This window comes from Sedimentimonas flavescens (assembly GCF_025154035.1).
Classification (GTDB): domain Bacteria; phylum Pseudomonadota; class Alphaproteobacteria; order Rhodobacterales; family Rhodobacteraceae; genus Rhodobacter; species Rhodobacter flavescens.
In genome coordinates, this window is sequence record NZ_JAOALJ010000007.1 from 163,365 (window position 1) to 213,215 (window position 49,851).

General features: G+C 61.1%; 47 protein-coding genes, 2 tRNA genes and 1 pseudogene. 21 read left to right on the top strand and 29 right to left on the bottom strand.

Going from position 1 to position 49,851, the window contains the following annotated elements:
• Nucleotides 1-44 precede the first annotated feature (44 nt).
• From nspC to N3C64_RS14015, 3 genes are all read left to right on the top strand, one after another.
• Nucleotides 45-1,145 carry a carboxynorspermidine decarboxylase gene (gene nspC / locus N3C64_RS14005; RefSeq protein ID WP_260014920.1) on the top strand — a complete coding sequence of 367 codons (1,101 nt, stop codon included), beginning with the start codon at nucleotides 45-47 and terminating at the stop codon, nucleotides 1,143-1,145.
• A 71-nt stretch (nucleotides 1,146-1,216) separates the two neighbouring features.
• A complete protein-coding gene (locus N3C64_RS14010; RefSeq protein WP_260014921.1) occupies nucleotides 1,217-2,467 on the top strand; it encodes a saccharopine dehydrogenase family protein in 1,251 nt (416 codons plus the stop codon).
• 137 nt (nucleotides 2,468-2,604) lie between these two features.
• Nucleotides 2,605-3,231, top strand: a complete 627-nt coding sequence (locus N3C64_RS14015) for an outer membrane protein (RefSeq protein ID WP_260014922.1) — start codon at nucleotides 2,605-2,607, stop codon at nucleotides 3,229-3,231.
• 177 nt (nucleotides 3,232-3,408) lie between these two features.
• Here the strand turns inward: N3C64_RS14015 and N3C64_RS14020 are convergent, their stop codons facing one another.
• Both N3C64_RS14020 and N3C64_RS14025 read right to left on the bottom strand, forming a co-directional pair.
• Complete coding sequence (locus N3C64_RS14020; RefSeq protein WP_446033355.1) at nucleotides 3,409-3,852, bottom strand: PaaI family thioesterase; 444 nt, start codon at nucleotides 3,850-3,852, stop codon at nucleotides 3,409-3,411.
• Between the two features lie 60 nt (nucleotides 3,853-3,912).
• Nucleotides 3,913-3,989: transfer RNA gene (locus N3C64_RS14025), tRNA-Arg, on the bottom strand.
• Nucleotides 3,990-4,244: 255 nt separating this feature from the next.
• On the opposite strand from N3C64_RS14025, the gene N3C64_RS14030 reads away from it, so the two are divergent.
• Complete coding sequence (locus N3C64_RS14030; RefSeq protein WP_218631182.1) at nucleotides 4,245-5,276, top strand: LacI family DNA-binding transcriptional regulator; 1,032 nt, start codon at nucleotides 4,245-4,247, stop codon at nucleotides 5,274-5,276.
• Here N3C64_RS14030 and N3C64_RS14035 read toward each other — a convergent pair.
• On the bottom strand, nucleotides 5,273-6,100 hold the full coding sequence (locus N3C64_RS14035; RefSeq protein WP_260014923.1) for an ABC transporter permease: 828 nt from the start codon (nucleotides 6,098-6,100) through the stop codon (nucleotides 5,273-5,275). The genes N3C64_RS14030 and N3C64_RS14035 overlap by 4 nt on opposite strands.
• Before the next feature lie 130 nt (nucleotides 6,101-6,230).
• On the opposite strand from N3C64_RS14035, the gene cysQ reads away from it, so the two are divergent.
• From cysQ to N3C64_RS14080, 9 genes are all read left to right on the top strand, one after another.
• Nucleotides 6,231-7,028 carry a 3'(2'),5'-bisphosphate nucleotidase CysQ gene (gene cysQ / locus N3C64_RS14040; protein ID WP_260014924.1) on the top strand — a complete coding sequence of 266 codons (798 nt, stop codon included), beginning with the start codon at nucleotides 6,231-6,233 and terminating at the stop codon, nucleotides 7,026-7,028.
• Nucleotides 7,028-7,828 carry a 3-deoxy-manno-octulosonate cytidylyltransferase gene (locus N3C64_RS14045; RefSeq protein ID WP_260014925.1) on the top strand — a complete coding sequence of 267 codons (801 nt, stop codon included), beginning with the start codon at nucleotides 7,028-7,030 and terminating at the stop codon, nucleotides 7,826-7,828. Before cysQ ends, N3C64_RS14045 begins: the two co-directional genes overlap by 1 nt.
• The gene (locus N3C64_RS14050) at nucleotides 7,825-9,045 is read left to right on the top strand and encodes a glycosyltransferase family 2 protein (protein WP_260014926.1); all 1,221 of its coding nucleotides are present in this window, start codon (nucleotides 7,825-7,827) and stop codon (nucleotides 9,043-9,045) included. Before N3C64_RS14045 ends, N3C64_RS14050 begins: the two co-directional genes overlap by 4 nt.
• 153 nt (nucleotides 9,046-9,198) lie before the next feature.
• On the top strand, nucleotides 9,199-10,092 hold the full coding sequence (galU, locus tag N3C64_RS14055; RefSeq protein WP_260014927.1) for a UTP--glucose-1-phosphate uridylyltransferase GalU: 894 nt from the start codon (nucleotides 9,199-9,201) through the stop codon (nucleotides 10,090-10,092).
• 3 nt (nucleotides 10,093-10,095) lie between these two features.
• Nucleotides 10,096-11,082, top strand: a complete 987-nt coding sequence (gene galE / locus N3C64_RS14060; RefSeq protein ID WP_260014928.1) for a UDP-glucose 4-epimerase GalE — start codon at nucleotides 10,096-10,098, stop codon at nucleotides 11,080-11,082.
• A complete protein-coding gene (locus tag N3C64_RS14065; protein WP_260014929.1) occupies nucleotides 11,072-12,307 on the top strand; it encodes a glycosyltransferase family 4 protein in 1,236 nt (411 codons plus the stop codon). Before galE ends, N3C64_RS14065 begins: the two co-directional genes overlap by 11 nt.
• 42 nt (nucleotides 12,308-12,349) lie before the next feature.
• On the top strand, nucleotides 12,350-13,360 hold the full coding sequence (locus tag N3C64_RS14070) for a glycosyltransferase family 2 protein (RefSeq protein ID WP_260014930.1): 1,011 nt from the start codon (nucleotides 12,350-12,352) through the stop codon (nucleotides 13,358-13,360).
• A 9-nt stretch (nucleotides 13,361-13,369) separates the two neighbouring features.
• Complete coding sequence (locus N3C64_RS14075; RefSeq protein ID WP_260014931.1) at nucleotides 13,370-15,070, top strand: DUF5927 domain-containing protein; 1,701 nt, start codon at nucleotides 13,370-13,372, stop codon at nucleotides 15,068-15,070.
• A 3-nt stretch (nucleotides 15,071-15,073) separates the two neighbouring features.
• The gene (locus N3C64_RS14080) at nucleotides 15,074-16,441 is read left to right on the top strand and encodes a nodulation protein NodH (RefSeq protein WP_260014932.1); all 1,368 of its coding nucleotides are present in this window, start codon (nucleotides 15,074-15,076) and stop codon (nucleotides 16,439-16,441) included.
• Here the strand turns inward: N3C64_RS14080 and N3C64_RS14085 are convergent, their stop codons facing one another.
• From N3C64_RS14085 to N3C64_RS14115, 7 genes are all read right to left on the bottom strand, one after another.
• Nucleotides 16,442-16,906: a PTS sugar transporter subunit IIA gene (locus N3C64_RS14085; protein ID WP_218631171.1), complete on the bottom strand. Its 465-nt coding sequence runs from the start codon at nucleotides 16,904-16,906 to the stop codon at nucleotides 16,442-16,444.
• Between the two features lie 34 nt (nucleotides 16,907-16,940).
• Nucleotides 16,941-17,516 (bottom strand): ribosome hibernation-promoting factor, HPF/YfiA family, encoded by a 576-nt coding sequence (hpf, locus tag N3C64_RS14090; protein WP_218631170.1) that lies wholly within the window; start codon nucleotides 17,514-17,516, stop codon nucleotides 16,941-16,943.
• 217 nt (nucleotides 17,517-17,733) lie between these two features.
• A complete protein-coding gene (gene lptB, locus N3C64_RS14095) occupies nucleotides 17,734-18,492 on the bottom strand; it encodes an LPS export ABC transporter ATP-binding protein (RefSeq protein ID WP_218631169.1) in 759 nt (252 codons plus the stop codon).
• The gene (lptA, locus tag N3C64_RS14100) at nucleotides 18,492-18,974 is read right to left on the bottom strand and encodes a lipopolysaccharide transport periplasmic protein LptA (protein WP_218631168.1); all 483 of its coding nucleotides are present in this window, start codon (nucleotides 18,972-18,974) and stop codon (nucleotides 18,492-18,494) included. The genes lptB and lptA overlap by 1 nt, the downstream gene beginning before the upstream one ends.
• A 7-nt stretch (nucleotides 18,975-18,981) precedes the next feature.
• Nucleotides 18,982-19,581: a hypothetical protein gene (locus N3C64_RS14105; protein WP_260014933.1), complete on the bottom strand. Its 600-nt coding sequence runs from the start codon at nucleotides 19,579-19,581 to the stop codon at nucleotides 18,982-18,984.
• A complete protein-coding gene (locus N3C64_RS14110; protein ID WP_260014934.1) occupies nucleotides 19,581-20,537 on the bottom strand; it encodes a KpsF/GutQ family sugar-phosphate isomerase in 957 nt (318 codons plus the stop codon). Before N3C64_RS14110 ends, N3C64_RS14105 begins: the two co-directional genes overlap by 1 nt.
• Nucleotides 20,518-21,132: a ribonuclease D gene (locus tag N3C64_RS14115; RefSeq protein WP_218631165.1), complete on the bottom strand. Its 615-nt coding sequence runs from the start codon at nucleotides 21,130-21,132 to the stop codon at nucleotides 20,518-20,520. Before N3C64_RS14115 ends, N3C64_RS14110 begins: the two co-directional genes overlap by 20 nt.
• 477 nt (nucleotides 21,133-21,609) lie before the next feature.
• On the opposite strand from N3C64_RS14115, the pseudogene N3C64_RS14120 reads away from it, so the two are divergent.
• A pseudogene (locus tag N3C64_RS14120) lies at nucleotides 21,610-22,289 on the top strand (IS6 family transposase).
• A gap of 56 nt (nucleotides 22,290-22,345) precedes the next feature.
• Here N3C64_RS14120 and N3C64_RS14125 read toward each other — a convergent pair.
• The 12 genes from N3C64_RS14125 to N3C64_RS14180 form a co-directional block, all read right to left on the bottom strand.
• Nucleotides 22,346-23,365: a LacI family DNA-binding transcriptional regulator gene (locus N3C64_RS14125; RefSeq protein ID WP_260014956.1), complete on the bottom strand. Its 1,020-nt coding sequence runs from the start codon at nucleotides 23,363-23,365 to the stop codon at nucleotides 22,346-22,348.
• 69 nt (nucleotides 23,366-23,434) lie between these two features.
• Nucleotides 23,435-23,761, bottom strand: coding sequence for a Dabb family protein (locus N3C64_RS14130; RefSeq protein WP_218631162.1), 327 nt, complete (start codon nucleotides 23,759-23,761; stop codon nucleotides 23,435-23,437).
• Nucleotides 23,762-23,764: 3 nt separating this feature from the next.
• Nucleotides 23,765-25,354, bottom strand: a complete 1,590-nt coding sequence (locus tag N3C64_RS14135; protein ID WP_260014935.1) for a GMC family oxidoreductase — start codon at nucleotides 25,352-25,354, stop codon at nucleotides 23,765-23,767.
• Nucleotides 25,355-25,399: 45 nt separating this feature from the next.
• A complete protein-coding gene (locus N3C64_RS14140) occupies nucleotides 25,400-26,890 on the bottom strand; it encodes a GMC oxidoreductase (RefSeq protein ID WP_260014936.1) in 1,491 nt (496 codons plus the stop codon).
• Complete coding sequence (locus N3C64_RS14145; RefSeq protein ID WP_260014937.1) at nucleotides 26,887-27,999, bottom strand: ABC transporter ATP-binding protein; 1,113 nt, start codon at nucleotides 27,997-27,999, stop codon at nucleotides 26,887-26,889. Before N3C64_RS14145 ends, N3C64_RS14140 begins: the two co-directional genes overlap by 4 nt.
• A gap of 4 nt (nucleotides 28,000-28,003) precedes the next feature.
• Nucleotides 28,004-28,882: a carbohydrate ABC transporter permease gene (locus tag N3C64_RS14150; RefSeq protein ID WP_218631158.1), complete on the bottom strand. Its 879-nt coding sequence runs from the start codon at nucleotides 28,880-28,882 to the stop codon at nucleotides 28,004-28,006.
• Nucleotides 28,882-29,778: a carbohydrate ABC transporter permease gene (locus N3C64_RS14155; RefSeq protein ID WP_260014938.1), complete on the bottom strand. Its 897-nt coding sequence runs from the start codon at nucleotides 29,776-29,778 to the stop codon at nucleotides 28,882-28,884. Before N3C64_RS14155 ends, N3C64_RS14150 begins: the two co-directional genes overlap by 1 nt.
• Before the next feature lie 126 nt (nucleotides 29,779-29,904).
• Nucleotides 29,905-31,158 carry an ABC transporter substrate-binding protein gene (locus tag N3C64_RS14160; RefSeq protein ID WP_218631195.1) on the bottom strand — a complete coding sequence of 418 codons (1,254 nt, stop codon included), beginning with the start codon at nucleotides 31,156-31,158 and terminating at the stop codon, nucleotides 29,905-29,907.
• Between the two features lie 53 nt (nucleotides 31,159-31,211).
• Complete coding sequence (locus N3C64_RS14165) at nucleotides 31,212-32,738, bottom strand: aldehyde dehydrogenase family protein (RefSeq protein WP_218631156.1); 1,527 nt, start codon at nucleotides 32,736-32,738, stop codon at nucleotides 31,212-31,214.
• A 3-nt stretch (nucleotides 32,739-32,741) separates the two neighbouring features.
• The gene (locus N3C64_RS14170) at nucleotides 32,742-33,509 is read right to left on the bottom strand and encodes an enoyl-CoA hydratase/isomerase family protein (protein ID WP_260014939.1); all 768 of its coding nucleotides are present in this window, start codon (nucleotides 33,507-33,509) and stop codon (nucleotides 32,742-32,744) included.
• Complete coding sequence (locus N3C64_RS14175; protein ID WP_260014940.1) at nucleotides 33,506-35,077, bottom strand: acyl CoA:acetate/3-ketoacid CoA transferase; 1,572 nt, start codon at nucleotides 35,075-35,077, stop codon at nucleotides 33,506-33,508. The genes N3C64_RS14170 and N3C64_RS14175 overlap by 4 nt, the downstream gene beginning before the upstream one ends.
• Entirely contained in the window at nucleotides 35,074-36,105 is a 1,032-nt protein-coding gene (locus N3C64_RS14180) for a Gfo/Idh/MocA family protein (protein ID WP_260014941.1), read from the bottom strand. The genes N3C64_RS14175 and N3C64_RS14180 overlap by 4 nt, the downstream gene beginning before the upstream one ends.
• A gap of 87 nt (nucleotides 36,106-36,192) precedes the next feature.
• Between N3C64_RS14180 and N3C64_RS15280 the strand changes: the two genes are divergently transcribed.
• Complete coding sequence (locus N3C64_RS15280) at nucleotides 36,193-36,330, top strand: DDE-type integrase/transposase/recombinase (RefSeq protein ID WP_375546121.1); 138 nt, start codon at nucleotides 36,193-36,195, stop codon at nucleotides 36,328-36,330.
• 241 nt (nucleotides 36,331-36,571) lie between these two features.
• Here N3C64_RS15280 and N3C64_RS14185 read toward each other — a convergent pair whose 3' ends face one another.
• The 3 genes from N3C64_RS14185 to N3C64_RS14195 form a co-directional block, all read right to left on the bottom strand.
• On the bottom strand, nucleotides 36,572-36,781 hold the full coding sequence (locus N3C64_RS14185; RefSeq protein WP_260014942.1) for a hypothetical protein: 210 nt from the start codon (nucleotides 36,779-36,781) through the stop codon (nucleotides 36,572-36,574).
• On the bottom strand, nucleotides 36,771-37,064 hold the full coding sequence (locus N3C64_RS14190) for a hypothetical protein (protein ID WP_260014943.1): 294 nt from the start codon (nucleotides 37,062-37,064) through the stop codon (nucleotides 36,771-36,773). The genes N3C64_RS14185 and N3C64_RS14190 overlap by 11 nt, the downstream gene beginning before the upstream one ends.
• Nucleotides 37,065-37,196: 132 nt before the next feature.
• A complete protein-coding gene (locus tag N3C64_RS14195) occupies nucleotides 37,197-39,284 on the bottom strand; it encodes a hypothetical protein (protein ID WP_260014944.1) in 2,088 nt (695 codons plus the stop codon).
• 614 nt (nucleotides 39,285-39,898) lie between these two features.
• Between N3C64_RS14195 and N3C64_RS14200 the strand changes: the two genes are divergently transcribed.
• Complete coding sequence (locus N3C64_RS14200; RefSeq protein ID WP_260014945.1) at nucleotides 39,899-41,071, top strand: tyrosine-type recombinase/integrase; 1,173 nt, start codon at nucleotides 39,899-39,901, stop codon at nucleotides 41,069-41,071.
• 148 nt (nucleotides 41,072-41,219) lie between these two features.
• On the opposite strand, the gene N3C64_RS14205 is transcribed toward N3C64_RS14200, so the two are convergent.
• The gene (locus tag N3C64_RS14205) at nucleotides 41,220-42,569 is read right to left on the bottom strand and encodes an AlbA family DNA-binding domain-containing protein (protein WP_260014946.1); all 1,350 of its coding nucleotides are present in this window, start codon (nucleotides 42,567-42,569) and stop codon (nucleotides 41,220-41,222) included.
• A 283-nt stretch (nucleotides 42,570-42,852) separates the two neighbouring features.
• Between N3C64_RS14205 and N3C64_RS14210 the strand changes: the two genes are divergently transcribed.
• Complete coding sequence (locus N3C64_RS14210) at nucleotides 42,853-43,647, top strand: hypothetical protein (protein ID WP_260014947.1); 795 nt, start codon at nucleotides 42,853-42,855, stop codon at nucleotides 43,645-43,647.
• A gap of 14 nt (nucleotides 43,648-43,661) precedes the next feature.
• Here the strand turns inward: N3C64_RS14210 and N3C64_RS14215 are convergent, their stop codons facing one another.
• Complete coding sequence (locus N3C64_RS14215; protein WP_260014948.1) at nucleotides 43,662-44,138, bottom strand: hypothetical protein; 477 nt, start codon at nucleotides 44,136-44,138, stop codon at nucleotides 43,662-43,664.
• A 324-nt stretch (nucleotides 44,139-44,462) separates the two neighbouring features.
• Between N3C64_RS14215 and N3C64_RS14220 the strand changes: the two genes are divergently transcribed.
• The 4 genes from N3C64_RS14220 to N3C64_RS14235 all read left to right on the top strand — a co-directional run bounded on the left by N3C64_RS14220 (nucleotide 44,463) and on the right by N3C64_RS14235 (nucleotide 48,266).
• Nucleotides 44,463-44,711: a helix-turn-helix transcriptional regulator gene (locus N3C64_RS14220; protein ID WP_260014949.1), complete on the top strand. Its 249-nt coding sequence runs from the start codon at nucleotides 44,463-44,465 to the stop codon at nucleotides 44,709-44,711.
• On the top strand, nucleotides 44,659-44,976 hold the full coding sequence (locus N3C64_RS14225; RefSeq protein ID WP_260014950.1) for a hypothetical protein: 318 nt from the start codon (nucleotides 44,659-44,661) through the stop codon (nucleotides 44,974-44,976). The genes N3C64_RS14220 and N3C64_RS14225 overlap by 53 nt, the downstream gene beginning before the upstream one ends.
• Nucleotides 44,973-47,057 carry an AICE element replication initiation protein gene (locus N3C64_RS14230; protein ID WP_260014951.1) on the top strand — a complete coding sequence of 695 codons (2,085 nt, stop codon included), beginning with the start codon at nucleotides 44,973-44,975 and terminating at the stop codon, nucleotides 47,055-47,057. Before N3C64_RS14225 ends, N3C64_RS14230 begins: the two co-directional genes overlap by 4 nt.
• Before the next feature lie 471 nt (nucleotides 47,058-47,528).
• Entirely contained in the window at nucleotides 47,529-48,266 is a 738-nt protein-coding gene (locus N3C64_RS14235) for a competence protein CoiA (protein ID WP_260014952.1), read from the top strand.
• 157 nt (nucleotides 48,267-48,423) lie between these two features.
• On the opposite strand, the gene N3C64_RS14240 is transcribed toward N3C64_RS14235, so the two are convergent.
• Together N3C64_RS14240 and N3C64_RS14245 are read right to left on the bottom strand one after the other, a co-directional pair.
• Entirely contained in the window at nucleotides 48,424-49,440 is a 1,017-nt protein-coding gene (locus N3C64_RS14240; RefSeq protein ID WP_260014953.1) for a DUF4062 domain-containing protein, read from the bottom strand.
• A gap of 288 nt (nucleotides 49,441-49,728) precedes the next feature.
• Nucleotides 49,729-49,805: transfer RNA gene (locus N3C64_RS14245), tRNA-Met, on the bottom strand.
• Nucleotides 49,806-49,851: the final 46 nt, after the last annotated feature.

Genomic DNA, 49,851 nt, shown 5'->3' on the forward strand with positions numbered 1-49,851 from the left:
GGGCCCTATATCGCGGCTTCACTTTGCCGCCCCGGGGGGAGTTCATGATTCCGACGCCCTACTACCTGATCGACGAAGCCCGCCTTCTCGAAAACATGCACAAGATCGCGCGGCTGCGCGAGCTGTCGGGCGCCAAGGCGCTTCTGGCGCTGAAATGCTTCGCGACCTGGGGGGCGTTCGAGGCGATGAAGCCGCATATGGACGGCACGACCTCATCCTCGCTCTTCGAGCTGCGTCTGGGGCGCGAGAAGTTCGGCGGCGAGACCCATGCCTATTCCGTCGCCTGGTCCGATGGGGAGATCGACGAGGCGATTTCCTACGCCGACAAGATCATCTTCAACTCGCTCTCGCAGCTGGATCGCTTCGCCGACAAGGCCAGCCATATCGAGATCGGCCTGCGCCTCAACCCGCGCTTCTCGACCTCCGGCTTCGATCTTGCCGACCCGGCACGCCCCTTCTCGCGGCTTGGCGAATGGGACATCGCGCGCCTTGAGGCCGCGCTGCCGCGCATCTCGGGCGTGATGATCCATTACAACTGCGAGAACCGCGATTTCGACCTGTTCGACCAGCAGCTGACCCGGATTGAGTCCGAGTTCGGCGATTTCCTGAAGAAGCTGAAATGGGTCAGCCTGGGTGGCGGCATCCATTTCACCGGCGAGGGCTACCCGCTGGAGAAACTCGCCGCGCGGCTGCGTGCGTTCTCGGAGCGGCTCGGCGTGCAGGTTTATCTGGAGCCCGGCGAGGCCTCGATCACGCAATCGACCACGCTTGAGGTCAGCGTTCTCGACATCGTCGACAACGGTAAGAAGGTCGCCATCGTCGATAGCTCGATCGAGGCGCATATGCTTGATCTGCTGATCTACCGCGAAACCGCGAAGCTGCCGCAAGAGGGCGACTACCCCTATCAGGTGGCGGGCAAGACCTGCCTTGCGGGCGATATCTTTGGCGAGGCGCGCTTTGCCGCGCCCTTGCAGGTCGGCGACCGGATTTCGGTTCAGGACGCGGCCGGCTATACCATGGTCAAGAAGAACTGGTTCAACGGCGTCAACATGCCCGCGATTGCGATCCGCCGCGCGGATGGCAACGGCACCGTCGAGTTGATCCGCGAATTCACCTACGAGGATTACGCTTCCTCATTGTCCTGAGGCCCCGGCCTCATTCACGGGCCTGAAAAGCCCCCTTCCCCTGTCCTGTCAGACTTAAGGAGACAGCCGAAGTGAAACGTAACGTGCTCATCATCGGTGCCGGTGGCGTGGCGCAAGTCGTCGCCCATAAATGCGCGCAGAACAATGACGTTCTGGGCGCCCTGCACATCGCCTCGCGCACGAAGGCGAAATGCGACGCGGTCATCGCAAGCGTTCATGCGAAGAACGCGATGAAAGTGCCGGGCACGTTCGAGGCACATGCGGTTGACGCGATGGACACGGCCGCCGTGGCAGCCCTGATCCGCAAGACCGGCGCGGAAATCGTGATCAACGTGGGCTCGGCCTTCGTGAACATGACCGTGCTTGACGCCTGCATCGAGACGGGCGCGGCCTATATCGACACCGCCATCCACGAGGACCCCGCCAAGATCTGCGAGGCTCCGCCGTGGTATGGCAATTACGAATGGAAAAAGCGCGACCTCTGCGCCCAGAAGGGCGTGACCGCCATCCTCGGCGCGGGCTTTGACCCGGGCGTCGTGAACGCCTTCGCGCGCTTTGCCATCGACGAATACATGGACGAGGTGAAGTCCATCGACATCGTCGACATCAACGCGGGTTCGCACGGCAAGTATTTCGCCACCAACTTCGACCCCGAGATCAACTTCCGCGAATTCACCGGCACCGTCTATTACTGGGAAGACCAGCAGTGGAAGGAAACCTCGATGTTCGCATCGGGCCGCGACTGGGATCTGCCGGTCGTCGGCACCTGCCGCGCCTATCAGTCGGGCCACGACGAGGTGCATTCGCTCGCTGCCAACTACCCGAACGCCGATGTGCGCTTCTGGATGGGCTTTGGCGAGCATTACATCAACGTCTTCACGGTGCTGAAGAACCTCGGCCTGCTGTCCGAGCAACCCGTCAAGACCGCCGAGGGCCAGGAGGTCGTGCCGCTCAAGGTGGTCAAGGCCGTGCTGCCCGACCCGGCAAGCCTCGCGCCCGATTACACCGGCAAGACCTGCATCGGCGATCTGGTGAAGGGCACCAAGGACGGCAAGGACGTCGAGGTCTTCGTCTATAACGTCGCCGATCACAAGGAAGCCTATCTCGAGGTCGGCTCGCAGGGGATCTCCTACACCGCGGGCGTGCCCCCGGTCGCCGCCGCGATGCTGGTCGCGACCGGCGAGTGGGATGCCAAAACCATGAAGAACGTCGAAGAGCTGGACCCCAAGCCCTTCTTCACCATCCTCGACCGCATCGGCCTGCCGACCCGCGTTCTGGAAGGCGGCCTTGGCGGCAAGGACAAGGCCTGGAACGCGGCCTGACAGCGTAGTTTGCGTTGCGTAAGAATCACAGCTCGAGTTGGTCAGCCCTGCTGTGGCTGACCAACTCTTGCTTTGGTTGGCTGCTGTGCGCAGGATTTGTCTCTAGGCAAACATCCGATTTCTTTAAGGAAGAAAAAATGAACAAGCTTTCGTGCACGATTGCTGCGGCCGCTCTTGCGTCATCTGCGGCCATGGCTCAGGACGCCGGAAACTGGGCAGGCTCTTACGCAGGCGCGACGCTCGACCTCAACAATTCTGACGTCCGCATGACCGAACCCTTCCTGGGTCGCTCTGACACGGACGAGAACTTCACCACCCTGACGGCGTTCGGTGGTCACAACTGGCAACGCGAAAACTTTGTCTACGGTATCGAAGCACGCGTCTCGTCGCATAGCGACCGCGCACTGATCACCGGCGTTCCGGGCCCCGGCAACTTCGAGAGCGGCCTTGGTACGCACGGCGCGCTGCTGTTCCGCGCTGGCCTGGATCAGGGGAACTACCTGCCCTTCGTCACCGTTGGTGTCGCTGCAGCACGCCTGAACACCTACTGGCCGGACGGCAACACCCACCAGAATGGCAATATCTACGGCCCCACCATCGGCCTGGGTGCAGACGCGAGGATCAACAAGAAGATGTTGCTGCGGGGCTCGATCGACGCGACTTTCTATAATGGCACGTCGTTCAACTATTGCGGATCGGGCTGTACGCTGACCCACGATGTCCGCAACATCAACGCCTCTGTTGGTCTGGGGTACAAGTTCTGATCTGGCAGGGTCCGATCGCGACACAGGAATGCGGGCCATTTTGGCCCGCGTTTTTCTTAGTGCTTCTTGCTATTCCATTCCTGGACTGGCCCAAAAACCCGACAGCAAACATGGCAAAGGTTGTCGCGCCCTGAATCCGTTTGGGAAGCGCTCTCCATTCACTGTCCCGGGCAGAGCTTATCTCTCCTCTTTGCCGTGCATGACCATTATGGTCTGCTGCATCACGGCGCAAAGTTTTTCGCGCCCCTCGTCGATGCCGAAAACCTCTGCCTTGGTCAGGATCAGTGTGCGGCCCGGCCGAAGCACGGTGCCGCGCGCAATCAGCTTCGATCCGACCGCAGGCGCCACAAGGTTGATCTTGTATTCCACCGTCAGGACCGAGGCCCCCTGCGGCACGGTTGTCATGGCGGCATAGCCCGCCGCCGAATCGGCGATCATGCCAACGACACCGCCATGCACGAAGCCATGCTGCTGTTCGACCCCTTGCCAATGCGGCAAGTGGATCTCGGTGCGCCCCGGCGCGATCACCGGCAGCTCGGCGCGGATCAAGGCCATGGCGTTCTGACGCGCGAAGCTCGCGCGGACGGCGTCCATGATCTGGGGATCGAGGCGATCGGTCATGCCGAACGCTAAGGGCGGCTGCCCCGCGCTGTCAATCATCGCGGCGGAGGGAGGAAAAGATGGTGACCCCGACAGGATTTGAACCTGTAACCTGCCCCTTAGGAGGGGGCTGCTCTATCCAGTTGAGCCACGGGGCCATCGCCCCCTTATCGCGGGCAATCGGTTCTCGTGCAAGGGAGCGAAGATGCAAAAAGGGGGAGCGTATTGGCCCACCGCTCCCCCTTTTCAACCCAGCTCAGCGATCGGAGTCTACACGCTTGCTGGTATAGCCGGCTTCGGATTGTTCGGATTCTAGCCCTCTGCCGTTATCGCTAACATATCCAGCGCGAGACGCTTGCGCAAGAGAAATATTTGGCGCTAACAAGGTACATCCCCAACGAAAGGCCAATTGCGTGTCCAGACCTCCTGTCGAACCCCGCCGCCCGCTGACTCTGCGCGATGTCTCTGAGGCTTCCGGCGTCTCGGAAATGACGGTGAGCAGGGTTCTGCGAAACCGAGGAGATGTGTCCGACTCGACGCGCGAGAAGGTGCTCGAGGCCGCCAAGGAGCTTGGCTATGTGCCCAACAAGATCGCCGGGGCGCTGGCCTCGCAGCGGGTCAATCTTGTGGGGGTGATCGTGCCTTCGCTCTCGAATCTGGTGTTCCCCGAGGTGCTCTCGGGCATTTCCCAGGAGCTGGAGGATACCGGGCTGCAACCGGTCTTCGGCGTCACGAACTACTCCCCCGAGAAAGAAGAGAGCGTGCTTTACGAGATGCTCTCGTGGCGGCCTTCCGGGCTGATCATCGCGGGGATCGAACATACCCCCGCCGCGCGGGCCATGCTTGAAAACGCCGGCGCGCCGGTTGTCGAGATCATGGATGTGGACGGGCGCGGCGTCGATTCGGTCGTCGGTATCTCGCATCGCCGCGCGGGCCTGCACATGGCCGAGGCGATCCTGGCGGCAGGTTACCGGCGCATCGGTTTCCTTGGCACCAAGATGCCCGAGGACCACCGTGCGCGTAAACGCCTTGAAGGTTTCGAGGAGGGGCTGGCGAAGGCGGGTGTCACGCTCGCCGATACCGAGTTCTATTCGGGCGGGTCGGCGCTGCTGAAAGGTCGCGAGATGACCGAGGCGATGCTGAAGCGCACCCCGGACATCGACTTCCTCTATTACTCGAACGACATGATCGGCGCGGGCGGCCTGCTGTGGTGCCTTGAGAACGGCTATGACGTGCCGGGCAAACTGGGGCTGGCGGGCTTCAACGGGGTCGATCTGCTCGACGGTCTTCCGGTGCGTCTGGCCACGATGGACGCCTGCCGTCGCGAGATCGGCCGCACCGCCGCGCAGATCATCGCCGGGCGTCCGCATCAGGGGCTGATCGGCGGCGAGGTGGTCGAGCTGGAGCCGGTCATCCAATATGGCGACACGATCCGCCGCGCTTAAAGAACGCCGCCCTTACCCCAACTGACCGAGGCATGCTGGCGGGTGTAGAACTCGCCCAGCAGGCCCAGCATCAACAGCGCCAGCCCGACGTAGAGCGCATAGTGCCAGTCGGTGAAATGCGGGTTGTAGTTGATGAAGGTGAAGCCGCGGGACTGGTCGATTAGGTGGAACAGCGGGTTCCAGCTGAACAGGGCCAGCATCTTGGGGGGCAGGGAGTTGGCCAGAAACATCTTGCCCGAGGCGATGACATTGGCGCGGGTGTAGACCAGCCGGATGATCCCGACCAACCCGGGCGCCCAGGGCGTCGCCGCCAGAAACACCAGACCTATCCCGATCCCCACGAACCATGCCAGCAGCAACATCCCGAGGGCACCGACCCAGTCGTTAATCTCGATGGGGGTGAAGGCCGCGTGGTAGAGGTACAGCACGATCACCATCGTCAGGATCTGGTTATAAAGCACCGCGAGCGCCGAGGAGAGGATCGCCACCGCCGTGGTCATCGGCGCGTGTTTCATCATCGCCGATGTCGGCCCGCCTGACCCGGACACCGCCGACATGGTCTTGTTGTAGGTCATAAAAAGGAACACGCCGCTCATCAGATAGAGAATGAAATCGCCGCGCACGGCGGCGCGGCGCATCCCCAAGATGTTCATGAACAGATAGAAGATGGCGACCATCATGATGGCCTGAACCATGTTCGACAGAAGCCCGACGATGGCATTCCCGCTCGATCCGCGAATGCGTCGCGCGGTCAGGTGAAACACCAGCTCCAGCAGGCTGAAGGTCGAGCCGAGCGTTGAATTGCTGCGCTTTGCCGTGAACATTCCCTGCGATCCTGGCCTTGCCGTGCCCCGATCATGGCCGGGAAAACTTGCCGTTCCGTTGATGGCGCATCATAAGGTGGGTGTCGCCCTGTAGCAATCGGGCCTCGGGCGATCTGGAATGGAGTGCAAGATGGATTATGAACGACTCGTCAGCGTGATGCGCCGCCTGGCGTTGGAAGCCGGCGACAAGATCATGGAAATCTACAACTCGCCGGAGTTCGAGGTGAAGTCGAAATCCGACGCCTCGCCCGTGACCGAGGCCGACGAGGCCGCCGATGCGCTGATCTCGGAGGGTCTGGCTGAGGCTTTCCCGCAGGTGGCGCAAGTGACCGAGGAACAGGCGGCCAGCCACGGCCAGCAGGTCAGTACTTTCCTGATCGTCGATCCGCTCGATGGCACCAAGGAATTCGTCCAGCGCCGCGGCGATTTCACTGTCAACATCGCCTATGTGCTCGAAGGCGTTCCGGTGCGCGGCGTGGTCTATGCGCCCGCCAAGGGGCGGCTGTTTTACACGCTGGCCGACGGGCGCTCGGTCGAAGAGGTCGGGCCCGAGTTCGACAAGGAAACCCCCGGAGTGCAGACGCCGATCACCGTCTCGATGCCCGACAATCGCGGGTTGATGGTGGTCGCATCAAAATCGCACCGCGATCAGGCGACCGACGATTACATCGCGCAATATGGCGTGAAAGACATGACCTCGGCGGGCTCGTCGCTGAAATTCTGTCTGGTGGCCACGGGCGAGGCCGATCTTTACCCACGTCTTGGCCGCACGATGGAATGGGACACGGCGGCGGGCGACGCGGTGCTGCGCGGCGCGGGCGGCGAGATGGTGCGCTTCGACGACCACACGCCCTTTACCTATGGCAAGCCCGGTTTCGAGAACCCCTTCTTCATCGCCTATGCCCCGGGCGTGCTTCTGGTGAAATAATGTCCGTTCTGATCGTCATCCCCGCCCGCTATGCCTCGACGCGCTATCCGGCCAAGCCCCTTGTGGCACTGACCGGGGCAAGCGGCGTGTCCAAGACCCTGATCCAGCGCAGCTGGGAGGCCGCGATGGCCGTGAAGGGCGTCGATCGCGTCGTCGTCGCCACCGATGACGAGCGCATCAAGGCCGAGGCCGAACGCCACGGCGCCGAGGTCGTGATGACCTCGACCGAGTGCCGCAACGGGACCGAGCGCTGCGCGGAGGCCTACAGCAACCTGGGTGGCGGCTATGACATCGTGGTGAACCTGCAAGGCGATGCGCCGCTGACGCCCGCCTGGTTCATCGAAGATCTGATCGCGGGCCTTGAGGCGAACCCCTGGGCCGAACTGGCCACCCCCGTGCTGCGCTGCGAGGGCGCAATGCTGGCCAGCCTGCGCGAAGACCGCCATCACGGCCGCGTCGGCGGCACCACCGCCGTCTTCGGGGCGGGCAATCGCGGGATCTACTTCTCGAAAGAGGTCATCCCCTACACCTCGGATAGCTACGCCCCCGACGCGCCGACCCCGGTTTTCCACCATGTCGGCGTCTATGCCTACCGCCCCCAGACGCTTCTGGCCTACCCCGACTGGCCCATCGGCCCGCTCGAGACGCTTGAGGGGTTGGAGCAGCTGCGCTTCCTTGAAAACGGCCGCGCGGTGCTATGCACCGAGGTCGAGGCCCGCGGACGCGAGTTCTGGGAATTGAACAACCCCTCTGACGTCGCCCGGATCGAGGCGATGATGGCGGGCATGGGCCTCGAATGAGCCCGGCGCCGGTGCGCACGAGCGTTATCGTCGTCTCGCGCCACCGGCCCGAACATCTGTCGCTGTGCCTTCGCGGCCTTGCACAACTCGACCACCCGGATTTCGAAGTGATCGTGGTTGCCGACCCCGAAGGGTTGGCCGTAACCGAGGCGCTACCCGTCAAGAGCATCCTCTTTGACGAGGCCAATATCTCGGCCGCCCGCAATGCCGGGATCGTCGTGGCTGCGGCGCCTGTGATTGCGTTTATCGACGACGATGCCGTGCCCGAGCCGACTTGGCTGTGCCGTCTGACTACGCCTTTCGCAGATCCGCGCGTGGTGGCCGCAGGCGGGTTCGTGCGCGGGCGCAACGGGATCTCCTATCAGTGGAAAGCCTCGCAGACTGACCAGCTTGGCGTGAGCCATGGGCTGAACGTGGCCGGGGGGCAAGCGACGCTCCTGCCGCCCCCGCCCGAGGGCGCGATCCGCACCGAGGGCACCAATTGCGCCTTTCGCCGCGATGCGGTGGCGGCGCGTGGCGGCTTTGATCCGGCGTTCCGCTTCTATCTTGATGAGACCGATCTGAACCTGCGGCTGGCCGCGAGTGGCGGGCTGACCGCCATCGTGCCGGGCGCGCAGGTGCATCACGGCTTCGCCCCCTCGGCCCGGCGCAGGGCGGATCGGACGCCGACCGACCTGCATGAAGTTGGCGCCTCCTCGGCAGTCTTCTGGCGCAAGCACGCCCCGTCCGCCACCATTCCGAAGGCAAGGACCGCGCTGATCGAGGCCCAACGCGCGCGGCTGGCGGACTATCGCGCCGGCGGTCGGCTCTCGCGAGCCGAACTCGGGCCGCTCATCCAAAGCCTGACCGAGGGGCTGGAGGCAGGCGAAACGCGCCCGATTGACCCGCTGCCCGCGATCGGCCCGGCCTCCGACGCCTTCCTGCCGTTCCCGGCGGGATCGCTCCCCCGCCGCATCATCGCGGGCCGCATCTGGCAGGCCCGCGCCAAACGCGCAGAGGCCGCGCGTGCGGTCGCCCAAGGCGCGGTGGTTTCGCTCTTTCTCTTCGCCCCGTCGATCCGCCGCCACAGGGTCCGGTTTCACCCCGAGGGCTATTGGGAGCAAAGCGGCGGGCTGTGGGGGAAATCGGATCGGGACCAGCCCGCCTTCACCCCGTGGCGCTTCGCCGCGCGGCTGCGCCACGAGATCGCGCGGATCGCCCCGTTTCGGGGCCTCTAGCACCCCGCTCGCGCAAATCTTTCACTCCAAGCAAGTTTCCGCGAGGCATGTTTCGGCCGCAGGGGGCACTTCTTGTTTTCTGCACCTGAAAACGCCTAATATCGCGCCAACCGCAAGGGCGGCATGGCGCCGCCTGCAAATATCGGGTGAGTAATGAAACGTAAGGTTACCAAAGCGATTTTTCCGGTAGCAGGTCTCGGAACGCGCTTTCTTCCCGCCACCAAGTCGATCCCGAAAGAGATCCTGACGCTCGTCGATCGCCCGCTGATCCAGTATGCCATCGACGAAGCGCGCGCGGCTGGCATCACCGAATTCATCTTCGTCACCTCGCGTGGCAAGTCGGCGCTTGAGGATTACTTCGACGACGCGCCCGAGCTGGAAAACCAGCTGCGCAAGTCGGGCAAGACACAGCTGCTTGATATCCTTGAATCGACCAACATGGATTCGGGCGCCATCGCCTATGTGCGCCAGAACCGCGCGCTCGGTCTGGGCCATGCCGTTTGGTGCGCCCGCCGGCTCGTGGGCGACGAGCCTTTCGCGGTGATCCTGACCGACGACGTCATCGCCGCCGACAAGCCCTGTCTGCAGCAGATGATGGAAGCCTATGAGGAAACCGGCGGCAATATCGTCGCCGCGATGGAGGTCCCGCATGAGCGCACCTCGTCCTACGGCGTTCTCGACATCGCCGAGGAGAACGGCGCCGTCGTGAAGGTCAAGGGCATGGTCGAAAAGCCGAAGCCGGAAGTCGCGCCTTCGAACCTCGCGGTGATCGGCCGCTACATCCTGACGCCCGAGATCATGAACAACCTCAACGCCAAGAAGCAGGGCGCGGGCGGTGAGATCCAGCTGACCGACGCCATCGCCGAGGAAATCAGCAAGGGCAACCCGGTCTATGGCTACCGCTTCCGCGGCCAGCGCTACGACTGCGGCTCGAAGGCGGGCTTCCTGCAGGCGACGGTGGCCTTCGGCCTCGCGCGTGAGGATCTGCGCGATGAATTCTCGGACTACCTGACCGACCTCATCGCGATGCGTACGGCCGCCGAGTAACCCATGGCCAAGCATGTTCTGGTGACGGGTGGGGGCGGTTATATCGGCTCCCACGCCTGCAAGGCCCTGCGGGCCGCAGGCTATGTGCCCGTCACCTACGACAGCTTTGTCACCGGATGGCGCGACGCGGTGAAGTTCGGCCCGCTCGAAGAAGGCGATCTGGCCGACCGGGCGCGCCTTGATGCGGTTTTCGCGAAATGGCGGCCGGTGGCGGTGATGCATTTCGCCGCCCTCAGCCTTGTCGGCGAGTCGATGCAGGACCCCGGCAAATACTGGCGCGCCAATGTGCTTTCGTCGCTGACCCTGATCGAGGCAGCCTGCGCGGCGGGTTGCCTCGATTTCGTCTTTTCCTCGACCTGCGCGACCTATGGCGATCAGGACGGTGTCGTGCTGGACGAGACCACGCCGCAACGCCCGATCAATGCCTATGGCGGCTCAAAACGCGCGATCGAGGACATGCTGCGCGATTTCGGGCTAAGCCACGGTCTGCGCGCGGTCATCTTCCGCTATTTCAACGTCGCGGGTTCGGACCCTGAGGGCGAGGTGGGCGAGTTCCACCGCCCCGAGACGCATCTGATCCCGCTGATGCTGGACGCCATCGACGGCAAACGCCCGGCGCTGACGGTCTTCGGCTCGGATTACCCCACGCCCGACGGCACCTGCATCCGCGATTATGTCCATGTCTGCGATCTGGTGGATGCGCATGTGCTGGGGCTGCAATGGCTTGAGGTCGGGAAGGGCTCGGAAGTGTTCTGTCTGGGCACCGGTCAGGGCTTTTCGGTGCGCGAGGTGATCGCGCAGTCCCGCGCCGTCACGAACCGCGAGGTGTCGATCATCGAGGGCGATCGGCGGCCCGGCGATGCGGCGGTGCTGGTCTCGGGTTCGACCAAGGCGATGCGCGAACTGGGCTGGACGCCAAAGCGCGCCGATCTGTCCACCATGATCGCCGATGCCTGGCGCTGGCATCAAAGCGGCCACTATGAGCGATAGGCCCGCCTGCCGACTTCTGGATATTACGCGGCTCGTGTCGCGGGTGGGGCGTGGCCCGATGACCGGGATCGACCGGGTCGAAGCGGCCTATCTCGACCGGCTGCGGCATGAGGATGTGCCGCTCTTCCTGCTTTGCCGCACCGCCTACGGGTTCTTGCTGCTGCGCGGCTCGGAGGCGGAGTATGTTTTCGCCGCACTGGGCGCGCCCGAGACACTGCCCTCACCCGGCCTGATCGACCGGCTGCGCGGCCGCACCGGCCCGCGCCTGCGGCTTGAGGCCGGATTGCGGACACGCGCGCTGGCGCGGGTGCCCGGCGGCGGGCTGGTCTGGATGCTTGCGCGCCGCCTGCCGCGCCCGATCAGCTATATCAATGTCGGGCAAAGCTCGCTCAAACAAAAGAACCTGCAACGGCTGCGCCGGGTGCCGGGCCTGCGCATCACGGTCATGCTGCATGACACGATCCCGCTCGATCTTCCCGACTATGCCGGGATCGGCGAGCCCGAGCGGTTCCGCGCCGCCTTCGACGCGGTCCTGCGCAATGCCGATCTGATCCTGTGCAACTCGGCCGCGACCATGGCCGACATCGGGCGCCACGCCGGAGCGCAGCACCCGCCCTGCCTTGTCGCCCATCTGGGCGTCGATCTGCCGCGCCCCGATGCACATGCGATCCCGCCCGATCTGGATCTGATGCCGGACTATTTCGTGACCCTCGGCACGATCGAGCCGCGCAAGAACCACGCCCTGCTGCTTGACGCTTGGGAAGAGATCATCGCCCGCATGGGCCCCGAGGCGGCCCCGCGCCTGTTGATCATCGGCCACCGCGGCTGGAAGAATGAGGCAGTTTTCCACCGTCTCGACAGCGCGCCTTACATGGGCAAGGTGGTGCATGAGCTGTCCGACCTGAGCGACGCGGCGGTATCCGCATTGCTGGCGGGGGCGCATGCGCTGCTCATGCCCTCTTTCGCGGAAGGGTTCGGCCTGCCTCCGCTTGAGGCGATGGCGCTTGGCACGCGCGTGATCGCGGCACCTTTGCCGGTTTACGGGGAATTCCTGGGCAACAGTGTCATTTACGCAGACCCGACCGACAGCTATGACTGGGTTAACAAGATACTGGAACTGACAGGCGGCGGGCGCGGACAGGAACGGGCGGAAACCTCGGACAAGGATCATCCGGCCCTGCCAAGCTGGGAGGCGCATTTCAACCTCGTGTTAAGCGCGGTGTGAAAGGCTTCGCCGAACAGCGCCTGAAGTGGACGGAGCGGCGGAATGAGCATTCGGGAGACCCTGCGCCTGCGTTACAAACGCAAGCGTCTGCTGTTCCGGGCCTTCCGCAAGCGCCATGAACTGAACTGCCTTGCCGACCGGACCGGCGCGATCGCGAGCTCGGATGTTCTGGTCTTCACCACGCTGCGCAACGAGAAGATCCGCCTGCCCTATTTCCTGCGCTACTATCGCGAACTCGGCGTGCGGCATTTCCTGATGGTGGATAACGGCTCGGACGATGGCTCGACCGAGTATCTGCTGGCCCAGCCCGATGTGTCGCTCTGGCGCACCGAGGCCAGCTACAAAAGCTCGCGCTACGGGATCGACTGGATCAACTGGCTCTTGCGCAGATATGGCTCCGGGCACTGGACGCTGACGGTCGATCCTGACGAGTTCTTCGTCTATCCCTTCTGCGATACGCGGCCCATCGACGCGCTGACCGACTGGCTTGATACCTATGACATCCGCGCCTTCCCGGCGATGATGCTGGACATGTATCCCAAGGGGCCGATCGACGCCGTGCCCTACCGCGCGGGCGATAACCCGTTCGAGACGGCCTGCTGGTTCGACGGCGGCAATTACACGATCTCGAAGAACCCCGAGTATCACAACCTCTGGATCCAGGGCGGGCCGCGCGCACGGATGTTCTTTGCCGACCGCCCGACCGAGGCGCCCTCGCTCAACAAGGTGCCGCTGGTGCGCTGGCAGCGCGGCTTTGCCTTCATCTCCTCGACCCACATGATGCTGCCGCGCGGGCTGAACGCCGTCTATGACGAATGGGGCGGCGAGAAGGTCTCGGGCTGCCTGCTGCATGCCAAGTTCATCTCGCCGCTGAGCGAGAAGATTACCGAGGAGATGGAGCGGGGCGAGCATTTCGGCGGCTCACGCGAATATCGCGCCTATTCCGAAACGCTGGCGAAAGAACCGGACCTCTGGTGCAAATGGTCCGAGAAATATATCAACTGGCGACAGCTTGAGATCCTTGGCCTGATGTCGAAGGGGAACTGGGCTTAGGATATGGGCATGACCGTCGGCTTCATCATTCTGTGCCATACGGCGCTTCACCGGACCGCGCAGATCGCGCGGCACTGGGCCGAGCATGGCACGCCGGTGGTGATCCATGTCGATCACCGGGTCAGCGATGCCGATTTCGGGGAACTGACGGCCGCTGTCGCCGATCTCGATACTGTCTCGTTCTGCAAGCGGTTCAAATGCGACTGGGGCACCTGGTCGCTGGTGGCCGCCTCGCAGGCCGGGGCCGAGCAGATGCTGGCCCGACACCCCGAGGTGCGGCATGTCTATCTGGCCTCGGGCGCCTGCCTGCCGCTGCGCCCCGTGCAGGAGTTGATCGACTATCTCGATGCGCGGCCCAACACCGACTTCATCGAAAGCGTGACCACCACCGATGTCGGCTGGACCATGGGCGGCGTGGATATGGAGCGATTCACCCTGCGCTTCCCCTTCTCGTGGAAATCGCAGCGCAAGGCCTTTGACCGCTACGTCGCGCTGCAACGCCGCCTCGGCTTCAAGCGCACCATCCCCGAGGGGCTGGACCCGCATCTGGGCAGCCAGTGGTGGTGCCTGACCCGCCGCACGCTGAGCGCGATCCTGCAAGACCCCAAACGCAAGCTCTACGAGCGTTATTTCAAGAAGGTCTGGATCCCGGACGAGGCCTACTTCCAGACGCTCGTGCGGCGCTACTCGGGCGCGCTCGAAAGCCGCTCGCTGACGCTGTCGAAGTTCGATTTTCAGGGCAAGCCGCATATCTTCTACGATGACCACCTTGAGTTGCTGCGCCGCTCGGATTGCTTCGTGGCGCGCAAGGTCTGGCCCAAGGCCGACCAGCTCTATACGACCTTCCTCGCCCCCAACCGCATGGCCGCGAGCCAGGCCGAGCCGAACCCCTCGAAGGTCGATCGCCTCTTTGCGCAGGCGGTGGAACGGCGCACCAAGGGGCGTGCGGGGCTGTACATGCAGTCGCGCTATCCGCTGCGCGGCCGCGAGAATGGCAAGACATCGGCGCCCTACTCGATCTTTCAGGGCTTCACCGAGTTGTTCGAGGATTTCGGCGACTGGCTGGCGCGGCAGGTTGGCGCGCGGGTGCATGGCCATCTCTTCGGACCCGAACGGGCCGAATTCGCCGGGTCAGAGACGGTTTTCAACGGCTGCCTGTCCGATTCCGCGACCCTGCGCGACTATGACCCCCAGTCCTTCCTCGCCAGCCTGATCTGGAACTCGCGTGGCGAGCGGCAATGTTTCATGTTCGGCCCGCGCGACACACAAAGCCTGAACGCCTTCACCGCCGCCGACCCCAACGCGCAGATCTCGGTCGTGACGGGGGCCTGGGCGGTGCCGCTGTTCCGCTCAAACCTGACCTTCGCCGAGATCCGGAACGAGGCCGCGCGCCTGCAACAGATCGAATTCGATCAGGTCGAGATCCTGAAGTCCGTGCTTGCCAAGGCCCGTATCCGGGTCTGGAGCATGTCGGAATTCCTCGAACACCCGATGGAGAACCTGCAGGCCATCGTCGATGAGATCGCCCCGCGCAACTCCCGGCGCCTGTCCGAGGCGCCGCATATCGTCGATCTGACCGGTTTTGGCGGCTTTCTTCAGGCGCTGAAGAACCAGGGGATGCAGTTGCGGCTGGCCGGCCATTTCCCGACCGAAGCCGATCAGCGCCCCAACGCGCCCGCGCGGCCACGGCCCTATGTCGTGGTGAAGTAACCGATGGCGCGCTTCGACAGCTTCGTCATCCTTGCGGCGATGCGGACGGGCTCGAACCTGCTCGAAGCCGCGCTGAACGCGCTGGCGGGCGTGACCTGCCATGGCGAGGCCTTCAACCCCGCGCTGATCGGCTACCCCAAGCGCGACACGCTTCTGGGAATGAGTCTGGCCGAGCGCGATGCCGACCCGCTGGTGCTGTGGCAAAGGATCGGCGCCGAGCCCGGTCTGAACGGCTGCCGCTATTTCCCTGATCACGATCCGCGCGTGCTTGGAGCGATGCTGGACGATCCGCGCTGCGCCAAGATCGTTCTGAACCGCAATCCGCTGGAAAGCTATGTCAGCCTCAAGATCGCGCGGGCAACCGGCCAGTGGCGGCTTGCCGATGCGCGCCATCGCATCGCCGCTCTGGCCACGTTTGACGCGGCTGAGTATGCCGCCCACCTAGAAACCTTGCAGCAGTTCCAGTTGCGTGTCTTGCACGCACTTCAGACCTCGGGGCAGACGGCCTTCTATCTCGATTATGAGGATGTGCCCGATCTGTCCGTGCTGAACGGGCTGGCGCAGTGGCTTGGGGTCGACGCGCGTCTGGACACGCTTTCCAGCAAGCTTGTGCCACAGAATCCCGAACCGTTGGAAGACAAGGTTTCCAACCCGGCGGCGATGGAGGCGGCGCTTGCGTGCCTCGATCATTTCAACCTGGCGCGCACGCCGAATTTTGAACCGCGCCGGGGGCCGAATGTGCCCGGCTTCATGGCGCTGCGCGGGGGCGGACTGTTGTTCATGCCGATCCGCCCTGCGCCGGAAGCGGCGATCCGGGCGTGGCTGGAGCAGTTGGGTGAGGTCGAGGATGGCTTCTCGCAAAAGACCCTGCGCCAATGGAAGCGCCGCCACCCCGGCCATCGCAGCTTTACCGTGCTGCGCCACCCGCTCTTGCGCGCTCATCAGGCCTTCTGCACGCTGCTCGAGGCCCCCGGCTTTGAAGAGACGCGCCGGGTTCTGACGAAAAGCTATAAGATGAAACTCGACGATCACGGCCCGGCGTTTCTGGCATGGCTGCGCTGGCTCAAGCCGCATCTGGGCGGGCAGACCAAGCTGCCGGTGCAGCCGCTTTGGGCGAGCCAATCGAACATGGTTCAGTCGATCTCGCAGATCGGTGCGCCCGACCTGCTCGCGCGCGAAGATCGGCTGGCCGAGGATCTGACCTATCTGGCGGGCGCCGCGGGGCTGGAGATACCAGCCTTCACCGCCTCCGACCCGGATAGCGGGCCGGTCAAGCTGGCCGATATCTGGCAGCCCGAAATGGAAAAAGCCGCGCGAGAGGCTTATCCGCGCGACTTCCTGCAATTCGGTTTTGGGGATTGGCGCGCCTGATCAGGCGGCTTGCGCACCCGGCCCGGCCGTCAGAACCGCGTGCAGCGCAGCCGGATCGGTATTGGCGCGCAGCTTGGCGCAGACCTCGCCATTGCGCATGGTGCGCGAGACGAGCGCCAGAGCCTTGAGATGATCGACACCCGAATCCTTGGGCGCGAACAGCGCGAAGACCAGATCGACCGGCAGCCGGTCCACCGCATCGAAATCGAGCGGTTTTTCGAGGCGCAGGAACACGCCCACGACCGATTTCAGGCCGTGCAGACGCGCATGCGGCAGGGCAACGCCATGCCCCACGCCCGTCGGGCCAAGGCTTTCACGTTCCTGCAGGGCGTCGACCGCCTGAGCCGCATCCAGCCCGTAGGCTGAATGCGCGATTTCCGAGAGGTCCTGAAACAGGCGCTTCTTGCTCGTAACGTTGACGAGGGCCTTAACGGCACCCGGCTTGAGCAGCGAGGATAGATCCATCTGTCCTTTTTCCGCGCCTGCCATTGTCAGACGCTCATTTGCTGTTGCGCGGGTCGATCCAGCCCACATTGCCGTCATCGCGGCGATGCACGACGTTGACCCCGCCATGTTTCTCGTTGCGGAAGACCAGCATCGAGGCATTGGCCAGTTCCATCTGCATCACCGCCTCGCCGACCGAGAGCGTGGGGACCTTGGTCTCCATCTCGGCCACGATCACGGGAGCAAGGCCACCGCCGTCCTCGTGCGACTCTTCTTCATCCGCGGCGAGCACATACAGGCCGGCAGCGCCAAATTCAACAGGCTGCGAACGTTCCTTGTGATGATCCTTCAGCCGGCGCTTGTGGCGGCGCAGCTGCTTGTCCATCTTCTCACGGCAAGATTCGAAGGCTGCATAGATCTCGGTTGCATGGCCCGTCGCCGTGGCGGTCAGGCCGGTCGACAGATGAACCGTCGCTTCACAGATATACTCATGCGCATCGCGCGAAAACACCACGGTCGCATCCGTGGGGCGCTGCATATACTTGTCCACCGTTTCGCCCAGTTCGGACTTTACATGGGTTTGCAGCGCTTCGCCCACGTCAAGCTGTTTGCCGCTGATCTGGTACCGCATGGCTTCTCCTTCACGTCAGTGGCCCGAACCCGGACGGAATTGTCGGGGAGGCGGGCCGGTTAAATCTGGGGAATGGCTGTGCGCAGGGCAATGGCCGAGACGGACCGGAATCGGTCGAAAAGGGTGCTCGGGCAATGGGGCCATGTTCACGCATTTGTCTCATTTGGGAACGGATCGCGAGGGGTGTCAACGGGTCAACTTCGCTGCACCGCAGCACTCAGATGATGCGGAAGTTTTGCCCCAGATAGACGCGGCGCACATTTTCATCGTGGACCACCTCTTCGGTGGTGCCCGACATCAGCACCTTGCCATCATGCAGGATATAGGCGCGGTCCACGATCTCGAGCGTTTCGCGCACGTTATGGTCGGTGATGAGCACACCGATCCCACGTTCCTTGAGCTGCGACACCAACGCGCGGATCTCTCCGACGGCGATCGGATCGACCCCGGCGAAGGGTTCGTCAAGCAGCAGATACTTGGGGTCGGCAGCCAGGCAGCGCGCGATCTCCACCCGTCGCCGCTCGCCCCCCGAGAGCGCCAGCGCCGAGGCGTGGCGCAGATGCTCAATCGAGAACTCGCCAAGCAATTCTTCCAGTCTTTCCCGTCGCTTGTGCGGATCGTGCTCGGCGATTTCCAGCACGGCCATGATGTTCTTCTCAACCGAAAGGCCGCGGAAGATCGAGGCCTCTTGCGGCAGGTAGCCGATGCCCAATTTGGCGCGGCGATACATCGGCAGGGTGGTCACATCGCGCCCGTCTATGGAGACCTGACCGGAGTCGGGGGTGATCAGCCCGGCGACATTGTAAAAGCAGGTGGTCTTTCCCGAGCCGTTCGGACCCAGAAGCGCCACGACCTCGCCGCGGTTCAACTCCAGCGAGACATCGCGGATCACCAGCCGCTTGCGATAGCTCTTGCGCAGGTTGGTGACGCGCAGGCCGCCTGCACCCTCGGCCAGGCTGAGTTCGGGGGTGGCCATCAGTTGCCCCCCGGTTGCAGGATCGTGCGAACCCGCCCGTCCATCCGGCCCACGCCGGTATTCAGATCGACGTCGAGCTTTTGCCCCGACATGACGCTCGCACCCTGGGTCAGCAGTACATCGCCCGTCATCACGAGCCGCCCGGTGGTCACATCATAGACCGCGTCGCTGGCCTCGGCGGCCTCGGTCGGCGAGGCCAGCGTGACCCCGCCCGAGGCGTGTAGCCGCGCGATCTTGGAATTGTCCGCGCCATACTCGACCTGCACCGTTGCCGCCTGCAGGCGCATCTCGCCCTGGCCGATCACGACATTGCCCGAAAACACCGCCGTGCCATCCGCCTGGTTAACCGACAGGCTGTCGGCCGTCACCTCGACCGGGGCCGCGGTATCGGCACGCAGCCCGGCGAAGGCCACCTCCTGTGCCGAAACGGCCACCGGTACGAGCAGAAAAATCAGGGCAAGAATGCGCGAACGGGAGAACATGAAAACCTCACTCTTGCGGCTGATATATCAGCTTTACATGCCCATTGAAAATCAGATCCTGCGAACCTGCCGCATTGGTCGTCATCAACATCGAATCGGCATTGATCGTGCCGAAGGGGCCGTCGGCCATCACCGGCTGCGGCGCTTCGAGGCGCGAGCGGTCGGTGGCGATCTGCACCACGGGCGTCGCCATGCGATAGCCCGTCGAGGTCTGCACCGTAACCCCGTCGGACAGCCTGATCCCCTCGTTGCCGGGATCGAGCAGCCCGGCGGCCGCCGTCAGATCGGTCACCATGCCATCGCGCGACTCGATCTTGGCCACCAGCTGCTCGGCCGAGGCCCCCGCGCCGCCATTCGGATCGGGCCGCGCGGCGCTGGCGCGCACCGTCAGGGCGGAGCCATCCTCAGTCATGCCCGCATAGGTCGGCGAGGTCATGCGTTGTTCACGCGCAAGTTCGGCCACATCGACCTTGGCATAGAACTGGGCAAGCTGCGGATCGACCTTGTCCGAGAACATGAACAGCGTGGACAACAGCGCAAGCGCGGCCAGCGGCAGGGCAATCTTGACCCATGCCACGATCATCGAATGGCTGTTGTCATAGCGCATCAGACCACCCCGGCGCGCAGGCAGTCATGGATATGCAGGATGCCGACCGGGCGCCCCTCCTCGACCGCGAAAAGGCAGGTGATCTTCTTCTCGTTCATCACGGCCACGGCGGATTCGGCCAGCACACCGGGCGCGATGGTGCGCGGGTTGCGCGTCATCACCTCGGCGGCGGTATGGCCCAACAGGCCCTCCATGTGACGGCGCAGGTCGCCATCGGTGATGATGCCCGACAGGTGCCCCTCGGAGTCGGTGACCCCGACAACGCCAAAGCCTTTCTGGCTGATGACCAGAAGCGCCTCGGACATGGGCGTGGCCTCGGGGACCAGCGGCATGTCCTCATGCATGAGGTCGGCGACCTTGGACAGCTTCGCCCCCAGCTTGCCGCCCGGATGGAAGGTGCGGAAATGCTCGGGCGTGAACGCACGATGCTCCATCAGCGCGACGGCCAGCGCATCGCCCAGTGCCAGCGTCATGGTGGTCGAGGTGGTGGGCACATTGCCGGTGCCGCAGGCCTCGGTCGCGCGCGGCAGCACCAGCGCGACATCGGCCTGACGCAGCAGGGTCGAGTCGGGCCGGCTGGCAACCCCGATCAGCGGGATCTGAAAACGCCGAGTATGGGCGATCAGGTCCGCGAGTTCGGGCGTCTCGCCCGAGTTCGACAGCACCAGCGCCACATCGTCGCGCGTGACCATGCCCAGATCGCCGTGGCTCGCCTCGGCCGGGTGGACGAATTGCGCGGGCGTACCGGTCGAGGCCAGCGTCGCCGCGATCTTGCGCCCGACATGGCCCGACTTGCCCATGCCTGACACGATAACGCGGCCGCGCGCCTTCAAGATCGTCTCGACCGCTGCAACGAAGGTGCCGTTCAGGCCCTCGGCCAGTTGCGCCAGCCCCTCGGCTTCAATCTCGATCACGCGGCGGGCGGTGGCGATGTAATCAGTGGTGGAAGATGTCATTGGGCTCCTCCCACCCCATCAGGTCAAGCTGTGCGCGCGCGGGCAGGAAGTCGAAGCACGATTTCGCCAGCCCCGTGCGGCCCTCGCGCGCCAAACGCTCAATCAGCACCTCGCGCAGGCGGTGCAGGTAGAGCACGTCCGAGGCCGCGTATTCGAGCTGCGCCTGCGTCAGTTCCGCCGCGCCCCAGTCCGAGGTCTGCTGTTGCTTGGAAATATCCACGCCCGCCAGTTCCTGAAGCAGGTATTTCAGCCCGTGACGATCGGTGAAGGTGCGCACCATCTTGGACGCGATCTTGGTGCAGAAGACCGGTGCGGTGATGACGCCGAAGGCGTTGTAAAGCGCGGCAATGTCGAATCGCGCGAAGTGGAACAGCTTCTCCACCCCCGGATCGGCGAGCATCGCACAGAGGCGCGGGGCCTCGGTCTGGCCCTTGGCGATCTGCACCAGATGCGCGTCGCCATCGCCCGAGGAAAGCTGCACAAGGCACAACCGGTCGCGGCGCGGGTCAAGCCCCATGGTTTCGGTGTCAATGGCAACCACGGGCCCAAGGGTCAGCCCCTCGGGCAGGTCGTTCTGATGCAGGTAAATGGCCACGCCGGATCCTCTTGTTCTTGTCGGCGCAGATATAATCCCTTTGTGCGGGCTTTGCCAACGCAACCCGGCCTCACGGCTGCGGCAGTTGCGTCGTAACGGCGCGCTTACGCCGATTTCGTCAGTTATGGGCCATCCGTCGCGCGTTCGACGCCATGACGCCCCCCGCCCCATCGCCTTTGGTCGTGGCTGCGCAACGGCCTAAACACCTGCAGAAGGCAGGCTGGACCTGTCGGGGAACTGAGCATCCGCCTAAAAACCGAAGGCGCGGTCCGCCTGGATCGCGCCTTCATACAAGCTGTGCCGAGATCCAGATCAGAAATGGATTTCGAGGTTCATGCTCACCGACGAAGTCTCCCGCGCGCCGACTTTCTCATAGTCGTACCCCACGTTGAAACGCGGGATGTGTCGCAAATTCTTGGTTCACCTGTGGGGCTTGATCCGCCAGTCATGACAATCGGTTGGTAGCGGATATGCAGCGTGATCGAGTTCAGGGGCGTGCATTATCCGAAGTCGGTGATCTTGCGCGGTCTTTTTCTACCTCCGCTACGCCGTCTCCAACCGCGACCTGGAGGAGATCCTGGCCGAGCGTGGGTGAAGGTCGACCACGCGACGCTGAACCGCTGGGTGGTGAAGTTAGCGCCGCAAATCGCCGCGCGGGCGCAGTCGAGAAAGCGGCCGACGGCCAGTTCGTGGCGGATGGATGAGACTTACATCAAAGTCAAAGGCCGTTGGACCTATCTTTACCGTGCTGTGGATCGTCACGGCCAAACCCTTGACTTCATGCTCTCCGAGCGGCGCGATCTGGCCGCCGCGCAGCGCTTCTTCCGGCTGATGGTCAGCGGAAATGGCGTGCCCGAGCGTGTCGTCATAGACAAGAGTGGTGCCAATCTGGCCGGGCTTCAGGCAGTGAGCACGATCCAAAATTCACCGGCAGCGGACGAACGATCGAGGTCCGGCAGGTCAAATACCTCAACAATATTCTCGAGCAGGACCACCGTTTCATCAAGCGGATCACCGGCCCGATGATGGGGTTCAAAGCCTTTCACTCGGCCGCCGCCACCATTGCCGGGATCGAAACCGCACACCTGATCCGCAAGGGGGAGATCCCGGCCGATGGGGAAACTGCTTGCCAGATCTACGCCGGGCTCGCAGCATAAGTTTGTCCTGCAGCTGGGTTATTTCGCTTTCAAGAAAACTTTGCGACGGTACCCCCCTAGGTGCTTCGCGTCTTCATTTGACTGGATTGGCGGACGGATAGTGAAACCGGCGTGCGCATCGCGGGCTGCGGGGTTTCTTGATGTTCGAGCCAGTTCACGACGGTATTCGCGGCCCGCGCCCCAATCGCAGCGATGTCGCAACGCACTGAAGACAAAGCCGGATAGGTCTGCGCGACATCCTGAATGTCGTCGAATCCGACGATCAGGAAATCCTCGCCAACCTTTCGCCCGATCTCGTAGAAGCCCGACAGCATTCCGAGAGCGACGAGGTCATTGAAGCAGACCGCCGCATCGATGTCGGGGTGCTCCTCCGACAGCTTCTTCGCCGCGTTTCGACCGAACTCACGGCTTGATTTTCCCGTCATGACGATCGGCTTCATCGCGGCCTCTCGTAGCACCTCGAGATAACCCGCCTTGCGCTCTTCCGTGACCGCGCGGCCCTCAAGCCCGCCGACGAAGGCTATCCGATGGGCCTTCATCTCGATCAGGTGACGTGTCGCCTCCCTGCTGCCTGACACGTAGTCCGGCGCAATGAAGGGGAACAGCTCAAGCCTGTCATCAACCTGGCGCAGCATCTGCATCGTCGGTATGCCAGCGCGCGCGATCGCATCGAACGTTGCCTTCGTGTCCCCATATGTCGGACAGATGATCAACGCCGAAACGCCGTGCTCGATCATCGAACTGACCACCTGCTCTTGCAGGTCTGCATTCTCGTCCGCGTTGGCGATGACGGTCGAATAGCCCTTCTCAGCCAGAGCCATCTGAAGCGATGTCGCAAACTCGGTGAAGAACGGGTTGCGCAGATCGTTAATGACCAAACCGATAAGCCCGGCATTTGACATGCGCATGTTCGCGGCGGAGCGGTTGTAGACATAACCGATATCGGCCATCGCCTGCCGAACCGCCTGGCGTGTGTCCTCCCGGACTGACGGGCTGTTTTGCAAGACAAGGCTCACGGTCGACTTGGAGACGCCGGCTTTGCGGGCAACATCAATGATTGTCGGCCTACGATTCATGGTCACCTTGTCTCTGCCTTCGAGGTTCGATTGGGTCTTGTAGCACTCTTTAAGGCATTTGAATGCTTATCAAAGCGCCTGCGCCGCGACTGTAGGAAGATCGAAGCACAGAATGCCCTCTTTGCCGCCCACTGCGCCCTCTACCAGCTTTGCGCCCAGCGCCTGATGATCGGCGTTGTCCTGGTAAGCCTGAAGGGCCTCCCAATCCGCGAAATCCACGACGAAGCCGTGCATGTAGCCGCGCTCCATCTTCTCGGGGCTCTCGCTGCGGCCCGAGGTCACGCTCAGAAGGCCCGGGATCTTGCCCTCGATGTCATGCAGTTCCGCAAACAGCTCGGCGATGCGCGCCTCGCTCAGCTCTGGTTTGAAACGTATCAAAACGATGTGACGTACCATGGCTCAGCCCATTCCGTGTTCTGCCTTGATCATATCGGCGGCTTTCTCACCAATCATGATCGCTGCGGCGTTTGTGTTTGAAGAAATCACCGTCGGCATGATCGAGTTGTCAACGATCCGAAGGCCGTCAATTCCGTTGAACCGGAGTGACGTATCCACGACGGCCGCATCATCGGAACCCATACGGCAGGTGCCGACACAATGGTGCGACGTCTTGGAGTGCTGGCAAATGAAGTCGAAATAGTCTTCGTCGGTCTTCACATCCGGCCCCGGCAATCGCTCCGCCAGAATGTATTTGGATAGCGCTGGCTGTGCAGAGATTTTCTGCGTCAGCTTCAGACCGCGGATAGACATCTCCCGATCCCGTGGATCCTGAAGATAGTTCGGGTCGATCAAGGGCGCTTTCGCCGGATCTGCGCTCTGCAGACGAACCGTCCCGCGCGAGCGAGGGCGCAGATAGCACGAGTTGAGCGTGATACCGCCCTGAGGCATCGCGGCGACACCGTGCTCGATACCCGTGCCCAGCCCGAGGTGGAACTGAATGTCGGGCGAGCGGGCCTCGGGATCAGCGTACCAGAAGCCGCCGGTTTCAAAGAGAGAGGAGGCAACCGGCCCCTTGCGGCCAAAGATGTACTGCAGGCCCGCGATCGCCGCCCAATGCGGCTTCGCGTAGCGATCATAGCTGTAGGGTCCGGACAGTTCGCTGATGCAATACAGGTCCAGGTGATCCTGGAGGTTTTCTCCGACTTGTGGCTGGTCGAATGCGGGCTTAATGCCCAGTGCCTGCAGATGGTCGGCGGGCCCGATGCCGGACAACTGCAAGAGGCGCGGCGACCCGATCGCGCCCGAGGCGAGCAGAACCTCTGAACCTGCGGAGAGCCGGGTACCGTCCATCAGCTCGACGCCGCTCGCACGTCCGTTCTCGACGATCAGACGGCGGACCTGCGCACCCAACCTGACCGTGAGGTTCTTGCGGTGCCGATTGGGGGTCACATACGCCATGGAGGCCGACGAACGGCGGACATTGCGCTGCGTCAGCTGGTAATAGCAAACGCCGTCCTGCTTTTCGCCATTGATATCCATGTTTCGCGGAATACCCAACGCGGCCGCTGCCTCAAAATAGGCTTCGCAAACCGGCAAGGGCGCGCGTGGCTCACTGACCCCAAGAGGTCCGCCCTTGCCGTGGAAGCGGTTCTCGTAGGTCTCGTTGTCTTCCGCCTTCTTGAAGTAGGGCAGAACGTCATCATACCCCCAGCCATCGCAGCCCATCTGCCGCCAGTCGTCATAGTCCTGCGCATTGCCGCGCGTGTAGATCTGCGCATTGATGGCCGATCCACCGCCGATGACCTTGGCCTGCGTGTACCGGAAGACTTTGTTTTGCATATGTTTCTGTGGAACCGTATCCCAGCCCCACGAGCCGATGCCCTTCGTCATCTTCGCGAAGCCGGCCGGCAGATGATAAAACGGATGCCGATCGCTGCCGCCAGCTTCCAGCAAAAGGACTTGTGCCGACGGGTCCTCCGACAACCGACCAGCAAGAACCGAGCCGGCAGAACCGCCGCCGATGATGATGAAATCGTAACCTCTGGACATTTCGTTGCCCTCCTCAAATCGGCCGACCTTGTCGCAAGGTGCGGTCTAAGCAGCCTTCGCGTTTCGTTCGATATGCTCCGCGGCCCGGATCGACAGGGCTGCGATGGTCAACGCGGGGTTCACCGCGGCCGAAGTCGGCAGGACCGACGCATCGGTGATGTAAAGGTTCGAATGGTCGTGGCTGCGGCAATTGGCATCCACAACGCTGGAGGCCCCGTCGCACCCCATGCGCGCCGTGCCGCACTGGTGCGAGGGGGTGCGGCGATCAAACGGGCGGGACAGAACTATCGGGTAGCCGGCCTTGCGCAGCACGCTCTTGAGCCGAGAGACCAGTGCCAAATGGGCATCCCAGTTGGATCGTCTCCAATCCAGTCTGATCCGGCCATGCTCCAGGGTAACGCGGCTTTCCGGGTTCGGCAGATCTTCGGACATCGCGTAGATGTCGAGCGAGTGGCGCGCGACCCAGTTTGCGATGGATCGCGGCAAGGGCGAAGACGCCTGAAGGATCGCGCCGGAAATCTTGCCAAGCATCTGCGCGTTGCCCAAGGGCTCACCGTTCGGCCCGCCCGTCAGGTAGAAGTCATTCAGCGCCAGCGTCTTTTGATAGACCGAGTCATTGCGTCGAAACGGGTGCAGCGCCAGGATCGCCGAGCAATTGTGGTTCATGAAGTTGCGGCCGACCTGGTCTGAACGATTGGCAAGCCCATTGGGGTTGGCTTCGTTCGCCGAGGCCAGCAGCAGCGCCGCAGTTTGCACGGCACCCGCCGCCAGAACCACGATCGGAGCCGACAAGCTCTCTCCGGAGGTCAGTTCAACCCCGGCGATGCGGTTGCCCTCCCCCGAGATCAGGCGGCGAACGCGGGCCTGCGTCCGCAAGGTTACGTTGGCATGCTGCAACGCAGCCTTCAGGCCTGCGGTCTCCGCGTCCAGCTTGCCGCCATTGGTGTCGGGGAATGCATCCCATGGCGTTCTTGCGCGCGAAAGCCATTGCTCAAGATCCACGCCAAGCGGGAGTCGACTCGGGTGCAACCCGAGAGAAGTCAGCCGCGCACGCAGATCCGCTATCGCGGGCTCATCCGGAACCGGCCCGAACGGATAGGGAGACGAATGGGGCGGCTCTGTCGGGTCATCCCCAAGATTTCCGCGGACAGAGTACAATTGCTCGGCACGGCAATAGAAAGGCTCAAGCTCGTCGTAGGAAATCGGCCATCCGGGCGTTGTGCCCCCAATATGCTTGCGCGGAGAAAAGTCTTCGCGCCGGTAGCGGATGAGAACCGCGCCGTAGAACTTCGAGTTTCCACCGACATAGTAGTAGTTGCCCGGGTTGAATGGCCGCCCCTCGCCGTCCAGCCACTCTTCGTCGGGCCGGTAATGGCCGTCGACAAAGATTGATCTGTCATCGCGGTCATGCGCGGAAGGGCGCAGATAGTCCCCGCGCTCAAGGATCAGGACGCGCCGCCCCGATCCGGCAAGAGACGCCGCCATGGTGGCGCCCCCCATTCCGGACCCGACGATGATTACGTCAGCGCCATTCATGGCTTGATGCGTTCTTCGGTCTTGGGATCGAAGGCGACGGCCTTGTCCATGTTGATCGCGAAATCGAACTCTTGCCCGGCGCCGACATTCGCATCGGCCCGCATGCGCGCGACAATGTCGATGCCACCAAGCTCCATGGTGACGAACGTATCTGCGCCTGCCGGCTCAGTAACGCCGATCCGGTTGCGAAACGGCACGATATTGTTGGAGTTCCGATCCGCTCCGTCCGGGTCGGTGATCGACTCGGGGCGTATGCCGAGCAGGATCTCCTTGCCAGACCAGTCAGACATATTGGCCTGACTGAATTTCAGGAGTTTCTCCACACCGCCAGCGTCCTTGATCTGGGCATGGGGCACCCCCTCATGCATGATGACTTTTGCCGGTAGAACGTTCATTGCAGGACTGCCCATGAATGTCGCCACATAGACATTGGCCGGGGTGTCGTAGATTTCCTTCGGCGTGCCCAACTGCTGCACATAGCCCTGATACATGACCGCAATCCGGGTCGAGAGCGTCATCGCCTCGATCTGGTCATGCGTCACATAAACGATCGTCGTCTTTAGCTTCTCGTGCAACTTCTTGATCTCTGTCCGCATATCGACGCGCAGTTTGGCATCAAGGTTGGACAAGGGTTCATCGAACAGAAAGACGTCCGGATCACGGACCAGGGCGCGGCCCATGGCGACGCGCTGCCGCTGTCCGCCGGACAACTGCCCCGGCTTCCTGTCCAGCAGGTTCTCGATCTGCAAGAGCTTTGCGACATCCTTCAGGGCCCGGTCACGCTCCGCTTTCGGGGTGCCATGCATTTCGAGCCCGAATGTCATGTTCTGCCCAACGGTCATGTTCGGGTAGAGCGCATAGCTTTGGAACACCATGGCAATGTTGCGCTTTGAGGGATGCACGCCATTGACCACCCGGCCCTTGATCGAAATGTCGCCCGAGGTAATGCTTTCCAATCCCGCGATCATGTTGAGCAGGGTGGACTTTCCGCAACCCGACGGCCCGACCAGCACGAGGAACTCGCCCTCCTGTACTTCGATGTCCACGCGATGAAGAACCTCGACAGAACCATATGACTTGGTGACGTTCTGGATATCGAGAAATCCCATGGCTTTATCCTTTCACAGAGCCTGCCATCAGACCGCGCACGAAGTAGCGACCTGCGACGATATAGACGAGGAGGGTTGGCAGCGCGGCGAGGATCGCCCCTGCAAAGTGAACGTTGTATTCTTTGACGCCCGTCGAGGACTGGACGAGGTTGTTGAGCGCAACGGTCATCGGCTGTGTCTGCCCGCCAAACGATGCACCGAACAGGAAGTCGTTCCAGATATTGGTGAATTGCCAGATGACGCAGACCACGGTGATCGGGCCCGAAACCGGAAGCATGATCCGCCAGAAAATCCGGAAGAACCCCGCACCGTCAATCATGGCGGCCCGCACCAGTTCCGTCGGAAAGGCGGCGTAGTAATTGCGGTAGTAGAGCGTCGAGAAACCGATGCCGTAAACGACATGGACCAGGATCAGGCCGGGAATGGAGCCCGCCAGACCTAGTTTTCCTAGCACCGTGGCCATCGGGATCAGCACGATCTGAAACGGGATGAAGCACGAAAACAGCAGCAGACCGAAGATGATCTTGTCGCCGCGAAAGCTCCACTTTGTCAGCACGTAGCCGTTGAGTGCGCCAAGAACCGTCGAGATCGCGACCGATGGCACCACCATCAGGATCGAGTTGATGAAGTAGGGCTTCAACCCTGTCGGCTCCACGCCGATCTGCGCCGAAGACCATGCCTGCCTCCAGGGTTCGGCGGTCCATGTATCCGGAAGGGCCATCATGTTCCCGCCAGTGATCTCGGCCAGTGGCTTCAGCGAGTTGGCGATCATGACGAACAACGGCATCAGGTAGAAGAACATGAAGAGAAGCAGGATACCGTAGATGAAGGCACGGGTGATCCCTCCGGTCCGGACGGCGGTATCTTGTTCAGCTACGGCCATCACTTCTTCTCCTTCAGCTCAGCGTAGAGATACGGGGTCATGATTGCGGCAATGGTCATCAGCATGATCACGGCCGAAGCCGCACCAATTCCCATCGAATTGCGCGTAAACGTGTAGGAATACATGAAAGTCGCCGGCAGCTCTGTCGCGCGCCCCGGTCCGCCTCCGGTCAGCGCGATGATCAGGTCATAGGACTTCACCGCAAGGTGGGCGAGAATGACGAAGGCCGAGAGAAAGGCCGGACGGAGCAGAGGAATGACGATCCGGCGATAGAGGCTCCAGTTCGAAGCGCCATCGATCTGGGCCGCTTTGAGGATCTCGTTGTCAATGCCGCGCAAGCCCGCAAGGAACATCGCCATGACAAAGCCGGACGTCTGCCAGACCGCGGCGATAACGACGGTGTAGATCGCCATGTCCCGGTCTTTGATCCAGTTGAACTCGAAGCTCGCCCAACCCCAAAGGTGCATCGTGTTCTCGATTCCGATGCCGGGATCCATGATCCACTTCCACGCCGTGCCGGTCACGATGAAGCTCAGCGCCATCGGGTAGAGGTAGATCGGACGAAGTATGCCTTCGCCGCGGATCTTCTGATCAAGCAAGATCGCAAGCGTCAGGCCGATGGCCGTGCAAATGCCGATGTAGAGCGAAGAGAAGATGAGAAGGTTGACGACCGCTGTCCACCAGGCAGACAGGTTCCACAGTTTTGCGTAGTTCTCAAAGCCGACCAGGTCGTAGCTGGGCAGCATCTTGGAGTCGGAAAAGCTGAGATAAATCGTAAGGGCAATGAAACCATAGACAAAGACCAACATCGCGGCCAGCGAGGGCGACAGGACCAGCTTTGGAATCCATTCTTGCAGGCGAGTGCGAAAATCCGCCTCCGGGGCACGTTGCGCCATGGTTCCTCCTACGCCGCGAGGTTGCGGCCATCTTGATTGCTATCTCGCGGCAATGGCCCGAACACTCACTGAACCATTCCGATGATCGCGAAGGCGGCGGGTGGCCGCCTTCGCAGGCAACTCATATTACTGAGCGGCTTCGACCGCGTTCACCAGTTCTTTGGTGGCGGTCGCGGCGTCGTACTCGCCGTTGAAATGGGCGGTCACGACGTCATAGATCGCATTCTTGACCGCCGCGCGATTGGCATGGCCATGGGCGATGGAGCCAACCAGCGTCCCATTTGCCGAAGCTTCCGCAAGCTCCACCATGCCTTGCTTTCCACAGGCGTCAAACGCGTCGTTCGGGACATCGGTGCGCGCGGGAACCGAGCCTTTGACCACGTTGAACGCCGACTGGAAGCCCGGCGACATGATCGCGCGCGCCATCTCGGCTTGCGCGGCCTGCGCGGCGGTATCGGTCTGCGCAAACATGGCGAACTGGTCGGAGTTGAAGCTCACATCGCCCTGGGTGCCCGGAAGACGGAAGCACAGGAAATCGGTGCCGGGCACCTTGCCTGCGTTCAGGAATTCACCCTTCGCCCAATCGCCCATGATCTGGAAAGCGGCATCGCCATTGATGACCATCGCCGATGCCAGGTTCCAGTCGCGGCCAGAGAAGTTGTCGTCCGCAAAGCTGCGGAGGGTCGCCATCCGGTTGAAGGCTTCGACCGTCTGCTCGGAACCCAGCGCTTCCGAGTCAAGTTCGATGAAAGCCTTCTTGTAGAAGTCCACGCCACCGACCGACAGAACGATGCCATCGAACATCGTTGCATCCTGCCAGGCCTGCCCGCCATGAGCCAATGCGATGCGGCCGCTGTCTTTGACCGCCTGCATCGCCGCGACGAATTCCTCCCAGGTTGCCGGCTGCGCGATGCCGAGCTCATCAAGGACGGCCTTGTTCGCCCAGACCCAGTTCGTCGAGTGGACATTGACGGGGGCTGCGACCCAATGGCCGTCGTATTTCGAGAACGCCTGAAGAGCGGCCGGGACAACGGCATCCCAGCCTTCTTCAGCGGCAACCGCGTCGAGGTTGGCAAGCTTGCCTTCTTCAGCCCAGTCCTGAATGTCGTAGCCCAGCATCTGAACTGCCGTCGGCGCGTCGCCAGAGGTCACACGTGCGCGCAGCGTCGTCATGGCCGATTCACCGCCCCCACCGGCGACCGGCATGTCGATCCAACCGATACCATCGGCAGCGAGACCGTCTTTCAGCACGTTGAGCGCCGAGGCTTCGCCGCCGGACGTCCACCAGTGCAGTACTTCGACGTCCTCGGCATGTGCCATGCCGGTCGTCGCCATGAGAGTCATGACAAGAGCTGTCTTCGTTCCAAAATAACCACGCATTGATGTCTCCTCCTGATGTCGCGTTGGTTTCTTCGGCATCCCGGTTTGCGGGCTTATGCCGTTCTCACCCAAGGTGCCCGCTTGCGGCCAATGCGCATCACGAGGGACTTCACCTCAAGGAATTCCTCAAAACCGTATTTACCGATCTCGCGGCCCTGACCGGATTGCTTCATTCCGCCGAATGTCAGCTCGGGGAACCCATCCATCCAGGTATTGGTCCAGACCGTCCCTGCCTGGACGCGCCGGCAGAACTCGAGACAGGTATGGATATTCTCGCTCCAGACCCCTGCCGAGAGACCGTAGGTCGAGTCGTTTGCCAGCGCGATCGCCTCGTCGAGGGTCTTGAACGTCAAGACGGTCAGAACCGGCCCGAAAACCTCTTCGCGCACAATCGCCATATCGGGCGTTACGCCCCGCACGACCGTGGGTTCGTAGAACTGCGTGCCAAGCCCGGGGACCGACATGATATGCCCGCCAAGACAAACCTCGGCTCCTGCCGCGACGGCCTGGCGCACGTATCCATCAATCTTGGCCTGGTGATCCGTGGTCACGATCGCGCCCACCTGCGTGTCGGAGTTCATCGGGTTGCCAAAAACAACCTTGCGCGACAGCGCGACGACGCGCGCCACGAAGGCATCTGCCACATCCTCATGCACGATCACGCGGCTGGACGAGTTGCAGCATTGGCCAACGTTGAAATAGATCCCGAAAGTGACCGCATCCGCCGCCTGCTCAAGGTCCGCATCGGGGAAGATCACCTGTGGGTTCTTGCCGCCCAGTTCCAGAGCGACCTTCTTCAGGGTTTCGCCCGCGGACTTCGTGATCAGCTTGCCGACGGCGGTCGAGCCCGTGAACGTGACCATATCCACATCCTCATGCGTGGTCATCAAACTCCCGACGGGATTGCCATAGCCCAGAACAATGTTGCAGACGCCCGCGGGCAGACCGGCTTCTTGCAGGAACTCTCCCAGCATCGCTGTTGTCGAGGGCGTGACTTCGGAGGGCTTCACCACGCAGGTACACCCGGCAGCAAGAGCGAACGGAAGCTTCTGACTGAGGATCCAGAACGGGAAGTTCCAGGGCGTGATGATCGAGACAACGCCGATCGGCTCTTTCAACACGACGCCCATCATGTCATCGCCAAGGGCATTGTGGCTGTCACCATGCACCGTCCGCGCGAGCGAAGCCGCATATCGCCAAAGATCCGCCGCGCCGCCGCACTCGCCCCTTGCCTGGCTGATGGGTTTACCGCTTTCAAGGGTCTCGATCACCGCGAGGCGTTCGACATTTGCCTCGATCAGGTCAGCGATCCTGTTCAGAATGGCTGCGCGATCCTTGGCGGGCAGGCGGCTCCAGCGACCGTCGTCAAACGCGGCGCGCGCAGAGCGGATCGCCGCTTCCGTTTCGACATTCGACCCCAGCGCGGCCTGACTGACGACCACACCATGCGAAGGTGAAACCCGGTCCGATTTTTGCCCATCCGCGCTCTGCGCGAATTCTCCGTCGATAAAATGCCGCGCCTGATAGGGCGCGTCGGGCATGTCGACGGTTTGTTCCGAGAGGATGTTTAGGTCGGACATGAGTTATCTTCCTGAGAAATCTGGCTTACGTTTTTCGCGAAAGGCGGTGACGCCCTCTTCGCGATCCGAGGTTGCCGCCATCGCGGCGCTGCCGAGTGCTTCGACCATCGCGCCCCGATCCTCGCCTTGAGCGGCGTGGATCATGGACTTGGAGATCTCGACCGCACGCGGCGACAAGGTGATCGCGCGTTCGAGCAAGGCATCGGCGGCGGCCCGGGGATCATCGTCCACCGATGCAACAAAACCGCAGCACAATGCACGATCCGCTTTAATCCGGTTTCCGAACAGAGCCATTTCCTTGACCATCGGTTCGGGCAGGAGACGCATCAGACGTTGCGTGCCCGACCAGCCCGGAACGATACCGACGCCTGCCTCGGGCAAAGCCAAGGTTGCCTTGGGCGCCATGACGCGAATGTCGCAAGCCGCTGCGAGTTCAAGACCGCCGCCAAAGGCATGCCCGTTAAGCACCGCTATGGTCGGTTTGGACAGGCGGGCCAGTCGATCAAAGATCCGATGGCCGTCGCGCACCCAGTGGCGCGCAAACGCGGCAGGGGACAGATCCCCCCAAGCATTGATATCGGCCCCTGTGCAGAACACTTTCTCACCCTCGGCGGTGACAAGCACCGCCAAGATGGATGCGTCCCGCTCGATTGCATCGAGATGTTGTGCAAGTTGCGCCAGCATCTCGACCGTGAAAGCATTCATCTTGGCGGGGTTATCAAGCCGCAACTCGGCCACTTTGCCGTGGCGGTGAAAATGGACCGCGCTCACTTGCCCCACCCCATCGGCCCGTCGGCCAGCAGCGAGATCGGCAGCGTAATCGCATCCGGAGCGATCGACACGCGGCCACCAGAGGCTTGCACGATATCGCGCTCAGGATCGATGCCGGGCATGATCTCGGTTGCTACGAGGCCCGTTTCGGCGAGGCGCATGACACATCTCTCCGTGACATAGAGAACCTCTTGCCCCAGCTCGCGGGCGCGTTGTCCGGAAAAGGTGACGTGCTCGACTGCTTCGACCATCTTCGCAAACTTGCCCGGAGCTTCAACCTTGATCCCTTCGGAGGTCAGTTCGATCCGGGCACCCGCCTCGAACCAGCCCGAAAAGACGATCTTCTTTGCGCCCGAAGTGATGTCGACGAAGCCGCCGCATCCCGCCGTGAGGTAGGGCTTCTTCCCGAGCTTGGAAACGTTCACGTTGCCCTCGACATCCACTTCGAGGAAGGACAGGAACGACACGTCAAAACCGCCGCCCTGGAAGTAGATGAACTGCTGCGGCGAGGGCACGAAGGCGTCAGCGTTCGATGAGCAACCGAATGCGAAACCCGTCAACGGAATACCCCCGACCGCGCCCTGCTCGACCGCCCAGGTAACCGCTTCCGGATGGCCTTCCTCAAGCAAGATGCGCGGCACCATTGCGCTGATGCCGAAACCCAGGTTGGCGGTCATTCCGGGGCGAAGCTCCATCGCCGCGCGGCGCGCGATGATCTTTTCGACGCCCCGCTCCGCCAGTGAAAAGCTGTCCCAAGGCCGCATGATCTGTCCGGAGATTGCTGGATCGTAAGGAGTTTCGCATGTCTGTTTCTGGTCCGGATCGATCACGACCAGATCGACAAGGTGACCGGGAACGCGCACGTCATGGGGCCGCAAGGAACCGCGCTTGGTCACGCGGCTGACCTGAGCGATCACGAGGCCGCCATGGTTCCGGACACAGATCGCCTGCTCAAGACCGCCAAGATAGGCCCCTTCGTGCTCATAGGTCAGATTGCCGTGTTCGTCCGCCGTGGTCGCGCGCAGGATCGCGACATTGGGCACGATATTGGGGAAATGCAGCCATGTGTCGCCGTCGAACTCAACGCGTCTCACGATCGGAGCGGCTGCACCCATGTCATTCATCGCGCAGCCCTCGCGGATCGGGTCCACGAAAGTGTTCATACCTACTTTGGTGAGCACGCCGGGACGATTTGCCGCCGTTTCTCGCGCCATGTCAAAGAGGATACCCGAGGGGACGTTATAGGCTGCGACCCGGTTTTCGACGATCATCTTCCAGATTTCCGGCATCGGTTTGGACGACGGGCCAGATGGGTACGAGCCGCCGAGGATCCGGCACAACAAGCCATCCTTGGCGATATGGTCGACACCTTTGACGCCATACATGTCGCCCGCGGCGATAGGATGAATCGAGGTCAGCTCCCGCGGATGGCCTTCGGCATCGAAGCGCGCGCCAATTGCTTTGAGGACTAGGTCGGGGCAACCCAGGGCTGACGAGGAAGACACCGTCACCACGGCCCCATCGGCAATGCGAGCGGCCGCTTGCGCCGCGCTGACGATCTTGCTCATTCGATTTCTCCATAATTGATTGTTTGGCGCGCGCCTGTCCGGGCGGCGTCACGCACCGCAAGAGCGACCATCAGCGATTTCGCCCCGTCTGTGCCGGTCGCGGCGGGTGACACGCCGCGGGCAACTGCGCTTTGAATGTCCTCAATGACAGACCCGTAAATCTCGGCTGCATCGAACGAGATCTCGCGCCGACCCTGTTTGGACACCAACTCGATCCGTCCGAGCGGTTCCTGAGCCATCACACCCTGCGCAAAGACCGACGCTTGGGTGCCGTGAACTTCGATGCCCGACTGGGTGAACGGATGGGTGAAGCTTTCATGGCTGAAGACCATGGCGCCGGATGGCATCGTCCAAACCGACATGGCGGAGTCTTCGACTCCCGCTCCCATGCCGGATGTCGCCGTTTCGGCAATCACAGATTCCGGGTCTTCCTGGAGAAGGAAGCGCACGGTATCCGCGTTATGAACAGTGAGATCCATGATGACGCCGCCGCCGGCCGAGGGATTATCCAGGCGCCAGCCGCGAAGATGCTCCGGAAGATGAACGGCGTGAAACAGCCGAAGCGACAACACCCTTCCAAGCGCACCAGATGTGATAAGCGCCCGAATGGCCTTGTGACTGCCCGCACTGCGCAGGTGATGGTTCACGGCCAAGGTGACGCCGGCGCTGCGTGCCGCAGAAACCATCTCGGCTGCCTCGGCGGCGTCCATTGCGAGGGGTTTCTCGCAAAGAACGTGCTTGCCTGCCCCAATCGCGGCCATCGCGAGCGGGTAATGCTTTTCATTCGTGGTCGAGATGTAGACCGCCTGCACGGCTTGATCCTCGAGCGCCTCTTCAACGGAGGTCGACCAGCGCTCAATCCGGTGCGCCTGCGCGAAGGCCCTGGCGCGTTCGGCCTTGCCGCTCACGACCCAGCGCACGGCGCCATCTGTTTGGGCACGTATTGCTGAGACGATGTATTGGCCAGCAATCGTGCTGGCGCCGAGCAATGCCCACTTCACGTCCTGCCCTCCATTGGAACGTTCCATACGTATAATGGAACGTTCCAAGCACTGTCAATAGCGCAACTACAGGGAAGGGCGAATGAGAGACGACTGACTTCCAGCCAGTGAAGGATTGACGGAACTTTCGTAAAGGTTCCGGTCCGCTGGCGCGCCACGCGTCGCGCGGCCGATCAGTACGGCCAGACCCTTGAGATCCTGCTCTCCGATCGCCGCAATCAGAGTGCGGGTCAGTGGTTCTTCACACGGTGAAGGTGATCCGAAGGCGCGCAGGCGGCGCTCTCGTCATCTTGCCAGCGTGGCTATCGAGCCAACTCACCTTCTTCGCAAACCTGCTCCGGACCGCTGACTTTATTGCCGTGGAAGATCTGTCCACCCAAGTGGCTCTCGAACATGAGGTAGGCATTGGAACGGGCGGACGAGCGCAAGAAATACGCCTGTAGTTTGTTCAGGTCCGTTATGGTGCCTTCGCCACCAGTGTAGAAAAGGCAGCCTACGGCAATGGGCACCTCATGGTGCGCAAACGCAGCGAGATCTCCTCGCTTTCGGCGTTCTGAACTGCAAGCTGCAATGCGCGGGCCACCTGCCGCAGCGCGAAGTACCGATCCGATCCCGGCTCGAAATTTGACACGATCCACGCCTGCATATCGCCCCAGACCCCATCGCCGTCCGCATCGACACTGTTGAGCGTGTCACGGGTCACGTTGATTGCTACGCGCAGGGGGCGCGGATCTCACATGAATGGTTCCCTGCGGAAACCGCGCGGGTGTGCCCTCAGGCGGCGCAACGGTAATCTGAACCGTAAACACCTCACCCGCCGAAAGGGATGGCACGACCGGGGGTGTAACCGACACGATATCGGCAAGCTGTGGCGCGACGAACAGACCAAGCCCGTCGGTGGGTTCATCAAACAAGAGATCGGCCGAGAAGCGCTCGGCGCCTCCCGCAGACGCTTCGGCGCTAAGCTTGCGGGGATCCCAGGTCACCTTGGGCTCCCCGCAGGCTGACGAAGAAAGCAGGATACCCGCGCCAACTGCACCCATAAAAAAGCGCATGAAACCCGCCGGCCAAGCCGCACCTTGCGCCGCTTCGTCAGCTGCTCCAAACGACGGGCAGGCTTACAGCAGCCAGGTTTCCCCGTCCGAGAAGATCACCTTATCGATCCCGTAGAGATCGATGAACTGCCCATCGCCCATGCTTAGCGACACGCCTTCCGCCCCGTAACTATCTGTCGTGGTTGAGACGGTGACATCCGATGCACTCAGGTTCAGCAGGGTCACGCTGTCGAACCCGTCGTTCCCGGAATAGTCATCGCCATAGACCGACAGATGGGTGCTGCCTGACGCCGGCGCGTTCAGCGCAAGCGAAAGGGTATCGTCTCCGGAGCCAAGCCAGATGGATCCCTCGGTGCCTCCGGGGTAGAATTGAACTGGGTCAGATCCCGGCGCCTCAAGCGGCGGGATATAAAGCGAGGTGACATCGGAGGTGTCCACGTGGATCACGTCGTCTCCATCACCGGCGGAGATCGACAGGCGCACCTTGGCGGCCAGCGCGACCGAGGGATCGCTGTCCAGAACGAAGCGCAGGCTGTCATCTCCGCTTCCCAAGTCGATGCTCCCGTCAGCCATCATTTCGCCTGACGTGCCGAGATAGGTGAAATGCAGATCGACCACATCGTGGCCCGAGCCGGTATCGATCTCAGGGTTGAACCACGCGCCGGTCTGCGCATCGGCCCGGATCACCACCTGGTCGCTCTGCGCGCCGGTATCGATGGAACTGCCGTAAAAACGCATCTCTTCGCCGCCCAGCATCTGCAGAATCACGACATCTTCGCCCCAGCCGGTGTCGATCTCGTTCAGGGCAAAAAACTGCTGGGTTGGCGAGGTCAGATTGAAGACCAACGTATCGGCACCAAGCCCCAGACGGCTCTCGGCTGTTTCGTCGGTCTCGAACGTATAGCCCGAAATCGTCCCGGCACTGATATGGCGCGCATCATCCCCCAGGGTGTAGTCCAGCATGGGCGCGACAAGGGCCGGGTCGGTATACCCGGCCGAGAACAGCGTCGCGGTCCCGTAATCCAGAACATCCGCCGGATCGAAGCTGACCGAGGAGAGGTCGATCTCACCATCCGGCCCCAGAACAGAGGCCCGCACCGAGCTTGTCGCGGTCCCGTGCAGGGTCACATCGACGGTCGCAGTGCTTTCGGAAACGGCGCCGTGGCCGTCGACGGCACGCAGCTCCACCTTGGCCCAACTTTCCTCGTCAGTCGTCAAGCCAATCGGCAGACCTTCGGGCGAAACGACCAGCGTGCTGCCTTCGGTCGAGATGTCGAAAGGATACCTGTAATGCACGTAGTTCTGCGTGACCGAGACGATCTCATAATCAAGGGTCGTACCGTCATCGTCACTGTCGATATCCGAGCCGAGTGCCGAAAGGTCGAAGCGCGCTTCGCCGGTATCATCCGTCACGAAAGACGCAGTGCCGCGAATTGTCGGTGCGTCGTTCACGCCGGTGATTGCCAAATCGAAGGTGACTGCGCGGGTCTCTTGGGGCGTATAGCCAAAGAAATCCTCCGTCGAGGTGGTGGTCACATAAAGCGTCACCGTCTCGATCCATACTTCGCCCTCGGCCAAGGACACCCCGGCCTCGTTGTATTCGAAGGAGAAATCGTAGACCCGCTGCGTCGATTGCGGGCCCCATTTGTAGTCGCCGTTGGTATAGCTGTCAGTGTTACTCAGAACGGTCAGGCGACCGAACTCTGTCGTCTCGGTCCAGTTTCCGTTGGGCGCACTCAGCTTTGCGCTGACCTGATTGTCGTCGAGATCGAGGATCGTGAAAGAGAAGCTTGCATCGGTATCCTCGGTCACCGCGAAAGTTTCGGGCACACCCGAAATTTCCATCGGCAGGTCTTCGCCCAGCACGATGGTCGCGTCGTTGAATTGCAGGATCTCGATTCCGCTCAGCAGGTCGGTTCCGGTGCCGCCCGAGGAGTCTGTCAGCTTCCAGTCGATGCCCTTCTCGATCGAGCGCGACCAATCGTAATCCCAGACCGAGCCATCGAGAACCAAGGTATCCGTGCCCGACGAGCCCTTGACGACGTCATCGCCCGCCGTCGAGATCAGCGTGTCATCGCCACGCGTCCCGCGCAGTGTGCTGCCTCCGGTGGTGCTCCCGGCGTCACCCCCACCCTTCGTCGGCTTCGGCATGGCATAATCCTTTACGTTCAATAGACATTCAAAAAACTTCTATCGGAACCGTAGGCGATCCAGACCCATATCTCAAGTTTTCAGGCGATCTCCCACATGCCGAATCTAGATTTCCTTTTCCGCTTCTACTGCAAGGCTCCCATTTCTCTTCGTGTCTGCGCACCGAAAGCAAGCGCCGTCGGAAAGGTCGCGTCACAGTGTTGGGGGGTGACGCGCGCGGGTAGCATCTAGAACAGTCGAGCGACCGATTGCATTGCCCAGGTCCGCACTTAGTCAGCTTGGGTCTGACGGTCGACGTCTGAGCGCTCTCCGTTTGCTTCCAGTTTGCTTCCACGGGCAAAGTCGCAACGCGAACGACCGCCCAGAGTTGGCGCTTAACGCATTGTTTTTGCTTTTGAAGATTGGTTGCGGGGGTAGGATTTGAACCTACGACCTTCAGGTTATGAGCCTCATTGTCGTATGTTTGCTTGAGTTTGTGGATCGTATTTCCTTGGTGTTCTGTCAGTATGTTAGATTGATTCATGCTTTTCTGTCATTCGTCGCAGATTGCCCATTTTTGCTCCAGAGTGTAGCACCAGCGTAGCACCGCCGTAGCACAGGACAGGAGCCGCCCATTGGAAGACCGCCGCCTGAACTTCATCAAGAGCGCCCTTGCAGGACTCCCGCCTGCCCCGAAGGGCCGCAAGGATTTCTACTACGACACCAAGGAGCAAGGCTTGTGCCTGGCGGTGACGTCCACAGGCACCAAGACATTCTACCTCTACAAGCGCGTGGAGGGCCGCCCCGAGCGCATCCTCCTGGGCCGCTTCCCCGATATAAGCATCGAGAACGCCCGCAAGGCAGCAATGAGCATGAAGGGCGCGATTGCGGCGGGGAAGAACCCACAGAAGGAACGCCGCGCCATCCGCGACGAGATGACCTTCGGCGCGCTCTTCACCGAATACATGGAGAAGTATTCCAAGGTGCATAAGCGCTCCTGGGCCTATGACGAGCGCGAGGTGAACAAATACCTCTCGCATTGGTTCAAGCGGCGTATCTCCACCATCGAGAAGGCCGAGGTGGAGCGGCTGCACGCCAAGATCGGCAAGGAGAACGGCCTGTACCAGGCGAACCGCCTGCTTGAGCGTATCCGCTCGATCTTCAACAAGGCGATTGATTGGGGATGGGATGGCACCAACCCGGCCATCGGGATCAAGAAATATCGCGAGAAGAGCCGGGAACGCTTCTTGCAGCCTGACGAATTTCCGCGCTTCTTCGTGGCCCTGGGGAACGAGCCGAACGAGACCGCGCGCGACTTCTTCATGCTCTCGCTCCTGACCGGGGCGCGGAAGTCGAACATGCTGGCGATGGTGTGGAAGGATATCAATTTTACCACCGCGACGTGGCGCATTCCCGAGACGAAGAACGGCGAGGCCCAGGTAGTCCACCTGTCCGACCCGGCGATGGAACTGCTCACCCAACGCAAGCTGGCATCCGAGAGCCCCTGGGTCTTTCCTGGCGAGGGTCGCACAGGCCACCTGGCCGACCCGAAGAAAGCCTGGGGCCGTATCCTGGCGGAAGCGGGGCTTGAAGACCTGCGCATTCATGATCTGCGCCGCACCCTGGGCAGTTACCAGGCCGCGACCGGAGCCAATGGCTACATCATCGGCAAGTCACTTGGACACAAGAGCCAGCAATCCACCGCGATCTATGCGCGGCTCAACCTTGATCCCGTTCGGGACTCGGTCAACAAGGCCACTGAGGCGATGTTGGGGTATGCGGGTGCGGGCGAAGAACAACACCGCTGAGGACGCCATGGCGCTAGCAGGTTTGGATCGGTGCTTGTGCAGCGCAAGAGAGCCAATGGCAGCAGTCAACGTGGCTGAAAATAGGCTCGCCGCAAATTCGGGAGTTGTCTTAAGGAAAGACCAATTTCGGATCGGAGCGCCAATAGCGTCATCGGCTTTCGATAGAGCGAACAACGCTTTCTGCAGTGATCGCCGGGCCTTGGGTCAGTTTGTTCATCGGTTGAATCATCGATGCGATGGTTGAACTCCGTGTCTCGGCCGACAAGTCTTCTACATGCACCACAAAGTCTACCTGCTTCGTATTCTGGTGCGCCCGGTAGTCCATGCTGTAATAGACCCCAATGTTGGGGGACTTGAGATTTCGTCCGCTTAGCCCGCTAAAAAACACTCGGATACGGATGTCCCCAGTGAAGTTAAAGTGGTCAGCGATGTGTTTCACTGTCGCAAGGAAGCTGTTTGCATAGGCAATTTGCTGCGCGGTCCAAATGTGCTGGCCTCTCTCCCACGTGCGCGACGACCTATTCTCGACGGCGCTCTTTATCCAGTCCGTGTCTTCCCAATAGGAGATGACTTCTGTTCCGCTCAAGCACTCGCTTAGCCGCCAAATCGCACGATGATCGAAATCCGTGGTATTAACGTGAACTTCGAGGCCGTCATGATCCGCAACTTCTATGACAAAGGGGCGATTGGGCGAGTTGTAGTCATTATCAAAAAAAGTATAGCCACTTCGCTTGTCTTGCGGACGATGGCGCAAGCACTCAGTCAGTTGATCGGTCGTAACCGGCTCAGCATCAACCAGTTGGAAGCCATAGGCGACGAAGCAATTTGTGAGATCGACCTCATACGGATACTTCTGGGCCTCCTCCTTCCACCGTGCGACCACGTGTTCAAAATCCGCGTCAAATACATTTTGCTCCTCGATCTCGGGTGCTGGTCGAGGTTGCTCGATCATCGTCGATAACGCGCTGAGCAACGACGTCTTATCGCTCAATACACAGCGTCTTATCACGTCCTGCCATTCATCCGGCGTCTCGATGGGCGCAGAAACAGGTCCTGCCTTGCGAGTGTAGTGAACACCCTTTACGACGCCTTGTGTGCGCCCGCGCGCGTCGTTCGGGCCATTTTTCTTTCCGCATACCGGTGACGCACCACACGATGGAACCCAGATGACTGGAACTGAAAAACCTATTCCATTCGGTTGTTCCGCGCTGACGGTGCAATGCGGTGATGGTTGCAGATACGCTGCCGAGATTTGGTTGATCTGATCTTGGTCAACGCCAACAATCTCTTCTGGAAGTGCATCAGGGTAGGTTCCGTCGTCTTCGCGCCCCAATACAATCCACCCACCTCCATGATTTGCCAGTGCGCAGATTTCCTTCGCGAGCTTTGCTTTGCCGACACTATCATTCAACGGGAGGGAACGCTTGAACTCGACGTCCAAGTCTTCATTTGGAAATTTGAGCGCGTGGCTGAAATCTAACGGTAGTTCGTTTGGCATATTTATCTCTGAAGCGTTTGTTGCTTGTAGCAGTGAAAGAATACCGGGGGGATGGGCGTGTTCTTACGCTGACCTCAGCCAGAAGCTTCATCAATCTTTAACGTTTTGCAATGTCCGACACCTACGAATTGCTGTTATTTGCTTCCTACGCAGCTTCCGCCACTCTGGGCTCAAAACGGCCATTAGCCGCACGTTCAACCCCGGCTCAATCTGGACCCCACGCGCGAATCCGTGAACAAGTCCACAGCAGCGACGTTGGAGTATGGGGACAGACCGGGACCAAATGACACAGACTGAACGCATGGCGCTGGCCTGGGTGGTCAGTGACGAGATTGAACCCGCAGACCTCATTACTCCCGAACTCCTGGCAGCCTTCGCGGCATATGCCGGACTGCCCAAGAACGAGGCCACGCAATCCGCCCTCAGTGACGCCCTGGACGCTTTCAGAGGGGCCTGGTTCGATCTGGACGCCCTCAGGCCGGAGAGCGCCGAGAACAAGGCGCTGGAAGCGGCGGCGGCGAACGCGGGCAAGCTTTATGACGATCTGCTCGCGCTCCAGGAATATCCCGGCATCGAGGGCCGGTTGGAACGGACAATCAGTGCGTTTCCGCATCTCTACGAATTGGAAGATGGGAAGACGCTGCGAGATTTGCTTGGCACCCGTCGAAACATCTTCCGCACCTACCGGGAACTCCTGGTCGATCTGCAAGCCTGCCTGGAACTGACGATCAACCGCAAACCCAGGCGGCAGGTGCTTGACGGGCTGGATGATGAAGACCCGATCGACCTTGAAACCGACGAGGAACACGCGAAGCGGATGAAGGACTGGCGGGCGCGGAGCAAAGCAAGGTCTCTTCCCAAAGAGCACGCCCTGCATGCGTTCTTGCTGAGCCTGCGCCCCTATTGGGAGGCGCACAGCCCTTACCCGTTCACTGAAGGGATGCACTACAAGGAAGCGAACCAGACGATCTCATTCCTGGTTGACGCGGTGGAACAGGTGATGGCGATTGCCTCGCCCGATACGACGCGGGCGCAGATTGTGACCGCCATTCGAGAAGTTCGCGCATCGCCGCGTTAAGGAAGCAACGCCAGCTAGCCTTTGGAAGCGAAATCCATGTCCCAACCCCCGTCATCCTCAGAGACATAATATTCCTCCACATTGCCCGAAATTTTTTCATAAATGGCGGGGAGATAATCGACAAGAACGCCCATCGTTACGCGGTCGCCCGGAAAGTCATGATAGAAGCTCAAATAGTCACGCATTTCTTCATGTTCATCCTGAGGAAGTAGCGTGAACGGGTCTTGTTCCCCGTAATCCCATAAGTTGGATAGGTGGATAAACTTCGAACAAAATTGATACGCCCTTGAGGCCCACTCGTGTCGCTTCACAGAAAGCTCGTGAAACTCTTTATCCGTGATAGGGATCAGCTTCCCTTTGCTGGTCTGTTTTTTCCAACGCTGACCTTTTAGGAACTCGTCGCATAAAGCATCGCGCTCCACTTTGGGGACGTTGTAGAGCAAGAAATCGAGGCGCATCAGGTTATCGATTTCCTGTCTGATGATCCCCATGCAAGCTCCGTAGAGTTCCGTGCCATATAACAAGTCGAAGGCCGCTCGATGTTCGCCCGATCGTTTCCTGACCAAACTCAAAAATCGAGCCAAGCTAGGTTCACCCGATAAGCTCATAAGACACACCAATCCAAATAAAACGCCCCATCACGCTAACAGAACACCGCCATCTTGTAAGGTAGGATGGCGATAGCAGCTTAACCTGTTGAGCCATCGTAAAAGTGACGGCCACTTTTGCGCGTCACTTCCACGATCGGGTTTGATGGATGCGTTTGGGCGTTTCTGACAGGTTTCCACCATCGTTCAACTTTGATGGAAACTACGATGAATAACGCTCTTAAGACCCTTTTGACCCCGCAAGACGTGGCTGACCGTCTCGGGGTCTCCACCACCACCTTGAGCACCTGGCGCTGCACGAAGCGTTACCCGCTGGCCTATGTGAAGGTGGGCCGTCTGGTGCGCTATCGCATCACTGACGTGGAGGCCTTCGAGATGGCCCGCCTTCAAGAGGTGGCCGCCAATGACAACCAAGCCCCTCGCGCATCGCCATGTCTTCTTCGTCGCGGTCAATGACGCCTGCCTGCGCAACTGGCCGGGCCTGGTGCAGACCTGGCTTCCCCAGGGCCGTCGATACGGCGCGGAATGGGTAGCGCTGAACCCTACCCGCGCCGATACCCGCCCCGGCTCTTTCAAGATCAGCCTGCTGGATGGCAAATGGGCCGACTTCGCCACGGGTGACCGGGGCGGCGATCCGGTGAGCCTCTATGCCTATCTGAACGGCCTGTCGCAGAGCGCTGCGGCCCGTGAGCTTGTCGAGACCTGGGGGATGGGCGCATGAGTATGATTGCCACCCTGAGCCACCCGAAAGCAGGCAAGCCCGCCGCCCAGTATGTGTACCGGGACGCCGAAGGGCAGCCCGTCCTGGTCGCCAACCGTTACGTTAGGGGCGAGGGTAAATTCTTCCTGCCCTATGACGTGCTGACGGGCGCCTGGTCCGCCCCGGAGCATCGCCCGCTCTATCGCCTGGATCACCTGGTTGCGGCCAATGAGAACCGCCCCGTTATCCTGGTCGAGGGCGAGAAATGCGCCGACGCCCTGGCGGGGCTTGGCTTTGTCGCCACCACGACCTTTGGCGGAGCGCAAGCAGCGCATAAGGCGGACCTGTCTCCCCTTCGGGGACGGGAGGTCATCATCTGGCCGGACAAGGACGAACCGGGCCTCAAATATGCTGAAGGGCTGGCCCTAACGTTACATAGGGACTTCGACACTCAGCCGAAGATCATTCCCACCTCTGACCAGGTCCTACATAAGGTTACATACCCTAGTGGGGACGGCCTCGACGCTAGCCTAGCCTACCCTAAGGGATGGGACGCGGCCGACGCCGTGGCCGAGGGCTGGACGGTTGGCCAGATCAAGAAGCTCGCCCAACTCGCCACGCCCCTAGCCTATGCTAAGGCTAGCGGGGAGCCGCAGGCGGCGGAGCCTCCCGCTAACGATAGCCTCTTCGAGGATATCGAGTTCTGGCACACCCCCGACAAGCGGCCCTTTGCTTCCATCCGGCGCGAAGGACATTGGGAGAGCTTCGCCCTTGAGGGGGGCGCCTTCAAACAACTCCTGGCCTATGCGGAATACCGCTCCACCGGAAAAACCCCGCCGAGCGCCAGGCTCGAAGACATGGTGCGCCAGATGGTCGGCCAGGCTCTCTTCGAGGGGCCACAGCGCCCCGCCTTCCTGCGGATCGGAAAGACCGCCCAGGGCTTTGCGCTGGATCTCGGGACGCCCGACTGGTCCTCGGTGGAGGTGACGCCCGAGGGCTGGCAGCATCGCCAGGCAAAGGAGCCGCGCTTTCGGCGCAGTCATGGGCTTGCACCTCTTCCGATCCCCGTAGCTGGAAGCGCGGACGTGGGCCTATTGCGGGACTTCGTGAACGTGGGCAGCGATGCCGACTTCCAGCTTGTCGTGGGCTGGCTCCTGGGCGCGCTGCGCCCCGATGGCCCCTACCCTATCCTGGTGCTCTCGGGCGAGCAGGGCAGCGCCAAGAGCACGACGACCAAGGTGCTGCGTTCCCTGGTCGATCCCTCCACCCTGGAGACACGCTCCTTCCCTGGCGACGAGCGCGACCTGGTGATTGCAGCGCAAGGCGCGCATGTGCTGGCCTTCGACAACCTGTCGCGGGTCAAGCCCGCGATGGCGGATTGCCTCTGTCGTCTCTCCACCGGGGGCGGCTTTGCCACCCGCAAGCTGCATAGCGATGCCGACGAGGTTCTGTTCCAGGCAACGCGCCCGATCATCCTGAACGGTATTCCCGACTTGGCAGAGCGCGCGGACCTAGCGGACCGGGCCATCATCCTCACCCTGCCGACGATCCCCGAGAGTGCCCGGAGCTTCGAGAGTGACTTCTGGGAGCGCTTCGAGGCGGCGCGCCCGCGCATCCTGGCAGGGCTTCTGGATGCCGCAAGCCACGCACTGGCCCATAGCGCCTCTGTGCGGCTCGCAGAGCGCCCCAGACTGGCCGACTTCGCAAGATGGGTCACAGCAGCCGAACCCGCCCTGGACTGGCCTGAGGGGGCCTTCCTGGCCGCCTATCAGGCAAACCGGCGTGAGAGTGAGGCGGTCGCTATCGACAACAACATGGTGGCGGCCTTGGTTCTTCAGTTGATGCAGGAGCGCCGCGAGTGGCGCGGGACGGCGAACGAGTTGATCCAGGCCATACGCAGCCGCTTCAGGGCCGAGACCGAGAGCGCCGAGACCTTCCCCCGCAAGCCCAACCACTTCGGCAGCGAGTTGCGGCGGGTAACGCCCCTCCTGCGCCGCCAGGGCGTTACGGTCGAGCATCTGCGCGAGGCCAAGGAGCGGCGGCGGATCATTCGCCTAACGCTAGGCTTAGGTGAGGCTAGCCTAGGCTATAGCTTAGCCTAGGCGACGCACCCAACAATCTCCCTAGCCTAGGCTATCCTTAGGCTAGGGGCGGCGAACTACGAATCCTTCACCCAAGCCCTGAAAATCGTTGTCCGCCATCGTCCGCCTTGTCCGCCAATCAACCCTTATTCGCCTGGCAGCGGACAACGGCGGACAAGGCGGACAACGATAAGGCAGCTGTTCTCAGTACTCTGCCTCGGAACTACTCTCTGGGGAACGGCGCTCTTAGCAGCTCACCGAACATCCCGGATACCTGCAAACGACAACCGATGCGTCACCACGCTGACATTCCAGAGATGTGCAGCACGTCCAGAACCCCAGATTTTTGCATAGTGCCACTGAAACGACGCTACAGTTCACTTTATCCAATCGTCATTCAACGAAGAATCTGAGGTCACTTTGAGGTTTAAGTGTGGACGTCGAACCAGTATCACTTGGCTTTCTGATAATACTCGGTGTGGGAAATCATAGATGCTTACTGCAGATGTAAACGGCAGCCGATGCAGACCACTACCCGGTGCGGTTGGCAGCTGTCCGTTTTGTAATTCTGAGATGATTCCGCGTTGCGGTGAAGTAAGAGTTCATCATTGGGCGCATAAAAGCAAAGCAGACTGCGACCCCTGGTGGGAACCCGAAACTGATTGGCATCGGAATTGGAAGAATGAATTTCCACTAAGATGGCAGGAATATTTGTTTACCGATCATGCAACAGGTGAACGCCACATTGCTGACGTGCATACCTTGGCAGGCCTAACCGTAGAATTTCAGCATTCTCATCTCGAACCAAACGAACGTCGCGCAAGAGAAACTTTCTACAAGAACATGCTCTGGATCGTCGATGGATCAAGGCTTGAAGGTAACAGAAAGAAAATAACTGAGTGGCGAAATAAATTGGCTGAAATAATTCAAAATCAACATCGCACAAATCTGTTTCTGACCGACAATGCAGACGACCTTTTCCCCGCCAACTGGACAAACAGCCCTGCGCCAGTTTGTTTTGACTACATGGGGCCAAAAGCTGATTCATCATCTGACCCTCAACCGCTTTTTCTGCTTTACCCCGAAACCGTCCATCGAAAACGTCTTGTTGAGCCGCTAACTCGCGACGGATTACTGCGGTCTATTCTCTCAGAGCGTCTAAATATGAACTCGGTACGCGGTATCATGCAGAATGTCGCAAGTTTGCGTCTTGGAGGTAGGCGAAGATAACCAAAAATTGCTCCATTTGCAGGGCGCATACCGGTCTTCTGGAATCAAACCAATCTACTCTTCCGGCCTATTGTTAACATTCCTGTCCAACGCAGGGATCGTCTTGGGCCAGCGCCAAGCTGTCGGTCTTAGCAGGCGCGACTAAGCTTCCGGAGCATTATCCCTTTGTGACTACTGTCGATCGGAGCATCTGCTGCCTGCCCGCTTCTGTAAGAGACCAGTAAAGGCCGCTTCCTCCCGATCCCTTGGCCTGCGAAGAAAGCTCAATTAACCCTAGCGCCATAAACTGAATTCGAAGGGTATAAAAATCGTGCTGATCAATCTCCGGACTGAGCGCATCTTTTTGCAACCGCCCATATTTCTTACAAATGGACTGCGACAGGTCTGACTTGACAATATGTTCTATCTTTGGCGCCAAGAGGCTTGGCGACAATAATGCGAAAATTCCACCGAAATCAGCATTGATGGTCATGTTTTTCGTTTCCATCCCCCAAGCCCCAGGAACCTTGAAGGACACGGAAATTTTAGTTTGGCAATCTAGACCGGCAATATTTTTCGGAACACCCGCCAGTGGTTTTAGCTCCTGCCGAAGTTGCGTATTCTCAGAAAGCAACTGTCTGTTCTCGGCCTGCAGCGCAACTAGCCGCTCCAGGGTCTCATTAGCAACTGGTTTATCACCACGGACCCACCCGGGACGCGTCTTGGTAGCCTTCGCGTGATCCAGTGCCTCGCGCACGGCCAACTTCAGGGCATCGGGATTTTTCCACGTGCTTCGTAGTCGGCTTTGGCTGGCCTTCTGGATGAATGCCTCGAGCTTTTCGCGCCTTTCCGGGTCGGTCTCGGTGTCCTTGACGGGCAGTTCATCAAGCCCGTCGCGAAGCATTACGAGGACCGGGACGCCAATTTCCTTAGCGTAGTCGTGTTCCTTTTCCGTATAGCTCACGGCATTATCGGCTAAGGATCCATACTTGCCCGCGATGATCAGGATGTAGTAGTCGCACTGCGCAATCAGCGTCTTTATGAACTCGAACTGCTCCTCATCCGCCGCCGGAAAGGCTTCCATGCCAACGGGGAAATCCCCAGCTCGAATTACTGTTTGCTCGACCGCCCGCCGCTCTTCAATCAAATCTTTATAGGTCGAGCTTATGAAGACCTGATATCGCTTATCACTCATGATTTTTTCCAATCTTTCCGCTAGTTGAAGTATTGCCGCGCTTTTGCGTCACCTTCAATATTGCGGGGACTTAGTAACGCTGGGGGTACTGCGCTTCTGGTGCGGCACAACGAGCTGAACTGACAACTTCTTGAACTACCGCCCGGCACCTCTGGACACCCCCCCTACGCGCCGCCTCCCACTCTTTCCTTGCGCCTTAGCGTAGCACCGCTGTAGCACCGGCAGGAGTCAGAATGCGCAAAGCCGCCCTTAATTGGCGCGTAACGTGTTGTAATTTCTGCGGATTTTTGGTTGCGGGGGTAGGATTTGAACCTACGACCTTCAGGTTATGAGCCTGACGAGCTACCGGGCTGCTCCACCCCGCGAGAGTATTGCGTTTTTTGCGCGGTGCAATGATCCGCTTTGGCCCCG

What these genes read in the sequence shown, in the direction of transcription:
- nspC (WP_260014920.1), top strand. Translation starts at nt 45, where the DNA reads ATGATTCCGACGCCCTACTACCTGATCGACGAAGCCCGCCTTCTCGAA.
- N3C64_RS14015 (WP_260014922.1), top strand. Translation starts at nt 2,605, where the DNA reads ATGAACAAGCTTTCGTGCACGATTGCTGCGGCCGCTCTTGCGTCATCT.
- N3C64_RS14020 (WP_446033355.1), bottom strand. Translation starts at nt 3,852, where the DNA reads ATGACCGATCGCCTCGATCCCCAGATCATGGACGCCGTCCGCGCGAGC.
- N3C64_RS14035 (WP_260014923.1), bottom strand. Translation starts at nt 6,100, where the DNA reads ATGTTCACGGCAAAGCGCAGCAATTCAACGCTCGGCTCGACCTTCAGC.
- cysQ (WP_260014924.1), top strand. Translation starts at nt 6,231, where the DNA reads ATGGATTATGAACGACTCGTCAGCGTGATGCGCCGCCTGGCGTTGGAA.
- N3C64_RS14045 (WP_260014925.1), top strand. Translation starts at nt 7,028, where the DNA reads ATGTCCGTTCTGATCGTCATCCCCGCCCGCTATGCCTCGACGCGCTAT.
- N3C64_RS14050 (WP_260014926.1), top strand. Translation starts at nt 7,825, where the DNA reads ATGAGCCCGGCGCCGGTGCGCACGAGCGTTATCGTCGTCTCGCGCCAC.
- galU (WP_260014927.1), top strand. Translation starts at nt 9,199, where the DNA reads ATGAAACGTAAGGTTACCAAAGCGATTTTTCCGGTAGCAGGTCTCGGA.
- galE (WP_260014928.1), top strand. Translation starts at nt 10,096, where the DNA reads ATGGCCAAGCATGTTCTGGTGACGGGTGGGGGCGGTTATATCGGCTCC.
- N3C64_RS14065 (WP_260014929.1), top strand. Translation starts at nt 11,072, where the DNA reads ATGAGCGATAGGCCCGCCTGCCGACTTCTGGATATTACGCGGCTCGTG.
- N3C64_RS14070 (WP_260014930.1), top strand. Translation starts at nt 12,350, where the DNA reads ATGAGCATTCGGGAGACCCTGCGCCTGCGTTACAAACGCAAGCGTCTG.
- N3C64_RS14075 (WP_260014931.1), top strand. Translation starts at nt 13,370, where the DNA reads ATGACCGTCGGCTTCATCATTCTGTGCCATACGGCGCTTCACCGGACC.
- N3C64_RS14080 (WP_260014932.1), top strand. Translation starts at nt 15,074, where the DNA reads ATGGCGCGCTTCGACAGCTTCGTCATCCTTGCGGCGATGCGGACGGGC.
- N3C64_RS14085 (WP_218631171.1), bottom strand. Translation starts at nt 16,906, where the DNA reads ATGGATCTATCCTCGCTGCTCAAGCCGGGTGCCGTTAAGGCCCTCGTC.
- hpf (WP_218631170.1), bottom strand. Translation starts at nt 17,516, where the DNA reads ATGCGGTACCAGATCAGCGGCAAACAGCTTGACGTGGGCGAAGCGCTG.
- lptB (WP_218631169.1), bottom strand. Translation starts at nt 18,492, where the DNA reads ATGGCCACCCCCGAACTCAGCCTGGCCGAGGGTGCAGGCGGCCTGCGC.
- lptA (WP_218631168.1), bottom strand. Translation starts at nt 18,974, where the DNA reads ATGTTCTCCCGTTCGCGCATTCTTGCCCTGATTTTTCTGCTCGTACCG.
- N3C64_RS14105 (WP_260014933.1), bottom strand. Translation starts at nt 19,581, where the DNA reads ATGCGCTATGACAACAGCCATTCGATGATCGTGGCATGGGTCAAGATT.
- N3C64_RS14110 (WP_260014934.1), bottom strand. Translation starts at nt 20,537, where the DNA reads ATGACATCTTCCACCACTGATTACATCGCCACCGCCCGCCGCGTGATC.
- N3C64_RS14125 (WP_260014956.1), bottom strand. Translation starts at nt 23,365, where the DNA reads ATGAATCGTAGGCCGACAATCATTGATGTTGCCCGCAAAGCCGGCGTC.
- N3C64_RS14130 (WP_218631162.1), bottom strand. Translation starts at nt 23,761, where the DNA reads ATGGTACGTCACATCGTTTTGATACGTTTCAAACCAGAGCTGAGCGAG.
- N3C64_RS14135 (WP_260014935.1), bottom strand. Translation starts at nt 25,354, where the DNA reads ATGTCCAGAGGTTACGATTTCATCATCATCGGCGGCGGTTCTGCCGGC.
- N3C64_RS14140 (WP_260014936.1), bottom strand. Translation starts at nt 26,890, where the DNA reads ATGAATGGCGCTGACGTAATCATCGTCGGGTCCGGAATGGGGGGCGCC.
- N3C64_RS14145 (WP_260014937.1), bottom strand. Translation starts at nt 27,999, where the DNA reads ATGGGATTTCTCGATATCCAGAACGTCACCAAGTCATATGGTTCTGTC.
- N3C64_RS14150 (WP_218631158.1), bottom strand. Translation starts at nt 28,882, where the DNA reads ATGGCCGTAGCTGAACAAGATACCGCCGTCCGGACCGGAGGGATCACC.
- N3C64_RS14155 (WP_260014938.1), bottom strand. Translation starts at nt 29,778, where the DNA reads ATGGCGCAACGTGCCCCGGAGGCGGATTTTCGCACTCGCCTGCAAGAA.
- N3C64_RS14160 (WP_218631195.1), bottom strand. Translation starts at nt 31,158, where the DNA reads ATGCGTGGTTATTTTGGAACGAAGACAGCTCTTGTCATGACTCTCATG.
- N3C64_RS14165 (WP_218631156.1), bottom strand. Translation starts at nt 32,738, where the DNA reads ATGTCCGACCTAAACATCCTCTCGGAACAAACCGTCGACATGCCCGAC.
- N3C64_RS14175 (WP_260014940.1), bottom strand. Translation starts at nt 35,077, where the DNA reads ATGAGCAAGATCGTCAGCGCGGCGCAAGCGGCCGCTCGCATTGCCGAT.
- N3C64_RS14180 (WP_260014941.1), bottom strand. Translation starts at nt 36,105, where the DNA reads ATGGAACGTTCCAATGGAGGGCAGGACGTGAAGTGGGCATTGCTCGGC.
- N3C64_RS14195 (WP_260014944.1), bottom strand. Translation starts at nt 39,284, where the DNA reads ATGCCGAAGCCGACGAAGGGTGGGGGTGACGCCGGGAGCACCACCGGA.
- N3C64_RS14205 (WP_260014946.1), bottom strand. Translation starts at nt 42,569, where the DNA reads ATGCCAAACGAACTACCGTTAGATTTCAGCCACGCGCTCAAATTTCCA.
- N3C64_RS14210 (WP_260014947.1), top strand. Translation starts at nt 42,853, where the DNA reads ATGACACAGACTGAACGCATGGCGCTGGCCTGGGTGGTCAGTGACGAG.
- N3C64_RS14215 (WP_260014948.1), bottom strand. Translation starts at nt 44,138, where the DNA reads ATGGGGATCATCAGACAGGAAATCGATAACCTGATGCGCCTCGATTTC.
- N3C64_RS14220 (WP_260014949.1), top strand. Translation starts at nt 44,463, where the DNA reads ATGAATAACGCTCTTAAGACCCTTTTGACCCCGCAAGACGTGGCTGAC.
- N3C64_RS14225 (WP_260014950.1), top strand. Translation starts at nt 44,659, where the DNA reads ATGACAACCAAGCCCCTCGCGCATCGCCATGTCTTCTTCGTCGCGGTC.
- N3C64_RS14230 (WP_260014951.1), top strand. Translation starts at nt 44,973, where the DNA reads ATGAGTATGATTGCCACCCTGAGCCACCCGAAAGCAGGCAAGCCCGCC.
- N3C64_RS14235 (WP_260014952.1), top strand. Translation starts at nt 47,529, where the DNA reads ATGCTTACTGCAGATGTAAACGGCAGCCGATGCAGACCACTACCCGGT.
- N3C64_RS14240 (WP_260014953.1), bottom strand. Translation starts at nt 49,440, where the DNA reads ATGAGTGATAAGCGATATCAGGTCTTCATAAGCTCGACCTATAAAGAT.